Below are 57,671 nucleotides of genomic sequence, written 5' to 3' on the forward strand. Positions count from 1 at the left end.
CCCCATTCACTTTGAGGGGTTCGCTGAGGCTGCTGGTGATTTCTGCCCAGCCGCGAATGGTCCCCTGACCATCGGCCACATCCAGGGTGTATCTGGGTTGCCAGCTGATGGCACGAGAAAGGTAGCGAAGCTGCGGAGCCTGACTGTTCTGAACGCTAAATTGGTACTGCGTGGTATTTGAGATGCCCACGTCTGGCGGCAGCTTCTGGTATTCCAGGGCAGCTGTGGGGGCCCTGAAGTACCAACCTGTTTTTCCATCCTGAATGAGAACCTGATTCCCTTCGTATTTCACCAGCGTCCCTTCTCTCAGCTCGCTGCCACTTCGAACCCCGACGGTCAGTCCGATCAGGCTGTCGTATCCATTCTGGGTTTTCTGGGACACCTGATACCGGGTGACCTCTGCCCCCAGGAGATCGAGGGACCTTGGAACAATCTGGCAAAGGTCTGAAGGGGTAAATTCCAGTGTCACCTGGTTGTCTTTGACCTGAGCAGCTTCAATGATTTCTGCAAAACCAGGGTAAATCCGCAGCTCAGCAGCCTGCGCAGAGGAGAAAAGCAGCAGCAGCAGCATCAAAATGTGTTTTTTCATACTTTTAGCTTAGAACCCTGTGGGTGAGGATCATGCTTTTTAGGTGAGAAACAGCTTCAGCTGACAGGTGCATTGCGCAGAAGCAGAGCATGCTGTTCCTGAATGTCTTCCAGCTCTTCGCGCGCTTCATCCTCGGTGTGCCGGTTGCTCCTGAGTCCCTTGCTGACCGCACGCAACTGACCTGCACATGCCTCTGCAGTGGTCAGACGCTCGGTCAGTCGGGATTGCTGGATCATGGTGGTGCACAGGGTGGAAAGCAGGGTGAGCAGGCTGACTGCACCACAGGTGAGGGTCCATCCGGTTTTCCCCTCTCCCACGATGGCCCCCTGCTTGATGGCTGCATATGTGGCAATGGCCGTTGCCAGAAACCCGGCAATGGAACTGACCGTGGTGAGTGTGTTGTAGGTGCGGCGCATGCGCCCGATCAGGCTCTGAACGAACTGAAGGTATTCCCGGATGCGGTCACTTGTGGTCATGCTTTCCTCCCCTGAAGTGCTCCTTCCAGTTTAAGCTTCACTTCAGGAGAGGGAAGGTGACAATCGCCGTTGTCCCCACTCCAGGCTGGCTTTCCAGGCGGATCTGGCCCTGGTGCTCCTCCACAATCCAGCGGGCAATGTTGAGCCCCAGCCCGGTGCCTCCAGGGTCAGTCATCCCCTGGGCAGTGTTGTCTGCCCGGTAGAAACGGTCAAAGACATGCTTGAGGTCTTCTTCACCGATGCCAATTCCGGTGTCTTCCACACGCAACTCGATGTGCTTTTCACCGGACAGCAGGTGTACCGTGACCGTGCCACCATCAGGGGTGTACTTGATGGCGTTGCTGACCAGAATGACCAGCAATTGCTTCAGGCGGTCCGGGTCGCCCAGCACCAGACAACTGTCCAACTGTCCCAGAAGCATCTGGCGACGGCCTCGGGTGCGCTCCAGCTCCCGGAAGGTGTCCTGCACGAGCTGGTCCAGACGCACATCGTCTTCAATCATGGGCAGATCAGCGTTGCCTTTGGCCATGCCCAGCAGGTCCGTCACCAGACGACCCAGACGGGTGGCCTCACGGTGGCAGTCCTGCAGAATTTCCAGCTTTTCTTCTTCAGGGATGTCCTTGAACCGCAGAAGCACTTCCAGGTTGCCCTGAATGCCCGCCAATGGGGTCTTGATCTCGTGTGAGGCCTCCGAGACAAAGCGCTTCTGGGCTTCCATCACACGCAGCAGTTGCTGTTCACTGTGCCTGAGGGCCTCTTCGATGGCCTTGCGGTCCGTGATGTCCAGGCTTGCGCTGAGGGCGGTCAGGGCCTGGCCCTGGGCATCTCTGGAGAAGATGGTGGTCTTGCCGTAAATCCAGCGCCAGGTGCCATCCCTGTGCTTCATGCGGTACTCCCGCTCAATGACTTCGCCCTCGGCCAGCAAAGGCACCGACTGGTAATGCTGGTAGGTGGCAGGAAGGTCCTCGGGTGGGAACAGTTTGACCACTTCGGCTTCCCCCATGCCCTCAAGTTCTTGCAGGGTATACCCGATCACCTGTGCAGCATAGTTGTTTGAAAAGACTGTTTTTCCAGTCTTCAGGTCACGCAGGCCAATCACTGCAGGAACCGCCTCGGTGATGCGGCGCAAGAACTCCTGGTTCTCTTTCAGTTCCTGTTCCGCCATCTTGCGGGAAGTGACATCCTGGGTGGTGCTCCCCACCCCGATCAGGCGACCATCACGCGACTTGACCGGGAAGTAGGTGACCTGCCAGTGAGGGGGTTTTTGGCCTTCCGGTGCATGCCTGCCTTCAAATTCAACAGGAGGCAAAGCTTCCTCTGTGGCAATCACCTGATCGATCAGCGGTTTCACATGCTGGTAGGTGTCAGGGAAAAGTTTTTGCAGGTGAGCATTTTCGTACTCGGAACGTGAATAGCGGGTTCCCTCAATCAGTCTGGGATTGACCAGTTTCATCTGATAATTGAGATCCATCAGGGCCATCCCAACAGGCACATGCTCAATCAGGGCCTGCAGCACTTCATGCCCATCATCAAGGGCTCGGATCACACCAAGCCAGGCCACCACCCGTGACTGGTCCATCACAGGACTGACCTGAACCCTGTACCACTGGTAGGCGTGGCTCTCCTGCATCACCCGAAAAGTGAGACTGAATTCCCGGTCGGTCTGCAGACCCTGTTCAAACGCTTCAGTGAGCACCATTCGATCTTCGGGATGAAGCACACTCTGCTGTTCCTCACGGGAGCGTTCCACCACGGGAAAGGTTTCACTCAATTTGCGGTTGTACACGTATTCCCGGCCGTCCGGTGTGACCATCCAGGCGGGTTCAGGCAGGGCATGCAGCACCTGGGTGACAGGAATGTGGTCTAGGGTCCTTTGCTCTGGGATCATTTTTTCCTCGGGGTTACACGTGCATTTCAGACAGTGTAGGCGAAAAGCGCAACCCATGCTACGCCGAAGACTGGAGATGGGCCAACATGAAGATTCTTAAGGCCCGAAACCGATCCGAAAAACACAAAACACCCCGGAACAGGTCCGGGATGTCGAAAGGCAGGGGTTCAGTTGAGGACCAGAGCCACAGGCTCGGCTTCTTCCAGACTGTGAAAGACCAGAGAGTTGTTGCGGGTGGGCACAAAGGAAACGCGGGTTCTGACCCGGATGTGGCGGATGTGCTCGTTCATGTCGGTGCAGGGTCCAGTATAGACCCAGTAGTAGGCTTGCTTCAGGGCTTCGAGTTTTTCCCCTTCTGGGAGAGCGATCTCGCCTGCAACGATTTGCATGCTGCCTTCACTCCCGAGCATCTGCACTCTGCCAGTAACCGGGATACCGTTGATCGTTCCGAGGTGCTGCTGAATCACAACAGAAGTGTAACTGTATTTCACCTGAAGAACTGTGTGAACTGTTGCCATGATCTCATCTCTGCACCATCAAGCACAGAAAGTGAGCACCAGACGGCACTTGATCCAGGATTCATGAAGATGCCACTACGGGTTTGAGCATCCTCTCAAAAACAAAAAACTGGAGGGTTTTCCCCTCCAGCACAGAGTTCAAGCCGTTTTACAGAATGTCGTCGCGGATGCAAGCTTTAAAGTGCCCGGGGGTCACTTCACGCAGGTCAGGGACCTTGGTGGCGCACTCAGCAATGGCATAGCGACAGCGGGTGCGGAACACGCAGCCACTTGGCGGATTGATGGGGCTGGGGATGTCCCCTTCCAGAATGATGCGCTCACGCTTCACTGTGGGATCTGGGATGGGGGCTGCACTCAGCAGGGCCTCGGTGTAAGGGTGCTTGGGGTTCTGGTACAGTTCGCGGCTGGTGGCAATCTCCATCACGCGGCCCAGGTACATCACGATCACCCGGTCACAGATGTACTCCACCACAGCCAGATCGTGTGCGATGAACAGCACAGTCAGGTTCATTTCCTGCTGCAGATCCTGAATCAGGTTCACCACCTGTGCCTGAATGGACACGTCCAGTGCAGATACGGGCTCGTCAGCGACAATGAAGCTGGGGTTCACAGCCAGAGCGCGGGCAATCCCGATGCGCTGACGCTGGCCCCCGGAGAACTCGTGGGGGTAACGGCGCATGTGCTCGGGGAGCAGACCCACGCGTTTCAGCAGGGTGCCCACGCGCTCGGTGCGCTCCTGGGGAGTGCCAATGTGGTGGATCTGCAGGGCCTCACCGATGATGTCGGCAACGGTCATGCGGGGGTTCAGGGATGCGAAGGGGTCCTGGAAGATGATCTGCATCTTCTTGCGGTACTCACGCATCTGGGACTTGCTCAGTTTGGTGATGTCCACACCCTCAAACTTCACTTCACCGCCGGTGGGTTCGATCAGACGGAGGATGCTGCGGCCCACGGTGGTTTTCCCGGAACCGGATTCGCCCACCAGACCCACCACTTCGCCCCGTTTCAGGCTGAAAGACACATCGTCTACGGCCTTGACGTTGGCCACCACGCGGGACAGGATTCCCCCACGGATGGGAAAGTACTTCTGCAGGTTCCTGACTTCCAGCAAAGGCTGGTCTTTGCTGGTGAAGGACATGTCCTTCTGGGGTGCGTTCTGGGTCATAGTTCTCTCCAGCGGATGCAGCGGGACATGTGCCCGTTCCCGGTGTTTTCGAGGGGAGGCACAGCCTTGTTGCAGTCCTCAACCATGAATTTGCAGCGGGGTGCAAAAGAGCAACCCGGGGGCAGCCTCAGGGGGTTGGGAACGTTGCCGGGAATGGCTTCGAGCTTGCGCTTGGTGCCCGTGTCTTCGGACTGGTAGTCCACCCGGGGAATGGAGTTCAGCAGGCCCATGGTGTAAGGGTGCTTGGGAGCTTTGAAGATCTCCACCACATCCCCTTCTTCCACCACACGGCCTCCATACATGACCACCACACGGTCGGCCATCTCGGCGACCACACCCAGGTTGTGGGTGATGAACAGGATGCTCATGCCAATTTCTTTTTGCAGTTTGCGCATCAGGTCCAGAATCTGGGCCTGAATGGTCACGTCCAGAGCAGTGGTGGGCTCGTCGGCAATCAGGAGTGCAGGATTGCAGCTGAGGGCCATGGCGATCATCACACGCTGGCGCATCCCCCCAGACATCTGGTGGGGGTACTCGTGCACGCGCTTGCGGGCTGCGGGGATGCCCACGAACTCAAGCATCTGCACGGCCACTTCCAGAGCGTCCTTGCGGGTCTTGTTCTGGTGCAGCATCACCGCTTCGGCGATCTGGTCACCGACGGTATATACAGGGTTCAAGCTGGTCATGGGTTCCTGGAAGATCATGGAAATGTCGTTTCCACGGATCTTGCGCATGGTGGCTTCGTCCAGCTTGGTGATGTCTTTCTGGGTTTTGTCCTTCCCGGTGAAGAGGATCTCCCCTTCCACAATTTTGCCGGGAGGGCTTTGAATGAGTCGCATGATGGAGAGACTGGTCACCGATTTGCCGGAGCCCGATTCTCCCACCACAGCGAGGGTTTCGCCTTTGTTGATGTGGAAGGTCACCCCGTCCACGCTCTTGACGACTCCTTCGTCCGTGAAAAAGTACGTCTTGAGGTTATTAACAGCCAGCAAGACGTCGCTGGTTGCAGCCATGATTCCTCCTACTTTTGCTTGCGGTGTTGAACTGCACTTCCGATCATCATAACAGGATTTTCTGAAATGTATACACAGCAGGCAAACTCTTTTCGGGCACATCTTAACACGAAAAGGACGCAGTGCAACATCCTGCATTTTTGATGCTCTGGCAGCTCAACTTTTCTCTGTGCATCCGGTTTTTCCCCAGGTGTTCAAGAGACACAAACCTGAGGTGCAGGGGCTGAAGAAAAAGCACAAAAAAACCACCCTTGCGGGTGGCTCAAAGGGTTCAGACCGAACCTTCAGGCCAGGATCATCTGGCGATGAAGTTGAGCACCAGGGCAAGCACCATGAACAGGCCGCCAAAGATGCTGGTCATGCGGATCAGGCCACCTTCAACGCCCTTGCCGCCGAACAGGTCAGAACCGCCGCCCATGCCACTGGACAGACCGGACTGCTTGGGGGTCTGAAGCAGCACAAACAGCACCACCCCGAGGGCAGCAACAACATAAAGAATGTAGACCAGAATCTGCATGTTTCCTCCGATTTTCTGCGTGTGGTGCCGGGGAGGGGACTCGAACCCCTACGGTTTCCCGCTCGATTTTGAGTCGAGTGCGTCTACCAATTCCGCCACTCCGGCGCAACAGGGAGTTTAGCACTGCATGGCCCAAAAGTCAAGAAATCCCGTCTTCATGGGGGTTTTCCGGAGCGGTCAGCGGTCAGCGATCAGCAGTCAGCCTTCCAATGTGACCTCAGTTTTTGATGCATAAATGAAAGGGGAGTGTCCATCGCAAATGATCCCAGCAAAGCTGGTTATGTACAGACCTCCTGCAAGCGCAAAAGCCAATGGTGTTTTTGCTGATGGCTGACCGCTGATGACTGATCGCTTTACAGCATCTGGCTTGGACGGGGCAGGTTTTCCTCCTCAGGGTCTTTTTCCCTGTGGTAGATGATGCCCTCGTTTTGTCTGGCAATGTCCTGCACGCGAGAGATCTGGATGCTGGTGTCCGTGACCACCACCAGCATGAGTACCGCATCCTGCAGCATGTGGCTGTAGAAACCTGCCTCTTCTTTGCTGTAACCCAGAGCAATCAGGGCCTCATGGAAACTGGTGGATGAAACATTTTCCAGTCGATCTGCAAATTTGCCTGTGACGAATAAATTCTGCCAGGTCTTTTCGGTCTGGACAGGAATCCCAAAGTACTGTTCCTGCTGCAGGCTCAATTTCTGGTGCTCTGGAGCCACCAGTGAAATGTATCCCGCGGGAATGGCCTGATCGATCAATTGTTGAATGGCTTTCTGGGCCTGGCCCAGGTCTTTGAATACAGCAGTCACGGAGCTCATGTGGTCGGTTTTCATCCGCGTCTCCTTTCACGGGTCCGAGGGCACGCCCTGCAGACTTCACTCTGTCAGTATGGCAGTGCAGCTTGAAACCACCTTGAAGGAGAGGTGATTTTTCTTAGGCAATTCCTAAGGGGCTGTACAGGCTTTCCTCAGCAACAAAAAACCCGGGTCTCACAATGGACCCGGGACCCAAAACAGGCGGCTTACCTCTTCAGTTCACTGACTGCAGTGATGCTGATGCCCCCTCTGGGACGCTGAATGAGTTCCACACGCACAGCATGGGGATTCAGGGCCTCAAAGAAGTCTCTGGCAATTTTGTCCGACAGGTGCTCACAGAAGATGCCTGCATCTCTGAGCCCCTGGAAGTACAGCTTGACACTTTTGCTTTCCACACAGGCCTCGTCTGGCCAGTAAGTCAGTTTGCAGCTGTAGAAATCTGGCTGACCTGTCACGGGACAGTGGGCGTAGATCTCCTCTGTATATAAGGTGACTTCTTTGAGGTTCTTGCTTTTGGGAGAGGGGAAGACCTCAAGTTTGCCTTCACCGTCTGTGACCTTGCGGCCCAGCATGGTGAGGTTCTCGACAAGTTGGGGGTTGTTGTGCTCTTCAGACATGCCAGCTCACTGTACCTTAACCAGACGGGAAACAAAAAAACCATCGACACCATTGACTGGAACTGTGCGGGTTCCAACGGCTGTTTTGACGGAGGGAACAGACAGATCAGGGGCTTGGGCCTGAAACTCTGGGTGGTTCTTCAGAAATTCCACAATGACCTCTTCAGATTCCTGAGGAAGCACACTGCACACGCTGTAGACCAGTTCTCCCCCATCGGCCACAAATTTGCTGCTTTCTTCCAGCAGGGTTTTCTGCAGGTCACTCATTTCCTGGGCGTATTCGGGGGTGATGCGGAGTTTGATCTCCGGGTGGGTGCGCAACGTACCAGAGCCTGTGCATGGAGCATCCAGCAGGACTTTGCTGTAGGTTCCCAGGTTTTCAGGGGATCTCAAATCTGCAGTTTTGAAGGTGACCTTCTGGCCGAGCCTTTCAGCATTTTGCCTGCCCTGTTCTGCTTTTCTGGGGTCAAGGTCCACACTGGTGACCCTTGCGCCTTTTTTGGCCAGAAACGCGGCTTTGATGCCTGTCCCACCTGCAAGATCGAGCACTTCCCTGTTCATCACTTCGCCCAGGGCTTCAATGACACTGTAGGAGGCGGGGTTGATGGGCTGCGCCTGACCTTTTTGATAGGCTTTGGTCTTCCTGAGGGATCTGGAGAGGACCACCTTGTCAATCTGTCCGATGCCCGGTTCCACCAGGGCTTCTTCCTCTTCGAGTTGCCTGACCCCTTTGTCGGAAAGCCACAGCCAGAGCGGACTGGGTTGCAGCAAGTCCTCAACCACAGCTTCCCATTGTTCTGGATAGGCTTTTTTGTACTCTTCCAGCAGCCAGTCTGGAAGGCTGTAGGTTGTTTCTTCTGGCAACTGGACTTTCCTCAGGACAGCATTGACCAGCCCTCCCAGCCTGGGACTGTGTTTTTTTGCAATTTCGGTGTACTCATTGACCACCGCATGGGGAGGGGTCTCCAGAATCAGTTTTTCAAATGCACCGAGCAGCAGGATCACCCAGGTTTCACGCTGGGGCTTTTTGTTGAGGAGGGGCAGCAGGGCCTTTTCCAGGGTCTGTGCATGACGCAATGTTCCATACACCAGATGGGTCATCAGGCCTGCATCTGAAGAACTGATTTTTGCATTCAGGGCCTGATCGAGCAGGGGGGCAGCGTAGGCCCCATCGAGCACCTGCTTCAGGATTCGCACTGCGAATGTTCGCGCAGGATTGACGGATGACATAAAACCTCCAGCGCTCCATTGTAACAGGCGCTGGAGGTTCTGTTTTCCATCAAACCCTGCAATTGAAGTTCAGGGCAGGTGAGGCGGTCCGCAAGAATTCTGTTGCAATCAGGCGGTTTTGACGACTGTGATGGCAAAGCGAACTGCAGTGCGCTCTTCGTCTTCCAATTCCAGTTTGACAAACGAAGGCTGGGTGGTGAGATCAAGGTTTTCCGGCTGAATGTAACCCCTGGCAATGGCGATGGCTTTGACGGCCTGGTTGACGGCAGCAGGACCGATGGCCTGCACTTCGACTTCTCCTTTGGTGCGGAGTAATGCCGCAATCGCCCCAGCAACAGCATTGGGTCTTGATTTACCGGATACGCGTAACGTTTCCACGAAGTACCTCCGCGATGATGCAGACCTTAACGACGAAGTTTATACCCTAATTTAATATATTTCACACTTAATAGCAATTTGATGATCACACCGGAAAACTGCGCTGATAGCGCCACTTCTGGCCCAAATGGGTTTTTCACCTACCTGTCACCCCCGGAGAACGTACGATTTTTTACTTGCCCAGACACACAAAAGGTATTAGAGTAAGAACGTCAACCTAACCCGAGGTTCCCTCGCTTGCCAGAGAAGCAAATGGTGCGCTTTAGACACGCAGCTGCTTCTAGGCAAGCGATTTGCGTACGTTTGACACATGTGTATAATCATAAATCACATTGATGGCAGTCTACCGAGTCTGTAGCAACACCCAAAACCCCTGTTCAGTACATGGTTCCCAGTTGCCTCCAGACAAATTAGACCCCCCGCTACGCCTAAGGAGGAACGATGAATCACTCGGGTAAGAATATGCATCACTCTGAAAGTCTGTACCGACAGGCCGAGCGTCAAAGACTGGAACCGGACTTCCCCGGCCTCTTTGATGAGATGGAACACGACGCCTGCGGTGTGATTGCCAGCATCCGCAAAACCGGTGAAGCGACCCACGGAAACATCGTCCGCACCCTCCAGGCACTGGCCTCGATGGCCCACCGCAGCGGTGAAGTGCGTGGCGAAGGTGACGGATGTGGCATCCAGACCGACATCCCCAGAAAAATCTGGGAAACCTACCTTGTAGAATCCAAACTCGACGGGAACCTGGCCTACACCCCCGAGTTTTTTGTTGGACATTTCTTCATTCCCCAGGGCCAGAATCCCCGCGAACTGCTCGACGCCCTGCGCGTTGCAGCCAGCAAGTACGGCGCCCAGATCCTGCTGGAGCGTCAGGGCAACACCTACACCCCTGCTCTTGGCCCCATCGCCAAACTGACCGAGCCTGTGTTCATTCAGGTGGCCGGTCTGGTGCAGGGCGAGGCCGCCTGGGATCGTGAATCAAAGCTGTTCGCCCTGGGTCTGGAACTCGAGAAAACCCAGCCTGTGCACGTGGTGAGCCTCAGCAGCTTCTCCACTGTATATAAGGTGCGCGGCAGTGCAGAAATCCTCGGGCGCTACTACCCCGAGCTGAACCTGCCCGAGTTCGTGTCCGTGATCTCCATCGGGCACAACCGCTACTCCACCAACACCCTCTCCACCTTCGAGCAGGTGCAACCCTTCTCGATGCTGGCCCACAACGGCGAGATCAACACCATTGACCGTCTGCGCCGTGAAGGTGTGCTGCTGAACATCCCCCTCACTGGTGGTTCTGATTCCCAGGACCTGAACCGCGTGATGGCAGGCTACATCAACACCCGTGGCCTGAGTCTCCTGGAAGCTCTGGAATCTGTGTTCCCCCCCATCCTCCACGAGGTCAAAGGCTTCAGCGCTCCTCTGCAGGACACTTACATGGGTCTGCGCCTGACCGGTGGTCCTCTGGCCCAGGGTCCTGCCGCCATCATTGCCCGTTACAGCAACGAGTGCGTGTTCTCCGTGGACGCTCTGGGTCTGCGCCCCCTGTGGTTCGGTGAAACCGAGAAGGAATACTTCTGGTCCTCCGAGCGCGGTGTGATTCCCCTCGGCACCATGGTCTCCGATCCCCAGCCTTTCTCCCCTGGTGAAAAGTGCGTGGCCATCGTGGAAACCGGCGTGTCCGTCAAGATCTACGCCAACGAGAACGTTCAGCGCCTGACCCTGGAGCGCGTGCACGCCAAGAACGCCCAGTTGAATGGTGCCCGTGAACGCATCCCTGGTCCCCACTGGGAAGCAAAAGACCAGACCCTGCCCGAGATTCCTGCTGCTGCCAAGGCTGCATTCGGCTGGGACAAGTGGGATGAGAACTACGTCGATTCCATCGTGGAAAAAGGCGTGGAGCCCATCTCCTCCCTGGGCTTCGACGGTCAGATGCCCGCCCTGCGTGAAGAGAAACCCAACCTCGCCGAGTTCTACAAGGAAACCGTGGCCGTGGTGACCAACCCTGCCATCGACCGCGAGCGTGAAATCGAGCACTTCTCCACCCGCCTGATCACCGGTCGTCGTCCTCTGCCCGGCAGTGCAGAAGGCCACAGCGTTGAACTGCTGACCCCTGTGCTGGCTCCCACTGCAGCCCTGGCGAAGAAGCACGGCACCCTGACCATTGCCAGCCTGGAAGCCGAACTGAAAACCAGCTTCGTGGTCCCCAGCCTGAAAGCCGACGAGTCCATCAAGGACGCTCTGGCCCGCCTGAAGGCAACCGCCCAGGAAGCTGCCAGAAGTGGCGCTGAACTGGTCGTGGTGGACGACACCAGCCTGTACCAGAACGGTGAAGCGGCCCTCGACATCATCCTGTCTGTGGGTGCCGTCGAGAAGGCCCTCACCGAACTGCGTGACGAGGAAGGCATCTCCCTGCGCCGCAAACTCGGCCTGGTGGTGCGCTCCGGTCAGGTCCGCAACCTGCACGACATTGTGCTGCTGGTCGGCCTGGGTGCCGAAGGTGTGGAACCCACCCTCATGTACGTGCTGAACCCCGAAGAAACCGCCCAGGACAAACTGATTGGCGGTCTGACCAAGGGTGCAGAGAAGGTCATGAGCACCATGGGCATCCACGAGCTTCGCGGTTACGGCCACATCTTCTCCAGCCTGGGTCTGAAAGACGACCTTGCCAACGAGATTGGTGTGCGCAACTTCTGGGGCTCCAGAGACAAGGGTTACGGACTGACCGAACTCGAAGCCACCATGAAGAAGCGCCTCTCCAAATTCCAGGCCGGACAGGCCAACCTTGAGCGTGATGTGCGCTTCAACCCCCGTCTGTTCAAAGCGGCATTCCAGCTCTCCAACGGCGAAATTGCCCCCGAAGACTACTCGGCCCGCATCAAGGCTCTGGAACTTGAAATGCCCCTCGCTGCCCGTCAGCGTCTGGAGTTCAACGCTCCCGAAGGCACCCAGGCCGTCGATCCCGAAACCGTGGACCTCGCCGTGGGTGGTCAGTCCCTGCCCTTCGTGATCAGCGCGATGAGCTTCGGGTCCCAGAACGAAACCCCCTTCCGTGCCTATGTGGAAGCTGCAAAGCGCCTCAACATCATCGCCATGAACGGTGAAGGTGGAGAGATCCCCGACATGGTCAACAAGTACAACCACTGGCGTGGACAGCAGGTGGCCTCCGGACGTTTCGGTGTGTCCTCCAGAATGCTGAACTCCTGCGCCGTGATTGAGATCAAGGTGGGTCAGGGCGCCAAGCCCGGTGAAGGTGGACACCTCCCCGGCAAGAAAGTGACTGCCAAAGTGGCTGCTGCACGTCACGCTGTTCCCGGCGTCGACCTGATCAGCCCTTCCAACAACCACGATGTGTACTCCATTGAGGACCTGGCGCAGCTCATCGAAGAGCTGAAGACCGTGAACCCCAATGCAAAGATCGACGTGAAGATCCCTGTGGTTCCTGGCGTTGGCACCATCGCTCTGGGTGTTGCCAAGGCAGGCGCTCACATCATCACCCTCTCCGGCTTTGAAGGCGGTACGGGTGCAGCTCGTATGCACGCCCTGAAGTACGCCGGGATGCCGGTCGAGTTCGGTGTGCGTCAGGCCCACAAGATGCTGGTTGCCGCAGGCATGCGTGACAAAGTGGAACTCTGGGCTGATGGTGGTGTGAAAACCGCACTGGACGTGGCCCGTCTGGTGGCCCTCGGTGCCAACCGCACTGGCTTCGGAACCCTGTCCATGGTCGCCATCGGCTGCACCATCTGCCGTGGCTGTCAGCTGGACACCTGCCATGTGGGCATCGCCACCCAGGTCGAAACCAAGGAGCAGGCCGACGCCCACCACATGAAGCGCTGGGTGCCCCGCGAACTGCCCCGCGAAGTCGAACGCCTGACCACCTTCTACACGGCCCTCGGCGAAGAACTGAAGAAGATTGTGGCAAGCCTTGGCCTCTCCAGCCTGCAAGAACTGGTCGGACGCACCGAATTCCTGCAGTACATGGGTGGCGAAGAACTCGACATGAGCGACGTGCTCTCCCCCGTCGAGCAACCCGCCGGATGGGCCAAACTGGGCCGCCGCGTGGTGCACAAGCCCCTGAACTACATGACCAAGATGGTCAGTGACTGGGTCGCAGACGTTCTGGACGAAGAGGAAATCATCTACCGTGATGGTCCTGTCGCCAGCACCGAACGCGCCCTCGGCACCCACCTGGTGGGAACCCTGCAACGCAAGACCAAGATCAACACCAAGCGGGTGAAGCTGCACTTCGAAGCCGGTTCCATCCCAGGAAACGGACTGGGTGCGTTCAACAACGCTCCCGTGGAAATTCTGGTTGACGGTGGTGCTCAGGACGGCGTGGGCAAATCCTCCCTCGGCGGCAAGATCACCGTGCTCAAAGGCAGAAACCACCAGGGTCAGCGTGTGGACGGCTCTGTGGGCAAATCCTTCGCCTATGGTGCCATCGGCGGACGCTTCCTGCTGCAGGGCAACGCAGACAGCCGTTTCTGCGTGCGTCTCTCTGGTGCTGACGTGGTGCTTGGTGGAGAACTGCGCGGACCCGTGGACGACTCCCTCGGCATGATCGCCACCCGCGCCAACGCCAAGGGCTTCGCCTTCGAGTACATGACTGCAGGCCGCGCCGTGGTGGTGGGCGATCCCGGACCCTGGATCTGCTCTGGCATGTCCGGTGGTGTGATCTACACCCGCTACGCTCCCGACAAGGGCCTCGATGATGCCGCCCTCAAGCGCCGTCTCGCCAAAGGCTCCAGCGTGGTTGTGCTTCCCCTCAACCCCCAGGGCATGGCCGACATCCGCGAACTGCTCGGGGATTACCATGACGCCCTGATTAAAAGCGAACAGCACGGTGCTGCACGCCGCGTGGCCGAGCTTCTGGTGGACCCTGCACAGCACTTCAGAATGATCATTCCTGCTGCACAAACTGTGGACCAGACGGTGGCCACAGAGTAAAGCCGCACCTCGCTCTTGCTTGTTAATGCTTCGCTTTCCTCCCCTGTCACGCAGGGGAGGATTTTTTCAGTCGTAAAAAAAGAACACCTTCCCCTGAAACTCGTTGCCCAGTGCCAGAGGTGTGTCCACCCGGATGGTGTATTCCAGTTCTCCAGCAAGACTGGTCAGGTCCAGGGCAAAGGGCAATGGAAAATATTCATTCCAGTCTCCATAAGTGATTTTGACATCTCCTCTGGCTCCTGCAGCGTCAAAAATCAGGTGGTCTCCATTCCGGGCGGTGGTGTCCCTGAACCGGACATCCATGAATGCACCACTGGCGTACTTCTCGATGTGCACCACAGGGATCTTTTTGTAGGTGGGTTTGTTGTTCAGGAAAGCCCGCTGTGACCTGAGCCGGTGGTCATGTACGGATGCATCTTTATACGCTGCATCAATGAGGTCCACGTACCCCACAACCCTGGCATCCCTGCCATGGTAAAGCTGGTATTCAAGTGCTGAGTACTGCTGGGGAATGTGGTCCAGATCAACTTCCAGCGGAAGATCGAACATTTCGATGTCATGGGTGCGCTCTCCATCGTTGCGAATCCAGCGGATGGACACGCTGTCCTGATCAAAGCCCCTGGATTTGAAGGCCAGCCTGAGGATGCCATCTTCAACCTCCACCACAGATTCGGTGTCGTAATCGTAGTGAAAACCCTGCTCTCTGGCATACAGGGGCGCTTTGAGGGGCTTTGAAATCAAGGCGTAACGCCGACCAGAACGGGAAAGCAGGCGTTCATCTGCAGGAGGGGCAGTAGGCCGCAGGGGAACTTCTGGAGTGTTCTTTGAAGCGGGATTGCCCACTGCAGCAGGTTGAGGTCTGGAGGGCATCTGCAACCATTCCCGCATCTGGGCAATGCTCTGTGGGCGGTCCTCGATCTGCAGGGCCAGGGTCTTGTGGACCACCTGAGCCAGCAAGGGATCTGTGCCTGCAGGAAGGGGGGGCAGCGGCATCCCATTGATTCGGTCAAGAACTGCAGGAGGCGGGGCCCCAGTCAGGGCGTGGAAGATGGTGGCACCCAGTGCATACAGGTCGGTGTAGGGTCCCACTTTGGCGGAGGTGGCATACTGCTCCAGTGGGGCATATCCGACGGTGACCAGACGGGTGTGGTTGCTTGCTTTGCCTGCGGTGAAGGTTCGCACCGAGCCGAAATCGATCAGCACGGTGCGGCCACTGGTGGTCAGGTAGACGTTCTGGGGTTTGATGTCCCGGTGCAGCATGTTCTGGTCGTGGAGCACTTTGAGGGCATCCAGCAAGGGATAGAGAATGTCCAGAACCTCCCGGGAAGAGAGGGAACCTCTGGTCTCGATGCGCTTGCCCAGGGTTTCTCCCTGCAGGTATTCCATCACCAGATAGACGGTGTTGTTTTCCTCAAACACATCAAAGACCCGCACGATGTTGGGGTGCGAGAATTGACCGAGCTTTCGGGCTTCATCCAGGAAGCGCAGTTTTTCATCGGCAAATTCAGTGTGGGCAGGTGCAAGCACTTTTCCAGTGTTGCCCCGGGCCATGCCTTCCATGAAAAGTTCCTTGATGGCCACAGGCATCTTGAGGATGGTGTTGGCCCCCAGGTAGGTGATGCCAAAGCCTCCCTGTCCAAGCACCCTGCCCACAGTGTATTTGCCCAGTTGCAGGCGGGTTCCCACTTTCAACTGGGATTGCAGGGGCATGCCACAACTCGGGCAGACGCGCATGTCGTCGGTGATGGGTTCATTGCAACTTGGGCAGTTCATGGTCTGAAAACAGTGTAATCAGAGTCTGTGACCACCGGAGGTGTGAAATGCTGCGATTGCTGGACACAAAAAAGAAACCCCGGCAAACCGGGGCTGGAGATTTTTGAAGATCAGTTGCCTCTGTACACCTGGGGAACAGTGGGAAGTTCGATCAGCTCATGACCATGCTCGTCGATGCCCTGACTGGACACCAGAGGGAGAGCGTATGCGTCTGCGGCATTGTAGTTGACCCGGTAACCCAGGTCTTCGAGGGCACCCACCGTGACCTTGCTGAGGGGCATGGCTCCCATGTTCACAAACCCGGTCATCAGTTCGTTCTTGAAGAGGGCTTCACTCCAGTGGCCGCATTTGGTGCCTGCACTGTACTGGTTTTCCACAGGAACATTCCCGGTTTTACCCAGAAGCAGGTACTGGGATTTTGCTTTCAGGCCTCCAAAGGAAACCAGGCTGGCCTTCAGGCAGTCGCTGCCTCCGTTGTGGGAGATCATGCTGTTCCAGAGGGTCCCAATGCCGAGCACATGGCCCATCTCGTGCAGGATGACCCCTTTGAGGGTGCCGTTCTGTTCCATCATTTTCAGGTCGGCAGCGTCGAACTCCATGATGCCGGTGATGGGAAGGTTGCTGCCATTGCGAAGAAATTCGGGACCTGCACGTCCCAGAATTTTGCCTGCTCCGTCAATGGTGATTGCAGTTGCAGTGATCCTCAGGTCATCAATGGTCTGCCCGTTCATGGTGACATCGGGAAGTCCGGCAGTGATCACCTGGGACCAGCGACTGGCGGCCTCTTGAAAGGCGGCTTTCTGGACTGTTGTGAGTGAACCATTGGGAAACACCAGGGTGATGTTGAAGGCATCACTGGTGTTGGGGGTGGTGGGCTGAGCAGTAACGCTTGGAACGCTGGTGGAACCACAGGCACTCAGGGCAAGAAGAAGGGAAAAAGCAGCGCCGATAAGGAAGGGGGTTTTCACGGGGGCCTCCTTTAGGCTGAACGATATTCAGTATATGGATCTGCTCTCACCAGAATCTTTCAGCTGAACTTCAGAATTGTTAACGCGCGTTTATCCTGGCCCTGAACCGCTTCAGACAGAGGAATTGACCTCCAGATCCTGCAATAAGGGTTCTCCCCTATACTCTGCTGCTGGGTTTGTCTGAATACTGCGTTTAGACCACACATCAGCGAGAAAGGACAGTTCTACCGATCTGCCCCGGGTTCTGTTGTGTCTTCTGAGGAGGAACGATGGCCATCACCACGACCACCACCGACACCCTGCCCCACATCCCCAGCAGTGCCTCTCCTGTGACTTCAGCCACTCCACCCACGGAGAACCTGAGCATTCACTCGGGCAGCTTCAGTCTGTTCGGTCCGCTGCAGATCCAGTACACCCTGGACCTCGACACCCTGACCATTGATGCCAGTTTGCATGCCTTCGGGATGCAGGTGGCAGGAGGCGAGCTGTCCGTGCTTCATCCTGCACTTGACCTCTCAGGGAATTACCATTTTGCCAGGTGGGACATCAAGCTCTCGCTTGATGTGGCCCAGAAACAGCTGGACCTGTCTGGAGATGCCTGCCTGGAAGCCGCCGGATGCAAATCCTTTTCGATTACACTGCTGAAATGGTGACTTATGGGAGCTGCTGAAGAAATCATAAATATGGTGGTCAGCCTGATGGGCCTCAAACAGGGAGGCTCGTTCCAGCAGGTGCTGCAGATCATTGCCAACACGGCACAGAGCAAAGAGATCCTCACCGATGAAGAGCGCATCCAGATTCAGGAGAAGATCCAGAGTGCGCTTTCAGAAGCTGGCCTGCTCAAGGGGCACAACCTATGAAAAGGGCACTGCTCGGCTTTGTGGCTGCGGTGATGGTGGCATGTGCACCAGCGCAACAGGCCACCACAGACGTGATTGACAACACCTTCGGGGATGACGCCACCATCGCTTTTGTGCAGGGTGGGGTGCAATTCAATCCGGGCAGCAAACCTGCCCTCGGGGTGATTGTGGTGTTGCAGGGCCAGAGCCTCAAAGCGCTGGATGCCAGCAGCCCATGCAAACCCAATACGGACAGCACTGAACTCAGTTGCGAGCTTGGAGATGTCAGCGCTGCACAGACCATAGGGGTTTCTGGCCAGAATGTGACGGCATCTGCCAGTTACAGAAGGACAGGAAGCAACAGGGTCTATCTGGAAGTTGCCAAGTAATATTCAAACAACAAACAAGAGCCCAGGACATCCTGGGCTCTTCGTGTTTTAGAACTTCAGTACCCTCTGCTGGCATCCACCAGTTGCTGGCCTTCCAGCGCACCCAGCAGGTCCTGAGAGGTGACCGGGTGGGAGAACATGGGGTAGTCTTTTTCAATGGCCACCCGCTGTTCCTCTTCACTGGTGGCGGCCACGCAGTCGGTCAGGGTCAGCACGTTGAAGCCTTTTTCATAGGCAGTACGCATGGTGCTTTCCACACAGCAGTTGGTCAGGAAGCCTGCCAGAGCCACATTCTGCAGGCCTCTGGAGCGCAGGATGAAATCGAGGTTGGTGCTGGAAAAGGCGCACAGACCGCGTTTTCCTTCGATCACAATGTCACCCTGCTGGGGTTTCAGATCGTCAATGATCTCTGCTCCCCAGGTGCCCTTCACGAAGGCATTGTTGTCCACGACCCCTTTGAGGATGCCGTAAGGCTGAGGGTTCAGTTCTCCGTAACCAGGGGCGAAAGAAATGGGAGCGTGAATGATCGTAACCCCCTGTTCCCGGGCCTGCTGAACCAGGGCTCGGGTGTTGTCGAGCATGTGCGAGGACTCCATGACGCCTTGCACAGCCCCATGCAACGCTCCGCCGGGGGTGGTGAAATCGTTCTGAAATTCGATGAGGACAAGGGCCGTCTTGCTGGGATCTAACTTCATCTCTGGCCTCCCATGTTGAATTTTTGAAACGAGTTCATTTTAACACTCCACGGTCAGGTGCAGGTCTGACCTGGGGATTTCCCGCAGGATGGGGAGAAGAGCACTCCACAGCCGATGTCGACGCAGAAAGCCATCCGCTGTCCGCACAAAAACGGGTTTGCTCACATCAAAGCCAAAAAAGGCTGTCCTGCCCTCGAGACCACCTCAAACTTTCTGTTGGCCTTGCTGCCAGAGCATCAAAAATCCTTTGCTGAAAGCCGATGGCTGATTGCTTCTTCCACATGCCCTGGTGATGTTCAGTTCTGACTCAGAAAAGTGGCTGAAGCTGTCCCGGCATCGAAGGGAATCTGCTAAGCTGTTTAAGGCTTTAAAGGGCCTACCGCTATGATTCGACTCGAACTGTGCACCGATCACCTGGACCCTGACACTCGGGAAGCCATTCTCGAAGTGATTTATGAAGAACTGCGCATTGGCCCTGGCATGGTCACTGCAGATGGCGACTTTGAACTTCTGCTGAGAAAATGCGGGGAGAGCAGTGAAGACGCCCCATATTTCAAGATCAATGATGCCCTGTTTGCACACGTCACGGCAGACCGTGTGCGCCAGCTTGTTCGTGCCCGAAAACGCCGATAAACCCCAGGCTTCACCGTTCTCAGGCACCTCTTGACCGGGGTGCTTGCTGTCACACCAGCTGAAACATTTCTGAGTGTATGCTGAGGGATCACAGTGTGAGGTGGTCCGATGAAACGACGCTACTTGTGGATGCTCAGTCTGCTGCTCTGGTCCTGCCAGAGCACCTCAACAGGTCAGCCCCCTGTCACCCCTCCAAATCCACCGCCGCCTCCAACGTCTGCTGGCCATCCGATTCTCTTCATCACACAGGTTCCTGTCCGGCCTGATTTCACCACCATTGGCTCGACATTTGGGAACCATCTGGCAGATGTGCAGAGCGCGACAAGAGGTGGAGACCTGTGGATCAGGTACCCTGACGGTACCCTGAAAAACCTCACCAAAGCTGCTGGATATGGCATGGAGGGTTTTCAGGGGGCCAGTTCCATTGCCGTGCGTGATCCCAGTGTGCACTGGGAGGGCAAAAAGGCCCTGTTCAGCATGGTGGTCGGGTCGGTCACCAAACAGTACGAGGTGAAGACCCACTTCTGGCAGATCTACGAGATCACCGGACTGGGCAAGAACGAAACCCCCAAAATCACCAGGGTTCCGAACCAGCCTGCAAATTACAACAACGTCTCCCCCATTTATGGCACCGATGACAGAATCATCTTCACCACAGACCGCCCCAGAAGTGGGGAGGCCCACCTCTACCCACAACTCGACGAATACGAAGAGGCTCCAACGGTCACGGGACTGTGGTCACTGGACCCCTCAAACGGAAACCTGAAGCTGCTCAACCATGCCCCAAGTGGAAACTTCACCCCGATCATCGACAGCTTTGGTCGGGTGGTGTTCACCCAGTGGGACCACCTGCAACGGGACCAGCAAGCCGATGCGGACACTTACGACAGTGCAGATTATGGCACGTTCAATTACACCAGTGAAGCTGCAAATGCAGGCAAAACCACACGCAAGGAGGTTTTCCCCGAACCCCGTGCTGAAGAGGAGGCAAAAGGAACCAACCTTGACCGTCACACCTTCAACCAGTTCTTCCCGTGGTCCATTCATGAGGATGGAACCGAGGGTGAGGTGCTGAACCACCTGGGACGCCATGAACTGCATGGTTACATCGGGCGCAGTTTCAATGACGATGACAGCGTCATCGAGTACTACGGTCAGTACAGCAGGGTGAACCAGAACCGGCTGGAAAGCTTCTTCCAGATCAAAGAGGACCCCACACATCCAGGCTGCTATGTGGGCATCGATGCACCTGAGTTTTCCACGCACGCTTCCGGGCAGGTGCTCAGCCTCTGTGCCCCTCCTGGCAAGGCTGCCGACAGCATCAGCGTGACTTACCTGACCCACAGGGACACAGCCAGTTATACTGAACAGGGCAAAACCCCATCAAGCAACCATTCGGGCCACTACCGTGACCCTCTGGTGCTGCAGGACGGCACCCTGATTGCTGCACACACCAGTTACACCTATGCAGAAGCCAACAGCGGAAACAGCAAGTACGATTTTCGCCTGAAGACCCTCAAGAAAAACACCAGTGGGTACTTCGTGTCAGACCAGCCTTTGACCTCGGGAATTCAGGAGAGCATCACCTACTGGGACCCGGACAGGAAAATCAGTTACTCCGGTCCGCTCTGGGAACTGCAGCCTGTGGAGGTCAAAAGCCGCCCACGTCCCACGAAATTGCAGGCAAAGCTTCCTGCCCCGGAGAAGAATGTCTTCAGCAAAGCAGGGGTCGATGTTGCTGCCTTCCAGGCGTACCTGAAAGCCAACAACCTGGCCCTGGCAGTGGTGCGCAATGTCACCACCCGCGACCGACTGGACAAACAGCAACCCTTCAACCTCAGGGTTCCAGGGGGCGTGCAAAGTGCCACAGCCTCAGGCAAAGTGTACGACGTGAGCTTCCTGCAACTGTTTCAGGCCGACCAGATTCGCGGCCTTGGAGGCATGGCAAGCCCGAAACCCGGACGGCGCGTTCTGGCCCAGGAATTGCATGACGCATCAGCCCTGACGGCCAATGGTGGAAGCAATTTCATTCAGGTGGCAAAAGATGGCTCTGTGGCGGCCTTCTTTCCTGTGAATCGGGCCACCACCTGGCAACTGACCGATCCCAACAAGCAGGGCGTGGTCCGGGAAAGGTACTGGCTCACCTTCCAACCCGGTGAGATCCGGGTGTGCTCCTCTTGCCATGGACTTTCTTCCAAAGACCAGATGGGAAGAGCAGAACCCATGAACGAACCCCAGGCGCTTTACCAGCTTCTGGTGAACTGGAAAGCAAAACAGTGATGCATTTGAACCCCTGATCACAGGGCATGAATTGAAGGTGTGCAGTTCACAGCGAGTTTCCATGTGTCATCCGGGCTCGCTGTGAACTGTCTTGCCCTGACCACGTGCTTGCGGGACGGCCCGCGTCGCACTGGGCGCTGTGAACTGTCCACTGTTGCCTTCTCAGAACAACCGGGTGATGGCATACCAGAGGTTGTCTCTGGCCTGCTTCTCAAAGCGGTCAAAGAAATAATCGGTGATGTAGATGCGTTTGCGGCTGTAGAAACTGAGCAGCACCTGCTTGCGTTTCACGGCGTAAACCAGTTTGGGGACGTAACTGTACTCCTGCCTGATCTGATCGTTGTACTCCAGAAAGCGCTCCCTGGGCTGCCCGAAGATGCTGAGGTCGAGGTCCAGCATGTGGGCCTCAATGGGGTACTGGGGTTCATCGCCGTGCTTGGTGACCAGAATCAGACGTTCCACCTGGTGGATGATGTTGCTGGGGTACTCAAGTTCTCGCATCCAGGAGGTGAAGAGTTCTGCGCTTTTCTCCTCGTTGTCGTTGCGCTTCGGGTCATAGACCAGATCGTGGCCCCAGATGGCGAATTCAATTTCATGTTCGGTGATGCGCGCCTCTTTCATCAGGGCCAGCATCTCCTGGATGTGGGTCAGGTTGTGGTATGCCCGGTGGGGTTCGTTGAGGTGAGGCAGGCATCGGTCGAAGAGTTCCATGCCTCATCATAGCGGGCCTCCCCGCTTCCTTATCTGAAACTCACCTGAGCGCAGCAGAATATGGAGGAAAAGTGCTGTAAACGGAGGATTCGATTTTGAAGACCACTCAAGCCACATTGTTTGCCGTGTTGACCCTGCTTGCTGGAGGGGCTGGAGGGTACCTCCTGAAAGCACAGCAGTCCCAGCCCACTGCCGCAGATGTGGTGTTCGCCCAGGACATGATGACCCACCATTCTCAGGCGGTGGACATGGCCAACCGCATCTATGTGAGGCTGCTGGCAGAGCAAAAACTCTCCCAGCAGGATGAATTCATGAAGTACCTGTCTTATGACATCATCACCAGCCAGAGCAACCAGAATGGACAGATGCTGGGCTGGCTCTCCCTTTGGAACAAGCCCGCCACCAATCCCAGTCCGATGGACATGCAGGCGATGGGCATGGCCACGCCAGAACAGGTCGCGGCCCTGAGCTCCCTGCCCCTGAATGAGGCCAAAACCAGCTTTCTGCAGCTGATGATCCGCCACCATCAGGGCGGTGTGATGATGGCCGAAGATGCCCTGAAAAGTGCCCGAACGGATGTGGTGAAAAACATGGCCCAGCGTGTGGTGCAGGCACAGACCAGCGAAATCGAGGGCATGAAATCCATGCTGGAGAAACTCAATGCTGAGCCACTGCCCGATCTGGAGGACATGCCAGGCATGGAACACGGTCACTGAGGGTTCAACACCCCGTGGAAAAGAAGCCAGGGCTCGCGTCCTGGCTTCTCCTTCCATGTTGGCGAACCACCCACGCTTCAGTGGCTGTGGTCGTGGCCATCTTCCGAGCCACCTGTGCCCTCTGCCCGCACCACCCACTGGAGGGTGAAGGCATTGAACTCTGCTCCAGCCTGGGGTTTACCAGACAGAACCAGGGTGTAGGCTCCACTGGCTGGGAACTTGATGGTGGCTTTCAGGTGGTTTTTGTCGGTCAGGAGTTTCGGATTGCTCTGGGCTTTGGCCCCTTCCTTGTAGGCCCCCGCATAAACCTTGAGGGTGCAGAGGCAGTTTTTCAGGGTGATGGGTATGCCCCCTTTCTGGTTCACTTCAAACCACGTGACGTTGCTTCCCACCACGGGAGCATCGTCGGGTTCGATGTGGATCAGGGCACCCACGTTTCCATCTTTCTCAATGTCATGGGCCAGCACCGGAGTGAAGCCCAGAAGCAGCAGGAGAAGCCATTTTTTCATGCGGTTTTTTCCTTTCTGGTACGCCAGACGAAGAGGACAACGGTCAACAGGATCAGCAGAACGGAGGTCCATTTCAGGGGGTCCAGACCAAAGTGCACGCCCATCCAGAGGGTGTGAGCAAGGGCCATCAGTGTGAGGGGTGGACCCAGGCGGTGCAGGGTCTTCCAGTGTTTGCCCATCAGGCGCATGGCGGTGTTTGTTGAGGTGAGGGTGAGGGGAACAAAGCCGATCAGGGCCACAATCCCGGCCCAGGTGGCCCACCAGTCCGGTTTGCTGAGAAATGCCATGCTCTCCCAGTCCCCATCAAAGACCGCCTGATAAGCAAGCCAGGTGTGAATCGCTGAGAAGACAAAAGCAGAAACCCCCAGCATCCTGCGCTGCCTGAGCAGTTTCAGGGGTCGGGCGACCAGCACCAGCAGCAGACAGGCCACAGCGAACCACCCGTACACCTCACTCTGCCTCTGCTCGAAAGTGTGGGAGTTCTGGGTGTAAAGCGCCCTCAGGACCCCCTCTGAAATCAGAGGGAGGCCCAGCAGCAGTGCCCAGCAGGAGACGGTTCTTGCAGAGGTTCGGGTGGTCATGAAAGCCCGCATTTACTTCAGGGTGGTCTTGCTGGCAGGGGTGTCTGCAGAGGAATCATCCCAGGCCACGGTGGTGCCATCTGCGTAGGTCTGGTAGACCTTCCAGCTCAGGGTTCCCGTGCCTGCAGGATTGGTGGCACTGAAGAAGAACCGGGCAAATTCCATGGGTTCCAGATTCCCGGTCCAGGTCACTGACGTGACCCGACCATTGGCATCTTTTTCCATCGTGCGGGTCCAGCCTGGAAGCTGCAGAAAGCGGGTGATTTTGACCCCATCGGGAATGAGCATGCGGATCTGGGTGGTGGCGCTGTCTTTCTCTACGGGAACCTGCAGACGGTAGGTTTCGGATTTTCCGGCGAGGCTCTCGGTGGCTCCGGATTCGGTTTTGACGGTGGCGTGGGCGAATGCAACAGAAAGCAGCAGCGCAAGGCTGACAGAAACGATTTTTTTCAACATGTTGACCTGTCCTTTGAAGATGAGCGTCTGAAGATGAAAGAGGGCATCAGGATGCACCTGCCCACAGCCCTGTGGCTGCGCGACACAACAGGTGGACGATACAAATCAGAATTCAGGAGGACAGGTGAACAGGGGGTCCGCGCGCTGTGGCCCGCAACAGATCTGCCAGATACTGATCTGGAACCAGTCTGGACATCTGGAACCCTCCCCGGATGGGCACAGGCAACACAAATCCACCCGGCACTTCAGAGACCATTGGCATGCAACAGGAGCAGTCGTGGTTCTGGTGTTTTCCTGCAGGGATCGATGTGGAGCCAGCGTTGGATTCCGTTGCTGACTCAGCCGTCTGGTGCCCATTGTGGTTTGATGCCCCACCCTGATGGTCATGGGACCCATGTTGATGCACCGCAGGCTCAGATTGCACCTCAAGGGGATTGCAGGCCATGTGGTGGTCTGGGGACACAGCCATCAGCAGTTCGTGTTTCTGGTGCAGAGGGACCTGCATCAGAAACAGCAGTGCTGCCAGAAGCTGTAGGGTGCTGGACCACCTGAGCATGCTGGCATGATGCCACATTTTGATGAAGGTTGCTGAGGGCCATCGGTACTGCAGGGGTCCGGTGTATCCCTTATCGGCCCAGTCACGAGAGCTATCTCATGGACTGCTTCCTGACCAGAGGGGTCCGGATCTGTGGGCCTGGGCCTGCCGCTGCTGAGGGGCTTGACCTCCCTGCTGGAATCGGTATGATGTTCATGTCTGGTGCCTGATCGGGCACGGCATACAAGAAGTTGATTTTTGTATGTGGCTGGGGAACGCCGGTGAAGTGTGCATGCCACACCAGTCCGGGACTGACGCGCAGCGGTGACCTGTTCCTGCAAAAGGTTCTGGGAAGTCCGAATGCCAGCCAGATGTGCGCCTCGCGTCATGGGCACGCCTGAAGACCGTTGGTCTGAAGCGTGAATTCAACCCATCGCTTCCAGAAAAGAGCGACATGGTCTTTGTGCTGCAATCCCAACCTCAATAGCTGCTGGCAGTCTGGCTGCCAGTGTTTTCGTTTTTCCACCTGATGCCTGAATCCAGGAGGGGTGGGTCATTCATGCATCTGGAGTTCACATGTTGCTGGTTTATGCCTCCAAAACAGGAAACACACAGCGTTTCGTCCAGAAACTCGGGGAAATCCGGTCCCTGAGGATTCTCACAGGTGAGGAGCAGGTGGATGAGCCCTGCATCTTGCTCACTTACACCACTGGATTTGGGCAGGTGCCACCAGAAGTGGAGCAGTTTGTTCTGCACAATGCCCTGTGGATTCGGGGGGTTGCTGCCAGTGGGAACCGCAACTGGGGAACGCGTTTTGCCCGATCTGCAGATGTGCTCTCTGAACGGCTGGGGGTTCCCGTGGTGTACCGATTTGAATTGTCTGGAAGGCCCACAGATGTGGTGCACTTTAGAGCACTTTACAGAGAAATAAGAGGTTCCCAGCTTACGGGGACGATTTTGAAATAAAAGGATTCATTCGAATCCTTTTATTTGACTGATCAACGCAGCAAAGAAGGAGTGAAGGGTCTTGAACGAAGTTTCAACAGGTTATCTGGAGCTCAACAGCCAGATCATGCAGAAAAAAGAGGGGTTCTTTCAGATCGAGAAGGACCTGGAGGCCGTGCAGGCATTTGAAGCGGAAGTGCAGGACCGACTGAAGACCTTTGCCGATCCTCTGGCCCGCATGCACTGGCTGATTCAGGAACAGTATTACGAGGATTTTTTTGCCCTCTATCAGGAAGAGGACGTTCTGGAAATTCACAATCTGGCGTACAGCCACCGTTTTGAGTTCCGGTCCTTCATGGCGATTTCCAAGTTCTACAAGGATTACGCCCTGAAGACCAACGACAGGAAACGCTATCTGGAGCGTTACGAGGACCGGGTGGTTGCAGTGGCCCTGCATCTGGCCCAGGGCAATGTACCCCGCGCCCGTGCATTCGTCTGCGCAATGATGGAGCAGCGCTACCAGCCGGCCACCCCCACATTTCTGAATGCAGGCCGCGCCAGACGGGGTGAGCTGGTGTCGTGCTTCCTGCTTGAAGTGGATGACAGCCTGAACGCCATCGGGTACAACATCAACACCGCAATGCAACTCTCCAAGATCGGTGGAGGGGTGGCCCTGAACCTCTCCAAACTGCGGTCCAGAGGAGAAGCCATCAAGGAGGTCGCACTTGCTGCCAAGGGGGTCGTTCCGGTGATGAAACTGCTGGAAGACTCCTTCAATTATGCGGACCAGATGGGTCAACGCAAAGGGGCAGGGGCGGTGTACCTCAACATCTTTCACTGGGATGTGGAAGAATTTCTGGACACCAAGAAGATCAACGCCGACGAGAAAAGCCGCATCCAGACCCTCTCACTGGGCCTGATTGTGCCAGACAAATTTTTCGAGATTGCTGCCAGAAACGAAGACTTTTATGTGTTTGCGCCCCTCTCCGTGCGCAGGGCTTTTGGGCAGCACCTTGATGATCTGGACATCGACCAGATGTACGAAGAACTGGTGGCCCATCCAGAGGTGGTGAAAAAGCCCCTGAATGCCAGGGCCATGCTGACCCGCATTGCCACCACCCAGTTCGAGTCAGGCTACCCTTACCTGATCTTCCGTTCCGCAGCCAACCGCATGAACCCATTGAAAAGCATCGGGCAGATCAAGATGTCCAACCTGTGCACCGAGATTTTCCAGCTGCAGACCACGTCCAGCATCGGGGATTATGGGGAACAGGACCAGATCGGACATGACATCTGCTGCAACCTGGGGTCCCTGAACATTGTCAATGTGATGGAGTCCGGAAAATTGCAGGACAGCGTGCATACAGGCATGGACGCCCTTACTGCAGTCTCTGACATGTCCAGCATTGCCAATGCCCCTGGGGTGCGCAGGGCCAATGATGATTTTCATGCGGTGGGGCTCGGGGCAATGAACCTGCATGGGTACCTGGCCAAAAACCACATCCGGTATGAAAGTGAGGAGGCCAGGGATTTTGTCCGGTCTTTTTTCATGGCCGTGAATTTCTACTCCATTGAGCGCAGCATGCAGATTGCCAGGGCCACCGGGCAGAAATTCCTGAATTTTGAACAGTCAGATTATGCGAGCGGCACCTACTTTGAAAAATACGAGGAGACCTCTTTCGAGCCCCGAACCGAAAAGGTCAGAGGGCTTTTTGAAGGACTTCCTCTCCCCTCTCCTGAAGACTGGAGAAAACTCAGGGAGGAGGTACAGCAGCACGGCCTGTATCACGCCTACCGCATGGCCATTGCCCCTACACAGAGCATCAGTTACATCCAGAATTCCACATCTTCGGTGATGCCGATTGTGGACCACATCGAGGCCCGGACGTATGGCAATGCCGTGACCTATTACCCGATGCCATTTCTTTCTCCTGAGACCTTCTTCTATTACAAATCGGCCTACCACATGGACATGATGCGGGTGATCGATCTGGTGGCCGAAGTCCAGCAGCATGTGGACCAGGGCATCAGCACCATTCTGTATGTCACCAGTGAAACCAGCACCCGGGATCTGGCCCGACTGTACCTTTATGCCCACCACAAAGGGCTGAAAAGCCTGTATTACACCCGGACCAAGAACCTGAGTGTGGAGGAGTGCATCTCATGCGCCATCTGAGTCAGACTGCCTTTCAGGCTGTGAACTGGAACAAGGCCGAAGACCCCTACAGCAAACTCTTCTGGGACCAGAATGTGCGCCAGTTCTGGGTGGACGAGGAAATCCCCCTGGCAGATGACAAACTGGTCTGGATGACCCTGAACCGGGAAGAACAGCGCACCTATGAACATGTGCTGGGGGGCCTGACCTTGCTGGACACCGAGCAGGGAAGCCACGGCATGCCTCTGATCTCACAGGCAGTTCCGAACCCGCAGAGCAAAGCGGTTCTGGGCTTCATGGGGGCGATGGAACACATGCATGCCAAGAGTTACAGCAGCATCTATTCCACCCTGTGCACCACCGAACGCATCGACGAGATTTTCAGGTGGGTGGAAAAGAACCGTTTTCTGCAGAGCAAAATTGAATTTGTGCATGACAGGTACAGCAGCATCCGGGATGACCGCACCCTGTACCTGGCCATGACCACCAGTGTCTTTCTGGAATCTTTCCTGTTTTATTCTGGATTCTTTTACCCACTGTACCTCGCAGGGCAGGGCAAACTGGTGAACAGTGGCGAGATCATCAACCTGATTGTGCGGGACGAATCCGTGCACGGCGTTTATGTGGGGTTGCTGGCCCAGCAGGTTTTTGAGCGCCTGCCTGCGCAGGTCCAGCGTGAGGTGCAGCAGGAGACCCTCGGCATTCTGGAGGCCCTCCACACCCTGGAAACCCGGTACACCAGCGAACTTTACACCGGGCTTGGGCTCACCGAACAGGTCTTGCAGTTCTCCAGGTACAACGCAGACAAGGCCCTGATGAACCTCGGGCAGGAGGTGCACTTTGATGTTTCCGAAGAGGACATCAACCCGATGGTGCTCACAGGCCTGAGGACCGAAACCCGAAACCATGATTTTTTCTCCACCAAGGGGAACGGCTACATCAAGACCACCCGAGTGGAAGCCCTGCAGAACGAAGATTTTATTTTCTAAACGCCAGTCGCCCCTAAACCTCCCAGCTCCATTCTGGCTGGGAGGTCTTTTTTGGTTGAGGGTCACTGTAGGCCTGGCTTTCTGTCAGAAACATTCAAAAGCAGCCTCCTCAAAAAAAGAAAGCTGACAGGCAAGGGCAGGTAAACTGCCCTCATCCTGAATTTACAGAGGAGCCTGAGATGAACCATTCCTCCAACGGTCACCTGAAACCGGAAGATCATCTGATCCGTGACCCGCTCACCGGTGCGTATTCGCGCGGGTTGCTGGAGGCACGCCTGAATGAAGAGCTGTCCAGAGCACAGCGAGAACAGGGCCAACTCACGGTCTGTCTGTTTGACATCGATCACTTCAAGAGTGTCAATGATGCCTACGGACACCAGAGGGGCGATGAGGTGCTGATCCATCTGGTGAAAGTGGTGCAGGCCTCCTTGCGCAATTCGGATGTGCTTTTCCGGTATGGCGGAGATGAGTTCGTGCTGGTGTTGCCCTCCACAGGCCGGACCCAGGCAGAGATCGTGTGCCAGCGGATTGTTCAGCAGGTGCGTTCTCAGGTTCTCGAAGGACAGCCCCCCCTGAAGATCTCCATCAGCCTGGGGCTGGCGGTCTTTCCGGAGGACGCCTCGGGGAGCCGTGAACTCCTGCAGGTGGCCGATGAACGCAATTACATTGCGAAACGCCAGGGCAGGGACCAGTTTGTGAGCAGCAGTGCCTCCAGCAAACCTGACCTGCATTTTGACGCCCAGGCCAGACCGCTTGAACGGGACCATCAACTGACCCGGTTTCATGCCTTTGTGCAGAAGGTTCAGGACCTCGGAGGCGGGGTTTTTCGGGTGGCTGGAGAGGCTGGATCGGGCCGGACCTTCTTTCTGAACCGGCTGGAGCAGGACTTTCAGACCCGCAATTTCTTCACGGTTCGGCTTGCCCCCTCGCGTCCTCTGCAGCACCGCCCTTATGGGGTTTTTCAGCAGCTTGAAGGACTGGAGGGTCCCGTGCAACCGGGAGGCAAAGGGCTGGGTCGCCTGCTCTGGCAGCAGGCCCGGAACCACAGTGGCCTGGCCGTGGTGGTGGACAACATGACGCTGCTGGACTGGGCCAGTCGCGCGCTTCTGGGACGTCTGTTGCAGGAGGCGGACGGGCTTCCTGTGGCGGTGGTCTACAGCCAGGGCTTGCAGGAGACCCCTCCTGTTTTTCCTGCACCTCAACGCAATGAAATGCAGGTGGTGCTGACCCCCCTGTCCAGGCATGCCGTGCAGGTGTGGCTGCGGGAGGTGCTGAGCTGGGAAGCCCCTGCGGACCTCATCGACTGGATTCATTTTGCTTCTCAGGGTCTGCCTGCACGGGTCCGTCAGGTGATTCAGACCCTGATCGATCAGAACATGCTGCAGAGACGTGGGACCGACTGGCTGCTGGACGCTGCCTACCGCAACCACACGGTGCTGCTGGAAACCCAGGAGCATGCCCTGAGTTCCACCCTGCCCGTTCCCGCCACACATTTCTTCGGGCGCGAAAAAGAATGGCTGGAAGTGAGCAGCCTGCTGGAGCACCGCCGTCTGGTCACCCTGGTCGGCCCGGGTGGCATCGGGAAGACCCGCCTGAGCATCGAGGTGGCTGAACTGCGTCAGGACCAGTATCCAGATGGGGTGTGGTTTGTTGCTCTGGACACCCTGCAGAGCCCGGAACTGGTGGCCTCCAGCATTGCCCGGGTGCTGGGCGTCAAGGAGGGCAGGCGGCCCCTGCTGGAAGACCTCAAAGACCACGTGAAGAAAATGTCTGCCTTGCTGGTGCTGGACAACTTTGAGCAGGTGGTGGACGCAGCCCCTGTGCTGGATGAGGTGCTGGCTGCAGCTCCCGGGGTGCAGATGCTGATCACCAGTCGGGAGAAACTGAACCTCTCCTGCGAGCAGGTGTTTGTGGTGCCTCCACTGGGGATTCCAGATGAACGGGAAACCATCACGGAAGAAGAGGCGTACCAGTACAGTGCCCTGAGCCTGTTCATTGATCGGGCAAGGGCGGTGCTGCCCTCCCTGGAGCTGACCCCTGGACACCTGAAGGCCATCCAGAAAATCTGTCTGCAGCTGGACGGCCTGCCTCTGGCCCTTGAGCTGGCTGCGGCTTCCGTGGACCTCTTCTCCCCTGAGGAACTTGCCGAAGACCTGCAGGCGAACCGCCTCTCCCTGCTCACCGAGGGTCCCCGCAACCTTGCTGAGCGGCAGAAAACCCTGCGCAACACCATCGACTGGAGCTATCATTTGCTCAGTGAAGCGGAACGCTGGGTGTTTGACCGTCTGGCTGTCTTTGTGGGCGGCTGGTCCTTCGAGGCAGCCCAGGCGGTCTGTTCAGGTTTTGGGTCCAGATTTGCTGGCCGTGGGCTTTCTTTGCAATCGGCCCTGATGAAACTGGCCTCCAAGAGCCTGATCCAGTTCCAGCGGGCACAGAAACGTTTCGTCATGTTGCAGACGATCCGGGAGTATGCGCTGGAGAAACTGAACAGCCAGCCCGATGTTGCAGAGGTCAGGCGTGCCCATGCCCTGCATTTCCTGAGTCTGGGAGAGCAGGCAGAAACCTATCTGGTGGGAGATGGACAGGCCCAGTGGCTCGAAGTGCTGCAGTTGAACCAGGGCAACCTCCGGGCAGCCCTCGACTGGATGCTGCGGCACGGGGAGACCCTGTGGGCCATGCAGCTGTGCAGTGGCATCTGGAAGTTCTGGCAGTTCAAAACCCACCATCAGGAGGGCAGGGAACGGATTGCACAGGTGCTGCAGAAAGCCCAGATGGCCCTGTTGATGACCCGCAATCCTGAGGAGCGCAGGCAGAGGATCGTCTTGCAGTCCAGACTTCAGGTTGCAGCCGGGTGGCTTGCGAACGATCAGGCAGACCACAGTGAAACCCGGCGGCTGTTTCACGCGGCTTTGCAGGGCTTCCGGGAGGTGGCTGACCGTCGGGGCATCGGTCTGGCCCTACAGGGAACAGGTGAAGTGTGCACCAATGCGGGGGACTACGCGCAGGCCATGGAGCATTTCGAGGAAAGCCGCCAGATCATGCAGGAAATCGGAGACCTGGAGGAATATGCCTGGGTGACGGACCATCTGGGCCGCTGCCAGCAGGTCATCGGTCAACTGGGCGCCGCCGAGGAGAGTTTCACCCTGTGCATCCAGCTGTTCCGGCAACTGAAGCAGGAATGGGGAGAGAGCATTGCCACCATCCATCTGGCCGATGTGCTGGTGCGGCAGACCAAATTCGATCAGGTGCTCGACCTGACAGGCCCCTGGATTGATGAGCAGCGGGAAAAGAAAGACACCAGTGGTTTTGTGTACGCCCTTGCCCTGGGCTGGTCCGGGGAGGCCAGGCTCCATCTGGGACAACTGGAAGCAGCAGAAATGGATCTGCGGGAGGCCATTGACACCTGCAACACTTCAGGTTTCCGGCTGACCCGAATCCCGTGCATCCTCGTCCTGCTCCTGCTGAAAAAGAATCAAAAGGCAGAGGCCAGACAGCTTCTGCTTGCCACCTGCAAAGTTGTGCGGTCCTTCGATGACCCTGCCAGGTGGCTGGAACTTCTGATTCCTGCAGTCCATCTGGCCCTGTCTGAAAAAGATCCCGTGCAGGCCACCCATCTCCTCTCAGCCCTGCGCAGGGTGCAGGATGATTTTGAGATCATGCCCACACCCGTGGATGCTTTCATGCTGAAAGGGGCCCAGCAACACCTGCAAACCCAGATGGGTCAGGAGGCTTTTGATCGGCACTGGCAGGAGAGCCAGGAGACACCCAAGAAACAGCTGATGCTGAACCTCGAAACGTGGCTCTCACAGGCCTGAGGAATCACACTTTCGGGAAACCCACCTTCCGGAGCACCTCATCCAGCAAGGTGGCCTGTTCCAGTGAATCCTTGCCCAGGGGATAGCGCACCCCTTCCTCTCCCCGGACGGCACGTTCAAAATGGCGCACCATCTCGGCATAGCCATTGACCTCTTCAAAGGTCTCCGGGGCACCATTCAGGGTCAGGGTGGGGTTCTGGCCTGCGGTGACAAACGGGGCGTTCAGGTGCACGGTGCCCTGGGTCCCGATCAGGGTGAAGGACTGTTCGAATGGAACGTTAAAAGAGGCATCCGCGTGGCCCACAAAGGAGCCAAAATTCAGCAGGGCACTGGTGGTGTGGTCCACGCCACTGGCAGTGAACTGGGCCACGGCATCAATGGATTCTGGAAGTTTTCCTGCCACCAGACGCATGATGTCCACGCAATAACAGCCCACATCGTAAAATGCCCCTCCTCCCAGCTTCGGGTCCCAGCGGATGTCGTCAGGGTTTCCCAGGTGAAAGGTGAAGGCAGAACGCAGGATCTGCAGGTCTCCCAGCGTGCCTGATTGCACGATCTCCAGCAGACGCTGGATCTGGGGGTGGAAGCGGTAGAAGAAGGCCTCCATCACCACCTTGCCTGAGGCTTTCTCGGCCTCCATCATGGTGCGCACCTCACTGGCATTCAGGGTCAGGGGTTTTTCGCACAGGACGTGTTTTCCCTGTTCCAGTGCCCTGAGGGTGAGGGGCAGATGCTCAGAGTTGGGCAATGGGTTGTAGATGATGTCGATGTCCGGGTGCCCCAGCAGTTCGTCGTAGGTCAGGGCATGCGGAATCTGATTGCGCTCTGCATAATCCCTGGCCCGTTCTGGATTTCGGGCTGCCACGGCATAAACGGTGCTGCCTGCTTCACGAATGGCAGGAATGAGGGCTTTCTGGGCGATGTTGGCGGCTCCGAGGATTCCCCAGTTCATGTGTTCTCCTTGCGCTTGTGGCTCTGCATGAGGGCTTTGTTTACTGGAACGACAAACCCATCTTATCGGTTGGTCTGCTCTGCCACACCAGCGGTCTACACAAGAGGAGAAGCTTCAGGACTTCCTGAGTCTCTTCTGAAATTTGTGGTCCAGGTCAACATTTTATAGAAGAGCTCAATGAATTTCATCTGGGATTTAAGTGGGAACTCATGGAACTCGAACGCCGAGGTAGGCCTTTTCACCTATAATGAGAACAATCTTGGAAGGGAAACGGTTTGTTTGTCAGCCCGGGATTCGGAAAGGGTTGAACTGAACCACACCGCAACACAGCGCCCTCTCTGAGATGGTGTTGTCCCAGTTTTCATGTGATCGACCTCAGAACTGTCACCTAAATCTGCAGAGGTTTCTGCACGAACGGAGAATCATGGCTTCAATTGTTCCACCCAACATGCTTTCCAATGTCCCCCGCACCCCCGCAGGACTGCTGTCCAACCGCGAAAAAGACACCCTGATCGAACGGGCCTTCACCGGACTGTACCGCTGGTACACCGCCCGCAGTCAGGAAACCCGCAACTGGAACGCTGACCTCAGCTTCGACTGGCGAAAACTCCGCACCGACCTCCCTGAAGAGGTCATCACCGTGGTGCAGGGCTTCTTTGCCGTCGAGCAGTACGCCCCCGATTACACCAGTGAACTCCTCAACCTGGTCCGCGCTTCCCACGGACGCAGCCACTTCCAGATGCGCTGGGGCAGCGAAGAAGAGAAACACGCAGACGCCTGGGAAAATGCTGTGCTGTTCTCCAGGCAGCGCACCCCCGAGTGGATTCGGGAATACAAGGAACGCCTGAAAAGCAAACAATGGGAACTGCCTTTCCCCGATGCCATTCACAACCTGGTGTACACGGTGTTTCAGGAACGGGCCACCCAGCTGAATTACCTCAACCTGATGAAAATCGCCCAGGGGAAAAGCGAAAAACCTCACCTGCAGGGCGTTCAGGACCCGGTGCTCGCCCAGGTGGCCCAGACCATCGCCATTGATGAGGCCGCACACTACAACTTCTTCCTGGAAGGGGTCCGGCTTTACCTGTACTACTACCCCCAGAAGACCCTGGAAGCCATCAAGAACGTGATTGGGCAATTCAGCATGCCCGCCCAGCAACTGGTGCCCGACTGGGATCACTTCTTTGAAACGGTTTACAAAGCAGGGATTTACGGCCCCAGAGATTTCTCAAGAGATGTGATGCAGGTGGCATTCCGCAATCTGGGCATCGAGAGCCGCAAAAAACTGGAAGATGGCATCAAGAAAACCCGCGAGGTGCCTGACTTCGAAGGGGAACAGGCCCGCACCACCATCATCTGGGACACCTTCGACTACGGGGCCATCGAAGGGGATGTGAAGCGCCTGCACGTCAAGATTCAGGATTACGAAAAGAAAATCGGTCTGGATGAACTCGATCCCACCGAATTCGTGGAAAATCCCGAAGTGCCCCGCAAAGAATAAATCTTTCTGTTGATAAGCCCTGTGATCTGGATTGAGCTCACAGGGCTTTTTCTATAGAGCATCCATGGTCTCTATAAAGAAGGTGTAAAGATTTATCTTTCCTTGAAGATCAGGGAAAAACCCGTCTCAGTGAAGCAATCAACAGCACTTCAGAAAATGATGGTCGTGGCTGGACTTCAGAATCGCTTGTTACACTGAATTCAGGACAAGCGCCCAGAGCCCTCTTTCAAACAGGAGACGTCGAACGGTGAACCTCATGCCACAACCCCATCCACACGTTCTGATCGTTGAAGACGAGAAGCCCGTCAGGAACATGCTGCGCCGCTTCCTGACCCTGAATGAATACGAAGTTCACGCTGCTGCGGACTTCACCGAAGCCCTCGCAACCCTGCTGGACCACAGCCATTTTGATGTGATCCTGCTGGATTTCAATTTTCCGGGTGGAAGTGGCCTCGATCTCTTGCCCTTCATCCAGAAGCACTCTCCGAACACCCCGGTGATCATGGTGTCTGCAGAACATGATCCAGCGTTGATCCAGTCCACCCTGGACCACGGGGCCAGTGAATTCATCCAGAAACCCTTCAACCTGGACCAGTTGCTTCACTGCATGGAACACCATCTGCATCAGGCATCTTGAAATCAAAACTTGCAGCCATCTTGCTGCTTCAAAGAACACAGGAGCTTCCGTTAAAGGAGGCTCCTGCTTTTGTTGATCTGCTTCTTCCTGATTTCATTCCCCTGGAAAAAACTGCACACCCATCACTGTCGTTGCAACTTCTCAGAAGAAGTCAATCATCATCCTGAGTTCGTGGGGACTGGTTGCCGCTTCCAGAGCGGCGTCGCGGGTCAGCAGATCGTCCCGCACCAGTTTGGCAAGGTGCTGGTCGAAGGTGTGCATCCCGATCTGTTCACCTTCCATGAGGGCATCTTTGATCTGCTCCAGTTTGTCCTCGTCTTTGACGCATTCACGGACCGTGGGGGTACCCACCATGACTTCCAGACCCAGCACACGTCCTCCACCTTTTCTGGGGAGCAGACGCTGGCTGACCACACCGACCAGGGACTCGGAGAGGCCCATGCGGATCTGACCTCGCTCGTGTGGAGCGAAGAAGTCAATGATGCGGTTCACGGTGCGGATGGCGTCAAGTGTGTGCAGGGTGCTGAACACCAGGTGTCCAGTCTGGGCTGCAGAAAGGGCTGCTTCCACCGTTTCCTTGTCGCGCATCTCCCCGATCAGGATCACATCCGGGTCCTGGCGCATGGCTGCACGCAGTCCAGCAGCGAAACTGAGGGTGTCGAGGCCCAGTTCACGCTGGTTGATGGAGGCCATCTTGTCCCTGTGCAGGACCTCGATGGGGTCTTCCAGGGTCACCACGTTCACAGGGGCGGTCTGGTTGATGTAGTCGAGCATGCTGGCCAGGGTGGTGGTTTTTCCACTTCCTGTGGGTCCAGTCACCAGGATCAGACCGCGCTCTTTGCTGCAGAGGTCAGCAAAGGTGGTGGCATTCAGGCCCAGGTCGCTGAAGGTGGGAATTTCTTTGCTCTGAACCACCCGCATGATGAGTCCGACGGTTCCGCGCTGCCAGAAAGCATTCACACGGAAGCGGGACACACCGGAGATGCCGTAAGCAAAATCAGCGTCTCTCTTCTCGACGAATTCCTGCCACATGCCGGGCCGGACCATCAGGGCTTTGCAGTATTCTTCCATCAGTTCTGGACTGATTTCTTCTTCACCGATGCGTTGCATGTCTCCGTCGATGCGGACCATCGGTCTGGCTTTGGCACGCAAGTGGATGTCGCTTGCCCCCAGTGCAACACAGTGGGTCAGTAATTCCTGGATGCTTTGCATGATTCACAGCATATTCACAGGGGTCTTACTTGTCACTGACAGGTCTATGTGGGGTCACTGTCAAGGGATGCTCCCTTTTGCTGCCTTCGTCTGGACCTGGTCCTTCAGGTGACAGGTTCTTCACAGGGGGGTCACCAGGAAGCCCAACCATGCAACCAAATTAGACCACTTCTTGAATTGAAAATATTGCACAATTTTATTTCATCTGCGTTTTATGTTAAATCATTTCACCCATTATAAGTCAGTCTCAGCTCAGCAATTTTTCAGCTTCAGATCAGATGGATAAAATGGAATGTTTGAATTAAGGCCAAATGAAGCAGAATGCGTTTCTGGCCTTTAAGATTATCATATGCCTATCACGCTTCGAAACTAAGATGATTTCGTCGATCAAATCTATTCTGGTCGTCAGTTACATTCCGGTTGTGTGAAGCCTTATCCTGCTTCAGATGCGATGTACCTGATTCAGATTCACATCAGCATTCACTTTGATGTTGTTCATTGATTCATGCTTTATTTCAGAACAGGTTCAGGCAAGCATCCATTTTGGAGCACGGACCCATGTTTCCCACAACAGCAAACCATCGATCATTAGGAGGCTCTTATGGCACAGAATGATAATCAAGGCCGCGGCAACAACCTCTCACACGAAGATCGCGTGAAGGGCGGCGAAAACTCACACAAGAATGACAACCAGCAATCCACCCAGGGTGGCAATCAGGGTGGCCAGGGTCGTGGTGGCAACCAGGGCGGCAACAATGAAGGCCGTCACCAGCTGACCCACGAAGAGCGTGTCCGTGGCGGTGAAAACTCCCACAGAAACGACAGCCAGAACGCTCAGGGCGGTCAAGGTGGCCAGGGTGGCAACCAGGGCGGTCAGGGCGGCAACAATGAAGGCCGTCACCAGCTGACCGATGAAGAACGCGCCCGTGGTGGCCGCAACTCCCACGACAACCAGTACACCTCTGGCAGCGAAGGCGGTCAGGGTGGCAGCCAGGGCGGCCAGGGCCGAGGTGGCAACCAGGGCGGCGGACAGGGCGGCAACAACGAAGGCCGTCATGAACTGACCGACGAGGAACGCGCTCGTGGTGGCCGCAACTCCCACGGTGGTGGTGGCAACAACAGCTGAGTGAAACTGCCCCTGCCCCGGGCGTGATTCCCTCTTTTTGATTGAAAGCAACACATGATGCGACACCAAGTCTGCAGAGAACTGCTCAGAAGAAGCCCTTCTGGGCAGTTCTTGGCACATCTCCCCTGAAAGGTCCTGCGCATGATCCGTTCCCCTGAAACTTCCCGGTTTCCCGACCCTTCCCAGCCTCTGCAGGTCATTCAAGTGCAGGTGTACCGCGGCCCGAATGCATTCAGTCATGGCCGTCTGGTGCGCCTGCGCTTGCATGAGGCGTCCTTGCTGCCCTTCCGGTCTGAAGCCGTCCTTCAGGTGATGGACGCCCTTTATGGGTGTGATGGTTTGACTGAGGTCAGAACCCTTCCAGAATCCAGGCAGGTGAGTCAACTGGTTGCCCTGCTGGCCTGCCAGTTGCAGAAGCTGGCCCTTGGGGACCTTCCAGAACTGAACTTGCGGAAACACCCGGGAAAAATCGCGGACAATGATGTGCTGTACCCCTGCCAGAATGAGCAGGTGGGCAGACTGGCAGGGTGGCTGGCCCTGCAACTCATTGAGGTTGCTCTGCCCGAATGCTGCCAGGGCCTTCAGGGCCATGCGGGCCTTCTCTCTGATGAATGGACTGTGGATGATCCTCCAGCCATGCACTTCTGGTCTGCCGTGGTCTGGCTGAAAAAACAGGCACGAAAAACCCAGCTGGGTCCGACCACAGCAGCCCTGGTCAAAGAGGCCCAGGCAAGGGGCATTCCGGTGCTCAGGCTGGACGATTACAGCCTGGTGCAACTCGGATATGGCAAATTCCAGCAGCGCATCCGGGCCAGCATCACCAGCCTGACCTCCAGTCTGGCTGTGGAGGCCGCCTGCGACAAGGACCTCACCAAAAGCCTCCTGCAAAAGACAGGGATTCCGGTTCCTGAAGGCAAGGTGGTGCGCTCTCTGGAGGGTGCCCTGAAGGTGGCCCATGAACTGGGCTATCCCCTGGTGACCAAGCCTCTGGATGGAAACCATGGTCGAGGAGTGACGCTGGATGTGTCCTCTGATGAAACCCTGGAGTGGGGTTTCGAGCAGGCCCGACTGCACAGCGAAGAGGTGATTCTGGAGCAGCAGTTCCGGGGCAGGGATTACCGCATTCTGGTGGTCGGAGGCAAACTGGTTGCTGCGGCAGAACGTGTGCCCGCCCATGTGGTCGGGGATGGGGTCCACACCATTGAAGAGCTGATGGAACGGGTGAACCGGGACCCCAGGCGCGGCGAGGGCCACGAAAAAGTCCTGACCCGTCTCACCATGGATGACCTGGTGGTCCACCATCTGGCCCGGGCAGGCTTCGCTCCGGTGTCTGTGCCTGCAGAAAGTGAAGTGGTCTTCCTGAGGGAAACCGCCAACCTTTCCACGGGAGGCACTGCCATAGACCGCACAGATGAGGTGCACCCTGAGAACCGCAGGATGTTTGAGCGGGCGGCACGCTCCGTGGGTCTGGATGTGGCAGGTCTGGACGTGATTGCTCCAGACATCAGCAAGCCCATCCGAAAAACAGGAGGGGGCATCATTGAAGTGAATGCCTGCCCGGGTTTCCGCATGCATCTGGAACCCAGTGAAGGGACGCCCAGAAATGTGGCAGCACCGGTCATGGATCTGCTTTTCCCTGCAGATCAACCCTTCCAGCTTCCCATTGCATCCATCACCGGAACCAATGGCAAGACCACCACATCAAGAATGCTCAGCCACATCCTGAAACAGCAGGGCTACACCGTGGGCCTGACCACCTCCACAGGCATCTACGTGGACGGCATGCTCATCGAAGAGGGTGACACCACAGGACCGATCAGTGCCCGGACCATCCTGATGGACCCGGAGGTTGATTTTGCCGTGCTGGAGACTGCCAGAGGGGGCATGATGCGCACAGGTCTGGCCTTTGAGGAATGCCACATTGGTGCAGTGCTGAATGTGCAGGAAGACCACCTGGGCCTGAAAGGCATCGACACCCTGGAAGATCTGGCCTGGGTGAAGTCCGTGGTGATTGAAACTGTTGCACCTTCCGGGTTCAGCATCCTCAATGCAGACGACCCTCTGGTCCTGAGGATGAAGGCCCAGGCCGGAGGGCAGGTGATGCTGTTTTCCATGCAGGGAGCAAATGCACCCGCCGTTCAGGAGCACCTGAAGCAAGGTGGAACAGCTGTGGTTTTTGAGCACCTGAGAACCGTGGGGCCAGAAACCGCCAGCCAGGCCCAGAAATCTCCTGGCTGGATCACCCTTTATCAGGGAAGTCAGGGCACTCCGGTGATGCCCGTGAATGAAATCCCGGCCACCCTGATGGGTCTGGCCCGTGTGAACATCGAAAATGCCCTGGCCGCCGTTTCGATGGCACATGCAGCGGGGGTGCCATCAGCAACCATCCGGGAAGCCCTGCAAACTTTCGGGTGCAGTTTTGAAGAAAGCCCTGGAAGGCTCAATTTCTACAGGGAACATCCTTTCACGGTGCTGATGGATTACGCCCACAACCCTGCAGGCATCACGCACCTGAAAAATCTGGTGCTGGCCATGAAAGAGCAGTACGGCAGGGTGATCGGGGTGGTCGGTGCAGCAGGAGACCGTCGCAATCAGGACATCCTGAAGATGGGTGCGCTCTGTGCAGAGATGTTTGACCAGATGATCCTCAGGGACGATGAGGACACCCGTGGACGGGAGGAGGGCGAATCTGCCGCCCTGCTTCTGCAGGGGGCACTGCAAACTGGGATGTCCCCTACATGCATTCAGACGGTCCTGCGGGAAAATGAGGCTGTGGAGACAGCCATGACCCTGGCAGAGCCAGGAGACCTGGTGGTGGTGATTGCCACCGAGGTCGAAGAAGTCTGGGAGAAGATCAAGGCCTTCTCCCCTGCTCTACAGGAGGTCAGCAATGCCTGAATTGACGATACAAGAATCAAAAATCACTGGGGGCAGCTGTGCATCCCAGCTGGAGAGGTCCCATGCCTGATCAAAAGAGGCGCAAGGGAGACCATCCTGGAACCCTGATCATCATTGGGGGCCATGAGGACAAGGAACACGACATGGTGATCCTGAAAGAAGTGGCCAGGAGGGTGGGCAAGGGCCGTCTGGTGGTCACCACCGTGGCCTCTCACCAGCCCGAGGGGTATTTCGAGTCCTATCAGGAAGCATTCAAGAAGCTGGGGATCACCGACCTGACCGAACTTTACATTGCGGAGCGCAGTGAGGCCATGCAGGAAGAAAAAATCAAAGCTTTTGACGATGTGAAAGCTGTGTTTTTCACCGGAGGGGACCAGCTGAGGATCACCAGTCAAATTGGCGACACCCCCATCTACAGCCGCATCCACGAAATTTATGATGCTGGGGGTCTGATTGTGGGCACCAGCGCTGGCGCTTCAGTGATGTGCGAAACCATGATGATCGAGGGCAAGGGAGGCGAGTCTCACCGCATCGGCGACCTGCGCATGGCTCCGGGCCTGAAGCTGATTCGCAACGCCATCATTGATCAGCACTTTGCAGAACGGGGCCGCATGGGCCGACTGCTTGGTGCAGTGGCCCAGAACCCCCGCGTGCTCGGCATTGGCATTGATGAAGACACCGCCATCATCATGGAGGGCCAGGAGTACTTCACCGTGCTGGGAGATGGTGCTGTTTACGTGGTGGATGGCAGTGGGGTCACCCACTCCAACATTGCTGATGGGGCAAACAACCAGATCCTTTCCATCTACGACATCAAACTGCATGTGCTGAGCGAAGGGGACGCCTTTGACCTGGTGCACCGCAGACCCATCGAGGTCTGGAAACTCAAAGACCAGCAATCCCCAACCCAGCATGATGTTCCAGAGCAGAAACCTGTCCGCAAGAAAACAGAGCAAAAAGCTGCAGAGAAAACATAAAAAGATCCCTCACCATGAGGGATTCAGAGGATTTCATAGGCTTCACGGATCAGATGGGCGGCTTCCTGCAGGGATTCGGGTTGCTGTGCACTGAGGTGTTCCTCAAGCAGCTTCAAGGCCTGCTGGGTGGCCTGTCTGGCGTGATAGGCATGATAGGACGGCTGGGTGGAACTGACCTTCTTTTCAGGCAGCGGATCATGCTGCTGGTGGGCAATCAATTCATGGGCTTTTTGCAGGGCTTTCAGGGCTTCGGCATTGGTGTGTGCACTGGTGCTGCCCTGAAGCAGAATGATGACTCTCAGGAGCTCCTGGAGAGCCTGTCCACAGGCTTTCACAGGAAAAGGTTAACATGTTCTGCCATGAACAGAGTGAGCGGGGTGTAGATCAGATGAGAACAGATTGAATAGGGGCAGAGGTTGGAAAGCAGTGGGTTCGGGCCGAGAGCCGAGAGCCCAGGGCTGAGGGCACCAAGCAGGAGGCTGCGACGCAGCGACCCAGCGTGAAATGGGCTCCCCCATGAGCGCATGGTGGGGTCAGGAAAAGACGAGGACAACAGATGAATAGACAGAAACATCAGCGTGTTGAGCCTTGAGACAAACAGAAGCCTTTGAATCTGCTTTCACTCCCCTGTTGACTTCTGGACTTGCTCTCCACACCACTGCAACAATTCATCGACAATCAGACATGCGACGTATTGTTTTGGGCATTGTTGAGCATCAGGGAAAATTGCTGGTTTTTGAGGGGAAACAGTCCATCACAGAGCGGATTTTCTACCGACCACTGGGGGGTGGACTGGAGGAAGGAGAAGATCCCAGAGAGGGTTTGATCCGGGAATTTCGGGAAGAACTGGGGGCAGAAATTGAAATTCTTGAACAGCTTCCCACACTGGAAAACACCTACAAGTGGGCAGACCAGACCAAGCATGAAGTGGCGTTTCTGTACCGAATTCGATTTCTGGATGGCTCCATTTACGATCAGCAAACCCTGCAGGTGAATGATGCACCAGAAGTGGCTTTCTGGAAGCCTCTGGCTGACTTTGCATCAGGAGACTGGCTCGTCCCTGAAGGGCTGACGGATCTGCTTTCAAACGAACAAACAGACATCCAGACTGAAGGACCAGATTGATCTGAATTTCATTTTGAGTCCAGTACAGGTGTTGTTGAACCCAGTGTCTTCTGGAGCCTCAGCCTCCCATCCATCTTTTGCTGACGGCTGATGGCTGATCACTGACCGCTCCTGACTTAAGTCATACAAAGGATTTCTGTATACAATATATCACTTACACTGGAACCATGCGCCCTCACCTGAAAGGCACCCTGATGGTGGTCATCTCTGCATTTGGATTTGCCACCCTGGGGATTTTTGCCAAGTTCTCCTACCAGATGGATTTCAATTTTCAGAGCACCCTTGCCTGGCGGTTTGGTCTGGCTGCACTGGTCCTGTTTCTCTTGATGCTCCTCAAAAAAGAATGGACGCTGAAACCAGAGCAGCGGGTACCTGCCCTTTTGCTGGGCATGGTGGGTTATGCCATTCAGGCCAGCGTGTATTTTCTGGCCCTGCAACACCTCAGCGCAGGCCTGACTGCACTTTTGCTTTACGCTTATCCTGCTTTTGTGACCCTGCTGGAATGGTGGCTGGAACGCAAGACCCCCACCAAAACCACCCTCTTTGCCCTGCTTCTGGCGTTCGCAGGAATTGTCCTGACCACCCAGATGGATGGGAAAATCAGTGTGCTGGGCATTGTGCTGGCGGTGGCTTCGGGGGTGTGGTATGCCATTTACCTGACCGTGAGTTCCAGAATCATCCGGGACACCCATCCTGTTCCAACCAGTGCATTCCTCAGTCTTGGGGCAGCCCTGGCCTTCCTGACCTGGGCTTTGCTGGGAGAAGGTTTCAATGTGCCCCACAATGCTGCAGAGGGAATGCTCCTGTTTGGGATTGCAACTGTTGCCACGGTGATCCCCGTGATTGGTATTTTTTACGGCATCAGGATTCTTGGGACCTCCCAGACGGCCATTCTCTCGACCCTGGAGCCCATTTTCACCCTGCTGCTCGGGGCATTGCTGCTGCATGAAACGCTGGCTCCACAGCAATTTGTGGGTGGAGCGATGGTGCTGGGCTCGGTTGTGCTGTTGCAGCTGAGGCAGTCTTACCTGAGGGCCAAAGCGGCCTGAAGTTTTGAAAGGTCTGGGCAACTTTCAAAAAATAGGCCCAGGGCAACAACAGGCACCCGGTAAAATGAACTGGTCAACCCTTGAACTGAGCACCCACATCAAAGCTGCACCATCAGACGAGGAGAAAAAACCATGGGTCAAGTTGTTGCCGTTCACCGCAGTGAAAGCCACACCATGTCCAAAACCACCCAGCCCAGCATCCAGCTTCTGACCGGGCTGGGTGTGGAACACGATGCCCACCAGGGGGTCACGGTCAAGCACCGTTCCAGGGTCGCCCGTGATCCCAGTCAGCCCAACCTCAGGCAGGTTCACCTGATTCATGCCGAATTGCATGACGAACTGACACAGAGGGGCTTCCCCATCACGGTGGGCCAGATGGGTGAAAACATCACCACGCGAGGAGTGGACCTCCTGGGGCTGCCCACGGGAACACTTCTGCACATTGGCAGTGAAGTCCTGGTCGAGGTGACTGGCCTGCGCAATCCCTGCACACAACTTGATGGCCTGCAACCTGGATTGATGCAGGCTGTGCTGGACCGGGATGCAGAAGGCAACCTGATCCGCAAAGCTGGCGTGATGGGGATTGTCCTGCGGGGTGGAACCGTCCAGGCTGGAGATGGGATAGAAGTGCAGTTGCCTGCTTCACCCCATCAGAAATTGCAACCTGTTTGAGAGCCCTTGTTCAGTGGATCTGGTGCACGCCAGCCTGCCTGTTGTAAAGCTGGGCATACAGTCCCTGCTGTTCCAGCAAGGTCTGGTGTGGTCCGACTTCCTCGATTTTGCCCTGAGCAAGCACCACAATGCGGTCTGCGTTTCGCACAGTGGAAAGCCTGTGGGCCACCACAAAGGTGGTTCGACCTTTCATCAGACGTTCCAGGGCCTCCTGAATCAGGTGCTCGCTCTCGGTGTCCAGAGCAGAGGTGGCCTCGTCCAGAATCAGCACCCTGGGGTTGCGGATCAGGGCACGGGCAATCGCCAGTCTCTGTTTCTGTCCTCCAGACAGGCGGGCTCCTTTTTCACCCACACGGGTTTCCAGACCCTCGGGGAGGCGTTCAATGAACTCCCACGCATTGGCGTCTTTCAGGGCCTCCAGAAGACGATCTTCATCCACCTTCCCCAGGCCATAAGTCACGTTGTCCCGGATGGACCCCTCAAACAGCAGGGATTCCTGGGGGACCACCGAGAGGAAACGGCGGTAGGTCCTCAGGTCGAGTTCCTCCATGTTTTTCCCATCCAGCAGGATTTTTCCACAAGTTGCACGGTTGAAGCCGATCACCAGACTGAGAATGGTGGATTTTCCTGAGCCGCTCGGTCCCACCAGGGCCACCGTCTCCCCTGCTTTCACCGTCAGGTTGAAGTGGCGGATGGCATGCTGGTCCTCATCCGGGTACTGGAAACACACCTCCTGAAAAGTGAATTCCCCCCTGACACCCTTCACCACAGCTTTGCCAGAGTTGTGTTCAAGGTCCGGGCTTTCCAGCACCTCTCCAATGGAGCGAATGGCTTCCAGACCTTTGGACATCTGCGGCACCAGATTGATCAGGTTGATCACCGCATTGGTCAGGGACCCAAAGAAACCCGAGAGCATCACCACATCTCCCACGGTGATGGGCAGGAGTTGCACGTAATACACGTATCCGGCAACAATCAGGCAACCCATGTTGAAAACGTTGAAGGTCACCCAGGCCACCGCATTGAACATGGCGTTGATGGAATCCAGACCCACCCCGGCCTCCTTCACCCGGTCCAGGGTGTGGGAAACTCTTTTCAGTTCCTGGTCTTCCAGTCCGTGCGCTCTGGTGATGGGAATCAGGCTGGTCATCTCCATGATGCGGGCACTCATGGCCTCAAGCTCTTTGCGAAAAGCACTGTTGTGGTCGCTGAGGGCACCCCGCATGGACCGCACCAGGAGGGCTGCTGCCGGGACGGTGACCACGTAAAACAGGATGAATTCGGGGGCACGGATCGCGGTGGTCACCAGGGCCACCACAATGAACACCAGGGCCCCCAGGCCCGTGTCAAACAGAATGCGGGTGAGTTGTTCAATGGCTTCCACATCACGAAGCACCTTGTTCTGCAGGGACCCTGCACTGGTGCGGTTGTAAAAGCCGATGGAGAGGTGCTGCAGGTGCCTGCAGATCGCGGCCCTGAGTCGGTTTTCCATGGTGCGGGTCGCCATGCTGAGGTAACGCACATGCAGGTAATGGTTGGGAATGTTCTGCACCAGCAAAATCGCCATCACCACGGCCCACATCCACAGGTGCTGCAAAGGGGCACGGGTGCTGATCACATCCACCACCCTTGCGGTGATGATGGGCAGCAAAACCGCAGGACTCACCTTGATGACGTACAGGAGAAAGGACCAGAACAGCCTGCTTCCCTGCCCCTCGTAAAGAAACAGGAAGGTCTGGATGGGTCTGGACCCCTGAAAGCGTTCCAGAAAATAGTGTTGTTCTTTCAGATTGCGCATCTTCAACCTCGGTGTGTTCTGCAGAGGAATGACTGTCCTTGCTGCACTGCCCAATCTGACACAACTGGACTGTGGGGACTGCTGTTTCGAGGAGCAGTGATCTAAACGACCTCTTCAGCTGATGTCAGTTGCACAAGAAAAGCAGGAAGCGGCATGCCACCTCCTGCCAGACATGCTGAATTTCAGGCTTCTACGGGCTGCACGCGGCTTTCGAGCATCAGGTCCAGAAGTTCACGGTCGACCTTGTAGCCGTGGAAGTCCTCGTAGACCACACCGGGACGCCCGTGCTCAGCAATCCCGAAGTTGCCTTTGAATTCCCACAGGGCGAATCCCCAGCCCAGTTCCTGGTACACCTGGAAGAGGTCCCTGAACCACCTTAACGCCACATCATTGGGGGTGTAACGGTAACAACCAAACTCCCCGATGTGCACCTGCACGCCACTTTCGCGGATGGCCTGCCAGGGCTTGTAGTATTCACGCAGGGTGTCGATGTTCCAGACCCTACCGTACCACTCGCAATCAGGATAGGTGGGCATGGGCATGCCTTTTGAGCCGTCCCACCACTCGGCCCGGTAGTGGGAGACCGTCATGGGCTGGTATCCCCTTCCTGAGTGAATCACCCCGAGGTCTGCGAGTTCTGGCATGGCGATGTTCCCTCCGCCCAGACCGTCAATCACAATTTCCCTTTGAGGATCGATGGCCCGGATGGCAGCGACGGTACGGCGCATCAGGTTCTCGTGAATGTCACGGGTCATGCCGTACTGCCCGATTTCCGGGGGTTCATTGAGCAGATCGAAACTGAGCTGGCTGGAAGGCACCCCATTAAACCGTTCTGCAAAATGCTCCCACAGGAACACAAAAGCATCCTGGGCAATCTGGTCCTGCCAGAGGTTGTGTTTCTCCAAGTCGTTGTAATTGATGCAGTAACCGGGTGCCCGGTGCAGGTTCAGGCTCATGTGGATGCCGCGCTTCTGGCAGGCTTCCAGGTAACGGTCAAGGTAGGCCAGCACCCGTTCATCAGGGTTGAAGTAATCAAAGTCGCGGGTGAAGTAGAAGTAGTTGATGGGAATCCGGGCGAAATCAAACCCGAACTGCTGCATGAAATCCAGGGCTTTTTCGTCGGCTTCGAGGGGTTCGGTGCTGTATTCTCCGGTGTACATCCACTGGAAGTTGAATCCGTATCGGGGCATGGGAATCCTTTCAGGACAAGGGAGAGAAGACGGAAGGATCAGCTTTTATTTCAGGGTGACCTTGAAGGCCAGATCCTTGACCAGTTCAGGGATAGAGACAGAGAGGACGCCTCCTGAGGATATGCCAGAGGTGATGTTCAGCCACTGGTTTTTCTGGGGGTCATAGAAGGAAATCTGGTAATTTCCATCTTTCAGGCCACTGACGGTGACCTCCAGATCTTTCACGGGATCGGGATTGAAGGTCCAGCCTTCCTTGAAAGTGCCGTTCCTTAGGGCATCGGCGTAAACCTTCAGGGCCTCACCAGGGTCATAGATGTTGTTCCTGACCCACACCAGGGCGCGAGACTCGTTCTGCAGACCGAGAGCCAGGGCACCAAAGAGGTCGCTGGTCTTGACTTTGCTGGGCCTCATCACTGCCAGATTCTCTCCCTGGAAGAATTCAGAGACTCCTTTGTAGTGGGTCCAGAGGTTTCTGGGGTCCACGAAATTGTCCCACCACCAGTACATGCCTGTGCTGGCAAAGCCCGAGAAGGGAGCAGCCCACAGCCCGTTGTGAAACTGGATCTCATCCCGGCTGAGGGGCAGGTCATCGGTGCCTGCCGAGGAATACCCCAGTTCTGCCAGCATGATGGGTTTTCCGGGCGTGTTTTCATTCAGTTGCCGGAAACTGGCGCCCAGGAAACGCCCCACATCCCGCTGGCTGTAGTCGTGCTCCTGCACAAAATCAATCTCGGGCAGAGTCCAGGTGTTGCCCACCGAGGCAGAACCATAACTGACCGACACCAGATGGTCATAGGGGTCCAGGGTTTTCAGGTGGGCCGTCATCTCCTGAATCCAGGGTGCAAGCAGGGTGTCGTCGATGGGGGTCCAGCTCACCTCGTTCCACCACTCCCAGGCAAACAGGTTCGGGCTGTAACCCCAGCGGGCCACAATGTACCTCAGGCGTTGCTTGAAGTATTTTTTCGCTTCCGCATGGGTGGCAAATTCTTCAGGAGAACGCAGCATGCCCCCGTTTTTGATGTTGTAAGGGTTGTCGTCCCACTCGGGATTGGTGGTGGCACTGAAGGCCCCATGGTTCAGGAGGGCCAATTCGATCTGGATGCCCCGATCTTCCGCCATCCTGAAGACCTCATCCAGCAGATGGGCCTGCACCTGACGGTTCTGGTAATTGCCCAGTCCGGTGTCTTTCCACTCGATCCCCAAGTTCCACGAGGGCATCCACAGGCGGGCGATGTTCCCCCCATTTTCACTGAGGCGAGAAAACCAGCGCTGGAAATCGTTCAGGGTGGCCTGTCCGGTGGAGGTGGCCCAGGCGATGTTCTGTCCGATGGGCAGGAAAAAGTCTCCATTCTCGTGCTGAAAGTACAGGGGACTCGTTTTGTTGATGCGGACCAGACCTTTGGCAGATGGATTTGCAGCCACGTTGAGTTGAAGGGCTGCGCTCTGCACATTCCCCTGCTTCAGACTGGCCTGAGCACTCCACGGTCCAGGTTCATTGGGGGTGAAACGCACCTTCCAGCGTCCATTGGGCTTCACCTGTAAAGTCTCTGCATCCACATCCTGGCTGTAAAAAGCAGGCACCTTCAGGGTTTTTCCAGAAGGCGAGGTGAAGCTGACCCACAGGTCCACCTGCTCAGGATCGTAGGGGTTTTCAAACACCCCATCGGTCTCGATGGGCAGTTCCACAGGCTTCATGAACTGGGCCTGTGCAGATCCCAGATTCAGAACAGTGGCAGGGGTCTGGGCCAGCACTCCACCCGCCAGAGCAACGGTCAGAAAAACAGCAGCAACCGGAACCTTCACAGCTCAGCCTTTCACGGACCCGGCGGTCAGTCCATTGATGAAGTCCTTCTGGAACAGCATGAAGATCACCAGGGCAGGCAGGGAGACCAGCAGGGTTGCTGCCATCACCACACCCGCAGATCTGGGGTCTTTGGAGAGGTCACCTGCGAGTTGAGAAAGCTGGAGGGGAAGCGTCATGTGGCTGGCGTCATTGACCACGATCAGGGGCCACATGAAGTTGTTCCATTCTGCGAGAGACACGAAAATCACCATGGCAGCGAGGGCAGGACGCAGCAGGGGAAGCACAATCTGCCACCAGATGCGGAACTCATTGGCCCCGTCGATCTTGGCAGCTTCAAAGAGGTCATTGGGCATGTTCATGATGACCTGCCGGAAGAAGAACACCGTGAAGGCCTTGGCCAGACCGGGAATGAGCAAGGCCTGATAGGAGTTGATCCAGCCCAGGTCCCGGATGGTCAGAAAGTTCGGGATGATGGTGACCTCCCAGGGGACCATCATGGAGGCGATGATCAGGCCGAAAATGAAGTTCGCTCCCCAGAATTTGTGCTTGACCAGCACGTAAGCGGCAGCAGAGGCCAGCAGCAGACTGAACAGGGTCACGAAGATGGTGATGCCAAGGCTGTTGGCGAAAATCTGCCCGAGGTACCCGACCTCGTAACGCTGGAACAGGCCCTGGGTGACGTCCTGCAGGGTGCTCACCTCTCCGAACTTCCATCTGGGATCAAAGAAGTTGTGGAAGCTGGGTTCCTTGATCAGAAAAGAGGGGGGTCGGGCCTGAATTTCCGAGAGGGGTTTGAAGGCTGCAGTGGCCATCCAGTAGTAGGGCAGCAGCACGAACAGGGCGAGCAAATAGAACGGAAAGCGGATCAGCTGGTCCAGCCAGGGGTTTCTTTTTTCACCGACCATCATGCACCTTCCTCACTGGACCGACTCGTTGGCCCGCTGCACCCGCAGGTTGATCAGGGTGAGCACGAAACAGATGGCGAACAGAATCCAGGCCACGGCGCTGGCCTCGCCCATCTGGAAGCGGTAGAAGCCTTTCTCGAACAGGTAGGTGACCACGGTGAGACCACTGTCCAGGATGCCCCCGACGTTGTGCACGTCTGCGAAAAAGATGTAGGGCTCACTGAACACCTGGAAGGCCCCGATGATCCCGGTCACGGTGGTGTAGATGAAGGTGGGTCTCAAGAGGGGCACCGTGATGGCCACAAAGCGCTGCATGGGGCTGGCCCCATCGATGGCCGCTGCTTCATACAGTTCGTTGCCGATGCTGCGCAGGTTGGAGACAAAAAGGATCATGGAGTACCCGAGTCCGTTCCACACGGTGTACATGATCAGCACGGGCACCGCAAATTTCGGGGTCCCGAGCCAGGAGATGGACTCCACACCAAACCAGCCGATGATGGTGTTGAGAAGACCGTAATCTTCGGAACTGAGAATCCATTTCCAGACGGTTGCGATGGCAATGCCGCCGGCAACCGCTGGCAGAAAGAAGATGCCGCGCAAAATTTGATCCAGGACCCGTTGAGAACCAAACGCCATCGCCAGCCCCAGCCCGATGATGTTGGTGAGGATCACCGAGGCGAAGGTGTAGATGGTGGTGTTCTGCAGGGCTTTGTAGAAGCGGGGATCGGCGAGGATCTCCCGGTAATTTTGGATGCCGATAAAAGTGGGGTCACGAACGGCGTTGTAGTCGGTGAAGCTGAGGTACAGGCTTTTCAGGACCGGGTAGACCATAAAAACCACGAACAGCAGCATGAAGGGGAGCAGCATCAGCATCGGAACAGAGTGGTGTTGCAGCAGGGTGTTCAGGGAACGCCTGCGGGGTTTGCTGACTTCCAGGGTGAGCTGCGCCTGGGTTCCAAGGTCGTTTTTCATAGCGCCTCCGGTTCAGGAGAGAACATCATGGGGGTGGGATGGAGCACACCACAGGTTTTGCCCGGTGCACTCCATCCTCAGGGCAGCTTTACTTCTTGAGGTTCCTGTTCATGGTTGCGGCTGCGGCGTCCAGGGCATCTTTGGGATCGGTGCCGTTGAAGATCACGGCCTGAATGGCTTTCTGCACGGCGTCTCCAGACTCTTCCCAGCCTTTGCAGTTGGCGGGGCCTTCAGCGTCTTTGAGCTGGGCAATCAGGGCACTCTTGCGGTCTGCGGGGAGGTTGAGCTGGCTGGCCATGTCGGTGCGGGCAGGAATCCACAGGGTGCCCACCTTGTTGGCCGAGTTGATCATGGCTTTCACGGCAGGTCCGGTGTACAGGAACTTCATAAAGTCCACAGCCAGATCGGGCACTTTGGTGTAGGACATCACGCCCATCACGCTGCCCCCAATGAAAGCGGTGGATTTTCCGGTGGGACCTGCAGGAAGTTTGGCGGCTTTCCATTTTCCGTCTATTTTGGGCTGGGCCACAGGGAGGCTTCCCAGAGACCAGTTCCCGGTGATGCCGATGGGGTAGTCGCCACTGGCAAGGCCTGCTTCGAGGTCGGGCCATCCGTCGGTGGGGGACTTGTATTTGGTGTAGAAGTCCGCGAAGTACCTGAGGGCGGTGACCCCTTCAGGGCTGTTGATGACGGCTTTGGTGCACTTGTCGTCGTACAGCTGTCCTCCAGCCTGGTAGAGGTAAGGGAAGTAGGAGAGCCATCCTGCGTTGCCCCACTGGATCATGGCACCTTTTTTACCAGAGGCGCGAAGTTTTTCAACGGCTTTGGTGTAGTCGGCCCAGGTTTTGGGTGCCCCTTTGATGCCTGCCTGCTGCAGCACGTCGGTGCGGTAATACATCAGTTGCACGGTGAGGTCAAAAGGCACGGCGTAGAGGGTTCCGTCGGTGGCGGTGATGGAGTTCATCACGCCTTTCTGGGCGACTTTTCTGACCTGAGCAGCAAAGGCGGGGTACTTCTGGGAGAGGTTGATCAGGCCACCCTGTTCACCCAGCGAGATCCCGAAGGACAGACCTCCGGTGATGATGTCAGGACCCGTTCTGGAGGCAATGGCAGCGAGGTATTTGGTGTAGGCGTCACTCCAGGGGATGGTGCGAATCTCGAAGGTCACATCTTTGTGCTTGGCCTTGTACAGGTCTGCAGCGGGTTGCACGATGGTTGCCATGTTGGCGTTGTCTCCCACCAGCCAGATGGTGAGTTTTTCGGCCTGGGCAGCGGACAGGGACAGGGCAAGTACAGCAGTCAGGGTCTTGAGCTTCATGGTCTCTCCTTGATTCGATCTGTGGTGCATGGATTACCAAACCCCCAGGAAGTGAAGTCGGGTGGATGGGCCCTGGGGTTCACAGCGTTTATGCTTGCGGTTCAGTGAAAACCGAACCGTTTCAGCAACCCGTTGTTGTGTTTAGTAAACTGTAGCTGAAGTGTAGCACCCTGATTCTGAAAATGTCAAATGCATGAGATGGAGCAGCTTTCTGGCCAGAAGCTGATCAAGACGATACAAATTCCGAATCGAATCGTTTGAACAGGTGACCAGCAAGCACAATATATGAATTTTGACCTGATCCAAATTTGAATAAGTTAGAATTGCTTACTAAACACATCAGAAACGTTTCCAGCTGCATCTGAAGCAAAACCCTCATCCAGCAAGCACCTGCCATGAAACTTTGCCACAGAGGTAAAAACGTTTGGTGAAGTGCCCTGGCAACCTCCTCAGTTCATTTGCTCAGCACAGGAAACTGGACGCATCCGTCCGAAAAAAACGCCTCCTCATCTCACACGAAAAACAACAGCAGGCAAGGAATACCCTTGCCTGCTCATGGATTCTTTCGTTACCTGCGTCTGCTGGCCCTGGACTTGGTGCTCTGCCGGATGATCAGGCGCACAGGAACCAGCACCTGATCGTCTTTGCGTTTGGGATGCAGGATCAGTTTCACCGCTTCTCTGCCCAGAACCTCTTTGTCCACATGCACGGTGGTGAGGGACGGGTTGCCGTGGGCACCGTTGGGGATGTCGTCGTAACCCGCAATGGCGATGTCTTCCGGGACACTGAGCCCTGCATCAAGACAGGCCTGAATCGCCACAATTGCAGTTTCATCGTTGTAGGCAAAAACCGCATCGGGCGGATCTTTGAGGGCCAGAAGCTGTTGCATGGCTGGGTAGGCTCCAGCCTGCTCATCAATGGGATAGCGCTGCACCATCAGGGCAGGGTCGATTTCGCGTCCGGCATCCTGCAGGGCCTGCATGTAACCTTGCTGCCTCTGGTGAATGCTGAAATGGTGGGGGCCAGTGATGAAAGCAATGCGTTTGCGGCCCATGGCGATCAGATGCTGGGTGGCCTGGTAGGCTCCGGTCAGGTTGTCGGTGTTCACACAGAGGTACCCGGGCTGGTGGTTGTCCACCAGAATCACCGGTTTGCCAGAGCGCTTGAAGGCCGTGAGCATTTCCGGGTCGAAATGCCCGACACAGATCAGGGCATCGACCTCCTGGATGCGGATGATCTCCGGGATGTTGTCTTCAGGGGCCACCTGACAGTAGGACAGGGCCACACCTTCCTTGCGGCAGGCATCCTCCACCCCGTGCAAGACCGGGAAGTAGAAGGGGTTGCTGGTCAGGGCATGGTTCTGTCGCTGCATGAAAAAACCGATTCTGCGGGCCTTGACCGGACGCAGTTTGGCAAGGTCATAGCCCAGGGCAGCAGCGGCCTCCAGCACCTGCCTGCGGGTGTCCTCGGTCAGGCCAGGCTGGTTTTTCAGTGCCCTTGACACGGTGGCAATGGATACGCCCGCCTGCCTGGCAACATCGCGGATGGTGGGTTCGTCGTTGGATACAGGGAGGCCGGACATATCCACCATCTTAGGGCGTTTGGTAAACAAATTCAAACCTCTCTGCTGTGCATGTGGGGCTTGAAATGGGTCTGCCCTGAGGGCTTTTGACTTTCCCAGCAACAGGTGTTAAAGTTTAGTAAACACTACCGTTGTTACTCTTCTGTGACAGGTAAACCCTTGCCTGGCTCCCAAAGGACCCCCGATGATTGAACATCTCCTGCATTCCGGCTGGACCCTCAAAGCCCGCACCCCTTCACTGTCTCTCCAGGCTGACTTCCAGACCCAGGAAGGCTGGACCCCGGCCACCGTTCCAGGTACAGTGCAATGGGACCTCCTCAAAACCGGCCAGATTGATGATCCCTTCTACGGCCTGAATGAAAAAACCGTCCAGTGGATCGGAGAGGATGAATGGCTGTACAGCACCGAATTCACCGTCACCTCTGCAGACCTGCAGGCCGAGCATGTTGAGCTGCACTTTGAAGGGCTCGACACCCTCTGCACTGTCTGGTTGAACGGACAGCAGATTCTGGTCAGCGACAACATGTTCGTGCCCCGGACCATCAATGTCAAGAGCTGTTTGCAAGAAGGCCTAAACACCCTGCAGCTTGTTTTTGAAAGTCCTCTGGAAAAGGGCCGTGAACTTGAAGCACAGCATGGCAGACGGCCTGTCTGGAATGGGGACCACAGCCGTGTTTACGTGCGCAAGGCCCAGTACCACTATGGCTGGGACTGGGGTCCGGTGCTGCTGACTGCTGGCCCCTGGAAACCCATCCGCCTGCGGGCCTTTACCGCCAGAATCGATGATGTGTACGCTCCAGTGGAAGTCACCCCTGACCTGCACAGTGCACTGGTTCCGGTCCAGGTGCAACTTGCTGGCACCCTCACAGACCAGATCCTCCACATCACCCTGCTCGGTCCCGACGGTCAGGTGGTCCAGCAGCAGCAGGTTCAGGCCAGTGAAAGCAGTCAGGTCCTGTTTCAGGTGGATGCACCTGAACTCTGGTTCCCCAACGGATATGGAAAACAGCCCCTCTACACCCTGCAGGTGAGATTGCAAGCTGGAAATGAAGTGCTCGACCAGAAACAGCTCAGGCTGGGCATGCGCAGGCTGCGGGTGGTGCAGGAGGCGGTGCTCGGCGAATCCGGGCGCAGCTTTTATTTTGAGGTGAACAACCAGCCCATTTTCTCTGGAGGGGCCAACTGGATTCCCGATGACCTGATCCTCAACCGCATCAGCGATGAGCAGTACCGCCGCAGGCTCACCCAGGCAAAAGATGCCAACATGAACATGATCCGGGTGTGGGGTGGAGGCATTTACGAGGCCGATGTCTTCTATGACCTCTGCGATGAACTTGGGCTGCTGGTCTGGCAGGACTTCATGTTCGGCTGCGGCATGTACCCGGCCCATGAAAGCTTCAGGGCCAGCGTGCAACAGGAAGCAGAAGCACAGGTGAAGCGCCTCAGGAACCACACTTCCATTGCCCTGTGGTGCGGCAACAACGAGGACTACCAGATTGCGCAGAGTGTGGGAGCATATGGCCCCGGTGGCGATGAAAGCAAGTTTGATGCGAAAGTCATCTACGAGGTGCTGCTGCGCGAAGTCTGTGAACGCCTTGATCCTGGCACCCTGTACTGGCCCGGCAGTCCCTACGGCGGAGATGACGTGTACACGGGCCTGACCGGAGACCGCCACACCTGGGAAATCTGGCATGCACAGATGGCCCCCTATCAGGAGTACAAAAATTTCGAGGGGCGTTTCGTGAGTGAGTTTGGCATGATGTCTGCTCCCTCCCTGGCCCTGATTCAGCAGTCCATGCCGGAAGCGGAGTGGTTTCCCGAAAGCCAGACCTTTGTGCACCACACCAAAGCGACCGGGCCCAATGGGAAACCGGATGGAGCCAGAAGGCTCGCAGTGTATCAGGCAGAAAACCTGAGAGGGCACCGGAACCTGGAAGAGTACATCTACAACACGCAACTGGTGCAGGCAGAAGCCATGCGTTATGCCTACCGGGATTTCAGAAAACGCTTTGAAGGACCAGGAAAATACGCGGTCTCTGGGGCTCTGGTGTGGCAACTCAATGACTGCTGGCCCGTGTCAAGCTGGGCCATCATTGATTCTCTTGAAATCCCCAAACCTGCCTACTTCACCATCAAACGGGAACTCTCCACCTTTTCTGTGGGCATCCAGAAAACCCGGGATCTGGAGGTCTGGGTCAGCAGTGGCAGCTTCAAGACCCATGAGGCCACCCTTCACCTTCATGCCTACAACCTGCAGGGGGAATGGGTTTCGAGCACCACACGCACGGTCACCCTGCTCCCGAACCGCCGCACCGATGTGGAAGCATGGCAGCTGGACACCTCTCCCCTGATCCATTTTGCAGAACTCCTGATCGATGATCAGGTGGTGGCCCGCAGCAGCGAATTCCCCGAGCCTTACAAATACTTCCACTTTGCTGACCCGCAACTCCAGCTGGAGTACCTGAACGACCACAGCATCCGCATCACAGCCCAGAAACCCGTGAAAGGGGTGTGGCTGGATGCAGGGGCCAGTGTAGGCTGGAATGACAACTTCATTGACCTGCGTGCAGGGGAAAGCCGGGTGCTGGAAGCTCCCGACCTCGCTGGAAGAACAGTTCAGGTGCGTTACCTGGGGGCAGATCAGGCCACCCAGGTGAAGCCTGCCGTGGTGGGCGCATGACCGAGTTCGCACTGGCCCTGGACATCGGGGGCAGTCATGTGACGGCCGCAGTGGTGGACCTGCGAGAGCGCCTGCTGCTTGAAAGAAGTCTGGTGCGTAAAGGGGTGGAGGAATCTGCCCCTGCCCACCACCTGCTCGACACC

General features: G+C 56.5%; 50 protein-coding genes and 1 tRNA gene (1 of these 51 running past the window's edge). 21 read left to right on the plus strand and 30 right to left on the minus strand.

What is annotated here, in order from left to right; genetic code table 11:
• From DC3_RS17035 to DC3_RS17090, 12 genes are all read right to left on the minus strand, one after another.
• The coding region (locus tag DC3_RS17035) for a hypothetical protein (RefSeq protein ID WP_146886405.1) at positions 1–589 on the minus strand (589 nt) is incomplete at its 3' end.
• Between the two features lie 56 nt (positions 590–645).
• Positions 646–1,065: a hypothetical protein gene (locus DC3_RS17040; RefSeq protein ID WP_146886407.1), complete on the minus strand. Its 420-nt coding sequence runs from the start codon at positions 1,063–1,065 to the stop codon at positions 646–648.
• A 37-nt stretch (positions 1,066–1,102) separates the two neighbouring features.
• Entirely contained in the window at positions 1,103–2,953 is a 1,851-nt protein-coding gene (locus tag DC3_RS17045; RefSeq protein WP_186816094.1) for a PAS domain S-box protein, read from the minus strand.
• A 167-nt stretch (positions 2,954–3,120) separates the two neighbouring features.
• Entirely contained in the window at positions 3,121–3,420 is a 300-nt protein-coding gene (locus tag DC3_RS17050; protein ID WP_146886411.1) for a hypothetical protein, read from the minus strand.
• A 199-nt stretch (positions 3,421–3,619) separates the two neighbouring features.
• Entirely contained in the window at positions 3,620–4,636 is a 1,017-nt protein-coding gene (locus DC3_RS17055) for an ABC transporter ATP-binding protein (protein WP_146886413.1), read from the minus strand.
• Complete coding sequence (locus DC3_RS17060; protein ID WP_146886415.1) at positions 4,633–5,649, minus strand: ABC transporter ATP-binding protein; 1,017 nt, start codon at positions 5,647–5,649, stop codon at positions 4,633–4,635. The genes DC3_RS17055 and DC3_RS17060 overlap by 4 nt, the downstream gene beginning before the upstream one ends.
• Positions 5,650–5,944: 295 nt before the next feature.
• Positions 5,945–6,166: a preprotein translocase subunit SecG gene (gene secG, locus DC3_RS17065; RefSeq protein WP_146886417.1), complete on the minus strand. Its 222-nt coding sequence runs from the start codon at positions 6,164–6,166 to the stop codon at positions 5,945–5,947.
• 22 nt (positions 6,167–6,188) lie between these two features.
• Positions 6,189–6,271 (minus strand) — tRNA-Leu (locus tag DC3_RS17070).
• Positions 6,272–6,519: 248 nt separating this feature from the next.
• Positions 6,520–6,990 (minus strand): hypothetical protein, encoded by a 471-nt coding sequence (locus DC3_RS17075; protein ID WP_146886419.1) that lies wholly within the window; start codon positions 6,988–6,990, stop codon positions 6,520–6,522.
• Positions 6,991–7,178: 188 nt separating this feature from the next.
• Positions 7,179–7,589 (minus strand): preQ(1) synthase, encoded by a 411-nt coding sequence (queF, locus tag DC3_RS17080; RefSeq protein WP_146886421.1) that lies wholly within the window; start codon positions 7,587–7,589, stop codon positions 7,179–7,181.
• 6 nt (positions 7,590–7,595) lie between these two features.
• Entirely contained in the window at positions 7,596–8,819 is a 1,224-nt protein-coding gene (locus DC3_RS17085) for a transcription antitermination factor NusB (protein ID WP_146886423.1), read from the minus strand.
• Between the two features lie 108 nt (positions 8,820–8,927).
• Entirely contained in the window at positions 8,928–9,197 is a 270-nt protein-coding gene (locus tag DC3_RS17090) for a stage V sporulation protein S (protein ID WP_146886425.1), read from the minus strand.
• A gap of 462 nt (positions 9,198–9,659) precedes the next feature.
• Here DC3_RS17090 and DC3_RS17095 point away from each other — a divergent pair, with 462 nt between their 5' ends.
• Complete coding sequence (locus tag DC3_RS17095) at positions 9,660–14,141, plus strand: glutamate synthase-related protein (RefSeq protein ID WP_146886427.1); 4,482 nt, start codon at positions 9,660–9,662, stop codon at positions 14,139–14,141.
• A gap of 66 nt (positions 14,142–14,207) precedes the next feature.
• Here the strand turns inward: DC3_RS17095 and DC3_RS17100 are convergent, their stop codons facing one another.
• Entirely contained in the window at positions 14,208–15,914 is a 1,707-nt protein-coding gene (locus DC3_RS17100; protein ID WP_146886429.1) for a protein kinase domain-containing protein, read from the minus strand.
• A gap of 110 nt (positions 15,915–16,024) precedes the next feature.
• Complete coding sequence (locus DC3_RS17105) at positions 16,025–16,882, minus strand: leishmanolysin-related zinc metalloendopeptidase (protein ID WP_146886431.1); 858 nt, start codon at positions 16,880–16,882, stop codon at positions 16,025–16,027.
• Between the two features lie 269 nt (positions 16,883–17,151).
• Here DC3_RS17105 and DC3_RS17110 point away from each other — a divergent pair, with 269 nt between their 5' ends.
• From DC3_RS17110 to DC3_RS17120, 3 genes are read left to right on the plus strand one after another with little or no spacing between them, the layout of a single operon-like run.
• Positions 17,152–17,535 carry a hypothetical protein gene (locus DC3_RS17110; RefSeq protein ID WP_146886433.1) on the plus strand — a complete coding sequence of 128 codons (384 nt, stop codon included), beginning with the start codon at positions 17,152–17,154 and terminating at the stop codon, positions 17,533–17,535.
• Positions 17,536–17,538: 3 nt separating this feature from the next.
• Positions 17,539–17,742 (plus strand): hypothetical protein, encoded by a 204-nt coding sequence (locus DC3_RS17115; RefSeq protein WP_146886435.1) that lies wholly within the window; start codon positions 17,539–17,541, stop codon positions 17,740–17,742.
• Positions 17,739–18,110 carry a hypothetical protein gene (locus DC3_RS17120; RefSeq protein WP_146886437.1) on the plus strand — a complete coding sequence of 124 codons (372 nt, stop codon included), beginning with the start codon at positions 17,739–17,741 and terminating at the stop codon, positions 18,108–18,110. The genes DC3_RS17115 and DC3_RS17120 overlap by 4 nt, the downstream gene beginning before the upstream one ends.
• 56 nt (positions 18,111–18,166) lie before the next feature.
• On the opposite strand, the gene DC3_RS17125 is transcribed toward DC3_RS17120, so the two are convergent.
• Positions 18,167–18,805 carry a cysteine hydrolase family protein gene (locus DC3_RS17125; protein WP_146886439.1) on the minus strand — a complete coding sequence of 213 codons (639 nt, stop codon included), beginning with the start codon at positions 18,803–18,805 and terminating at the stop codon, positions 18,167–18,169.
• A gap of 384 nt (positions 18,806–19,189) precedes the next feature.
• Between DC3_RS17125 and DC3_RS17130 the strand changes: the two genes are divergently transcribed.
• Both DC3_RS17130 and DC3_RS17135 read left to right on the plus strand, forming a co-directional pair.
• A complete protein-coding gene (locus DC3_RS17130; RefSeq protein WP_146886441.1) occupies positions 19,190–19,438 on the plus strand; it encodes an NAD(P)H-dependent oxidoreductase subunit E in 249 nt (82 codons plus the stop codon).
• A 108-nt stretch (positions 19,439–19,546) separates the two neighbouring features.
• Positions 19,547–21,718 (plus strand): HzsA-related protein, encoded by a 2,172-nt coding sequence (locus DC3_RS17135; RefSeq protein WP_146886442.1) that lies wholly within the window; start codon positions 19,547–19,549, stop codon positions 21,716–21,718.
• A gap of 162 nt (positions 21,719–21,880) precedes the next feature.
• On the opposite strand, the gene DC3_RS17140 is transcribed toward DC3_RS17135, so the two are convergent.
• Positions 21,881–22,429 carry an HD domain-containing protein gene (locus DC3_RS17140; RefSeq protein ID WP_146886444.1) on the minus strand — a complete coding sequence of 183 codons (549 nt, stop codon included), beginning with the start codon at positions 22,427–22,429 and terminating at the stop codon, positions 21,881–21,883.
• 95 nt (positions 22,430–22,524) lie between these two features.
• On the opposite strand from DC3_RS17140, the gene DC3_RS17145 reads away from it, so the two are divergent.
• A complete protein-coding gene (locus DC3_RS17145) occupies positions 22,525–23,145 on the plus strand; it encodes a DUF305 domain-containing protein (RefSeq protein ID WP_146886445.1) in 621 nt (206 codons plus the stop codon).
• Between the two features lie 77 nt (positions 23,146–23,222).
• Here the strand turns inward: DC3_RS17145 and DC3_RS17150 are convergent, their stop codons facing one another.
• The 4 genes from DC3_RS17150 to DC3_RS17165 form a co-directional block, all read right to left on the minus strand.
• Complete coding sequence (locus DC3_RS17150; protein WP_146886447.1) at positions 23,223–23,654, minus strand: hypothetical protein; 432 nt, start codon at positions 23,652–23,654, stop codon at positions 23,223–23,225.
• Complete coding sequence (locus tag DC3_RS17155) at positions 23,651–24,235, minus strand: ferric reductase-like transmembrane domain-containing protein (RefSeq protein WP_186816095.1); 585 nt, start codon at positions 24,233–24,235, stop codon at positions 23,651–23,653. Before DC3_RS17155 ends, DC3_RS17150 begins: the two co-directional genes overlap by 4 nt.
• Before the next feature lie 12 nt (positions 24,236–24,247).
• Positions 24,248–24,691 carry a DUF1775 domain-containing protein gene (locus DC3_RS17160; RefSeq protein ID WP_146886451.1) on the minus strand — a complete coding sequence of 148 codons (444 nt, stop codon included), beginning with the start codon at positions 24,689–24,691 and terminating at the stop codon, positions 24,248–24,250.
• A gap of 112 nt (positions 24,692–24,803) precedes the next feature.
• Positions 24,804–25,247, minus strand: coding sequence for a hypothetical protein (locus tag DC3_RS17165; RefSeq protein WP_146886453.1), 444 nt, complete (start codon positions 25,245–25,247; stop codon positions 24,804–24,806).
• 555 nt (positions 25,248–25,802) lie between these two features.
• Between DC3_RS17165 and nrdI the strand changes: the two genes are divergently transcribed.
• From nrdI to DC3_RS17185, 4 genes are all read left to right on the plus strand, one after another.
• On the plus strand, positions 25,803–26,192 hold the full coding sequence (nrdI, locus tag DC3_RS17170; protein WP_146886454.1) for a class Ib ribonucleoside-diphosphate reductase assembly flavoprotein NrdI: 390 nt from the start codon (positions 25,803–25,805) through the stop codon (positions 26,190–26,192).
• A gap of 61 nt (positions 26,193–26,253) precedes the next feature.
• Positions 26,254–28,347 carry a class 1b ribonucleoside-diphosphate reductase subunit alpha gene (gene nrdE, locus DC3_RS17175; protein WP_146886456.1) on the plus strand — a complete coding sequence of 698 codons (2,094 nt, stop codon included), beginning with the start codon at positions 26,254–26,256 and terminating at the stop codon, positions 28,345–28,347.
• Positions 28,335–29,315, plus strand: a complete 981-nt coding sequence (gene nrdF, locus DC3_RS17180) for a class 1b ribonucleoside-diphosphate reductase subunit beta (RefSeq protein WP_146886458.1) — start codon at positions 28,335–28,337, stop codon at positions 29,313–29,315. Before nrdE ends, nrdF begins: the two co-directional genes overlap by 13 nt.
• A gap of 179 nt (positions 29,316–29,494) precedes the next feature.
• Positions 29,495–33,130: a diguanylate cyclase gene (locus DC3_RS17185; RefSeq protein WP_146886460.1), complete on the plus strand. Its 3,636-nt coding sequence runs from the start codon at positions 29,495–29,497 to the stop codon at positions 33,128–33,130.
• A 4-nt stretch (positions 33,131–33,134) separates the two neighbouring features.
• Here DC3_RS17185 and DC3_RS17190 read toward each other — a convergent pair whose 3' ends face one another.
• Positions 33,135–34,082, minus strand: coding sequence for a Gfo/Idh/MocA family protein (locus DC3_RS17190; protein ID WP_146886462.1), 948 nt, complete (start codon positions 34,080–34,082; stop codon positions 33,135–33,137).
• Between the two features lie 424 nt (positions 34,083–34,506).
• On the opposite strand from DC3_RS17190, the gene DC3_RS17195 reads away from it, so the two are divergent.
• Both DC3_RS17195 and DC3_RS17200 read left to right on the plus strand, forming a co-directional pair.
• The gene (locus tag DC3_RS17195) at positions 34,507–35,583 is read left to right on the plus strand and encodes an acyl-ACP desaturase (protein ID WP_146886464.1); all 1,077 of its coding nucleotides are present in this window, start codon (positions 34,507–34,509) and stop codon (positions 35,581–35,583) included.
• A 256-nt stretch (positions 35,584–35,839) separates the two neighbouring features.
• Positions 35,840–36,220 (plus strand): response regulator, encoded by a 381-nt coding sequence (locus DC3_RS17200; RefSeq protein ID WP_146886466.1) that lies wholly within the window; start codon positions 35,840–35,842, stop codon positions 36,218–36,220.
• Between the two features lie 141 nt (positions 36,221–36,361).
• Here the strand turns inward: DC3_RS17200 and DC3_RS17205 are convergent, their stop codons facing one another.
• A complete protein-coding gene (locus DC3_RS17205) occupies positions 36,362–37,432 on the minus strand; it encodes a type IV pilus twitching motility protein PilT (protein WP_146886468.1) in 1,071 nt (356 codons plus the stop codon).
• Positions 37,433–38,033: 601 nt separating this feature from the next.
• Between DC3_RS17205 and DC3_RS17210 the strand changes: the two genes are divergently transcribed.
• The 3 genes from DC3_RS17210 to DC3_RS17220 all read left to right on the plus strand — a co-directional run bounded on the left by DC3_RS17210 (position 38,034) and on the right by DC3_RS17220 (position 42,433).
• Positions 38,034–38,558 (plus strand): hypothetical protein, encoded by a 525-nt coding sequence (locus DC3_RS17210; protein ID WP_146886470.1) that lies wholly within the window; start codon positions 38,034–38,036, stop codon positions 38,556–38,558.
• A gap of 141 nt (positions 38,559–38,699) precedes the next feature.
• Complete coding sequence (gene cphA / locus DC3_RS17215) at positions 38,700–41,456, plus strand: cyanophycin synthetase (protein ID WP_146886472.1); 2,757 nt, start codon at positions 38,700–38,702, stop codon at positions 41,454–41,456.
• 62 nt (positions 41,457–41,518) lie between these two features.
• Positions 41,519–42,433, plus strand: coding sequence for a cyanophycinase (locus DC3_RS17220; RefSeq protein WP_146886474.1), 915 nt, complete (start codon positions 41,519–41,521; stop codon positions 42,431–42,433).
• Between the two features lie 23 nt (positions 42,434–42,456).
• On the opposite strand, the gene DC3_RS17225 is transcribed toward DC3_RS17220, so the two are convergent.
• A complete protein-coding gene (locus DC3_RS17225) occupies positions 42,457–42,768 on the minus strand; it encodes a hypothetical protein (protein WP_146886476.1) in 312 nt (103 codons plus the stop codon).
• A gap of 349 nt (positions 42,769–43,117) precedes the next feature.
• Here DC3_RS17225 and DC3_RS17230 point away from each other — a divergent pair, with 349 nt between their 5' ends.
• From DC3_RS17230 to DC3_RS17240, 3 genes are all read left to right on the plus strand, one after another.
• The gene (locus DC3_RS17230; protein ID WP_146886478.1) at positions 43,118–43,558 is read left to right on the plus strand and encodes an NUDIX hydrolase; all 441 of its coding nucleotides are present in this window, start codon (positions 43,118–43,120) and stop codon (positions 43,556–43,558) included.
• A 167-nt stretch (positions 43,559–43,725) separates the two neighbouring features.
• Positions 43,726–44,607: a DMT family transporter gene (locus tag DC3_RS17235; RefSeq protein ID WP_146886480.1), complete on the plus strand. Its 882-nt coding sequence runs from the start codon at positions 43,726–43,728 to the stop codon at positions 44,605–44,607.
• Between the two features lie 132 nt (positions 44,608–44,739).
• Complete coding sequence (locus tag DC3_RS17240; RefSeq protein ID WP_146886482.1) at positions 44,740–45,279, plus strand: MOSC domain-containing protein; 540 nt, start codon at positions 44,740–44,742, stop codon at positions 45,277–45,279.
• 10 nt (positions 45,280–45,289) lie between these two features.
• Here DC3_RS17240 and DC3_RS17245 read toward each other — a convergent pair whose 3' ends face one another.
• The 7 genes from DC3_RS17245 to DC3_RS17275 form a co-directional block, all read right to left on the minus strand.
• Positions 45,290–47,077: an ABC transporter ATP-binding protein gene (locus tag DC3_RS17245; RefSeq protein ID WP_146886483.1), complete on the minus strand. Its 1,788-nt coding sequence runs from the start codon at positions 47,075–47,077 to the stop codon at positions 45,290–45,292.
• A 182-nt stretch (positions 47,078–47,259) separates the two neighbouring features.
• On the minus strand, positions 47,260–48,267 hold the full coding sequence (locus tag DC3_RS17250; RefSeq protein ID WP_146886485.1) for a glycoside hydrolase family 5 protein: 1,008 nt from the start codon (positions 48,265–48,267) through the stop codon (positions 47,260–47,262).
• 45 nt (positions 48,268–48,312) lie between these two features.
• The gene (locus tag DC3_RS17255) at positions 48,313–50,070 is read right to left on the minus strand and encodes a DUF5060 domain-containing protein (protein WP_146886487.1); all 1,758 of its coding nucleotides are present in this window, start codon (positions 50,068–50,070) and stop codon (positions 48,313–48,315) included.
• Positions 50,071–50,073: 3 nt separating this feature from the next.
• Positions 50,074–50,979: a carbohydrate ABC transporter permease gene (locus DC3_RS17260; protein WP_146886489.1), complete on the minus strand. Its 906-nt coding sequence runs from the start codon at positions 50,977–50,979 to the stop codon at positions 50,074–50,076.
• A gap of 9 nt (positions 50,980–50,988) precedes the next feature.
• Positions 50,989–51,948 (minus strand): carbohydrate ABC transporter permease, encoded by a 960-nt coding sequence (locus tag DC3_RS17265; protein ID WP_146886491.1) that lies wholly within the window; start codon positions 51,946–51,948, stop codon positions 50,989–50,991.
• 88 nt (positions 51,949–52,036) lie between these two features.
• Complete coding sequence (locus DC3_RS17270) at positions 52,037–53,266, minus strand: extracellular solute-binding protein (RefSeq protein WP_186816096.1); 1,230 nt, start codon at positions 53,264–53,266, stop codon at positions 52,037–52,039.
• 568 nt (positions 53,267–53,834) lie between these two features.
• On the minus strand, positions 53,835–54,848 hold the full coding sequence (locus DC3_RS17275) for a LacI family DNA-binding transcriptional regulator (protein ID WP_146886495.1): 1,014 nt from the start codon (positions 54,846–54,848) through the stop codon (positions 53,835–53,837).
• 184 nt (positions 54,849–55,032) lie between these two features.
• Here DC3_RS17275 and DC3_RS17280 point away from each other — a divergent pair, with 184 nt between their 5' ends.
• The gene (locus DC3_RS17280) at positions 55,033–57,528 is read left to right on the plus strand and encodes a beta-mannosidase (RefSeq protein ID WP_146886496.1); all 2,496 of its coding nucleotides are present in this window, start codon (positions 55,033–55,035) and stop codon (positions 57,526–57,528) included.
• Positions 57,525–57,671: the start of an ROK family protein gene (locus DC3_RS17285; protein WP_146886498.1), read on the plus strand. 777 nt of this gene lie beyond the right edge of the window; 147 of the gene's 924 nt are visible here — the first part of the coding sequence; it begins with the start codon at positions 57,525–57,527; its stop codon lies off the right edge, out of view. The genes DC3_RS17280 and DC3_RS17285 overlap by 4 nt, the downstream gene beginning before the upstream one ends.

The sequence above is a fragment of the Deinococcus cellulosilyticus NBRC 106333 = KACC 11606 genome (genome assembly GCF_007990775.1).
Classification (GTDB): domain Bacteria; phylum Deinococcota; class Deinococci; order Deinococcales; family Deinococcaceae; genus Deinococcus_C; species Deinococcus_C cellulosilyticus.

Excerpts from the sequence above, each read along its gene's own strand:
- DC3_RS17040 (WP_146886407.1), bottom strand. The coding sequence starts at position 1,065 with ATGACCACAAGTGACCGCATCCGGGAATACCTTCAGTTCGTTCAGAGC.
- DC3_RS17045 (WP_186816094.1), bottom strand. The coding sequence starts at position 2,953 with ATGATCCCAGAGCAAAGGACCCTAGACCACATTCCTGTCACCCAGGTG.
- DC3_RS17055 (WP_146886413.1), bottom strand. The coding sequence starts at position 4,636 with ATGACCCAGAACGCACCCCAGAAGGACATGTCCTTCACCAGCAAAGAC.
- DC3_RS17060 (WP_146886415.1), bottom strand. The coding sequence starts at position 5,649 with ATGGCTGCAACCAGCGACGTCTTGCTGGCTGTTAATAACCTCAAGACG.
- secG (WP_146886417.1), bottom strand. The coding sequence starts at position 6,166 with ATGCAGATTCTGGTCTACATTCTTTATGTTGTTGCTGCCCTCGGGGTG.
- DC3_RS17075 (WP_146886419.1), bottom strand. The coding sequence starts at position 6,990 with ATGAAAACCGACCACATGAGCTCCGTGACTGCTGTATTCAAAGACCTG.
- queF (WP_146886421.1), bottom strand. The coding sequence starts at position 7,589 with ATGTCTGAAGAGCACAACAACCCCCAACTTGTCGAGAACCTCACCATG.
- DC3_RS17085 (WP_146886423.1), bottom strand. The coding sequence starts at position 8,819 with ATGTCATCCGTCAATCCTGCGCGAACATTCGCAGTGCGAATCCTGAAG.
- DC3_RS17095 (WP_146886427.1), top strand. The coding sequence starts at position 9,660 with ATGCATCACTCTGAAAGTCTGTACCGACAGGCCGAGCGTCAAAGACTG.
- DC3_RS17100 (WP_146886429.1), bottom strand. The coding sequence starts at position 15,914 with ATGAACTGCCCAAGTTGCAATGAACCCATCACCGACGACATGCGCGTC.
- DC3_RS17110 (WP_146886433.1), top strand. The coding sequence starts at position 17,152 with ATGGCCATCACCACGACCACCACCGACACCCTGCCCCACATCCCCAGC.
- DC3_RS17115 (WP_146886435.1), top strand. The coding sequence starts at position 17,539 with ATGGGAGCTGCTGAAGAAATCATAAATATGGTGGTCAGCCTGATGGGC.
- DC3_RS17120 (WP_146886437.1), top strand. The coding sequence starts at position 17,739 with ATGAAAAGGGCACTGCTCGGCTTTGTGGCTGCGGTGATGGTGGCATGT.
- DC3_RS17125 (WP_146886439.1), bottom strand. The coding sequence starts at position 18,805 with ATGAAGTTAGATCCCAGCAAGACGGCCCTTGTCCTCATCGAATTTCAG.
- DC3_RS17130 (WP_146886441.1), top strand. The coding sequence starts at position 19,190 with ATGATTCGACTCGAACTGTGCACCGATCACCTGGACCCTGACACTCGG.
- DC3_RS17135 (WP_146886442.1), top strand. The coding sequence starts at position 19,547 with ATGAAACGACGCTACTTGTGGATGCTCAGTCTGCTGCTCTGGTCCTGC.
- DC3_RS17140 (WP_146886444.1), bottom strand. The coding sequence starts at position 22,429 with ATGGAACTCTTCGACCGATGCCTGCCTCACCTCAACGAACCCCACCGG.
- DC3_RS17150 (WP_146886447.1), bottom strand. The coding sequence starts at position 23,654 with ATGAAAAAATGGCTTCTCCTGCTGCTTCTGGGCTTCACTCCGGTGCTG.
- DC3_RS17155 (WP_186816095.1), bottom strand. The coding sequence starts at position 24,235 with ATGACCACCCGAACCTCTGCAAGAACCGTCTCCTGCTGGGCACTGCTG.
- DC3_RS17160 (WP_146886451.1), bottom strand. The coding sequence starts at position 24,691 with ATGTTGAAAAAAATCGTTTCTGTCAGCCTTGCGCTGCTGCTTTCTGTT.
- DC3_RS17165 (WP_146886453.1), bottom strand. The coding sequence starts at position 25,247 with ATGCTCAGGTGGTCCAGCACCCTACAGCTTCTGGCAGCACTGCTGTTT.
- nrdI (WP_146886454.1), top strand. The coding sequence starts at position 25,803 with ATGTTGCTGGTTTATGCCTCCAAAACAGGAAACACACAGCGTTTCGTC.
- nrdF (WP_146886458.1), top strand. The coding sequence starts at position 28,335 with ATGCGCCATCTGAGTCAGACTGCCTTTCAGGCTGTGAACTGGAACAAG.
- DC3_RS17185 (WP_146886460.1), top strand. The coding sequence starts at position 29,495 with ATGAACCATTCCTCCAACGGTCACCTGAAACCGGAAGATCATCTGATC.
- DC3_RS17190 (WP_146886462.1), bottom strand. The coding sequence starts at position 34,082 with ATGAACTGGGGAATCCTCGGAGCCGCCAACATCGCCCAGAAAGCCCTC.
- DC3_RS17195 (WP_146886464.1), top strand. The coding sequence starts at position 34,507 with ATGGCTTCAATTGTTCCACCCAACATGCTTTCCAATGTCCCCCGCACC.
- DC3_RS17200 (WP_146886466.1), top strand. The coding sequence starts at position 35,840 with ATGCCACAACCCCATCCACACGTTCTGATCGTTGAAGACGAGAAGCCC.
- DC3_RS17205 (WP_146886468.1), bottom strand. The coding sequence starts at position 37,432 with ATGCAAAGCATCCAGGAATTACTGACCCACTGTGTTGCACTGGGGGCA.
- DC3_RS17210 (WP_146886470.1), top strand. The coding sequence starts at position 38,034 with ATGGCACAGAATGATAATCAAGGCCGCGGCAACAACCTCTCACACGAA.
- cphA (WP_146886472.1), top strand. The coding sequence starts at position 38,700 with ATGATCCGTTCCCCTGAAACTTCCCGGTTTCCCGACCCTTCCCAGCCT.
- DC3_RS17220 (WP_146886474.1), top strand. The coding sequence starts at position 41,519 with ATGCCTGATCAAAAGAGGCGCAAGGGAGACCATCCTGGAACCCTGATC.
- DC3_RS17230 (WP_146886478.1), top strand. The coding sequence starts at position 43,118 with ATGCGACGTATTGTTTTGGGCATTGTTGAGCATCAGGGAAAATTGCTG.
- DC3_RS17235 (WP_146886480.1), top strand. The coding sequence starts at position 43,726 with ATGCGCCCTCACCTGAAAGGCACCCTGATGGTGGTCATCTCTGCATTT.
- DC3_RS17240 (WP_146886482.1), top strand. The coding sequence starts at position 44,740 with ATGGGTCAAGTTGTTGCCGTTCACCGCAGTGAAAGCCACACCATGTCC.
- DC3_RS17245 (WP_146886483.1), bottom strand. The coding sequence starts at position 47,077 with ATGCGCAATCTGAAAGAACAACACTATTTTCTGGAACGCTTTCAGGGG.
- DC3_RS17250 (WP_146886485.1), bottom strand. The coding sequence starts at position 48,267 with ATGCCCCGATACGGATTCAACTTCCAGTGGATGTACACCGGAGAATAC.
- DC3_RS17260 (WP_146886489.1), bottom strand. The coding sequence starts at position 50,979 with ATGATGGTCGGTGAAAAAAGAAACCCCTGGCTGGACCAGCTGATCCGC.
- DC3_RS17265 (WP_146886491.1), bottom strand. The coding sequence starts at position 51,948 with ATGAAAAACGACCTTGGAACCCAGGCGCAGCTCACCCTGGAAGTCAGC.
- DC3_RS17270 (WP_186816096.1), bottom strand. The coding sequence starts at position 53,266 with ATGAAGCTCAAGACCCTGACTGCTGTACTTGCCCTGTCCCTGTCCGCT.
- DC3_RS17275 (WP_146886495.1), bottom strand. The coding sequence starts at position 54,848 with ATGTCCGGCCTCCCTGTATCCAACGACGAACCCACCATCCGCGATGTT.
- DC3_RS17280 (WP_146886496.1), top strand. The coding sequence starts at position 55,033 with ATGATTGAACATCTCCTGCATTCCGGCTGGACCCTCAAAGCCCGCACC.